At 70.8% G+C, this 57671-nt stretch carries 42 protein-coding genes, 1 rRNA gene and 1 other RNA gene (1 of these 44 running past the window's edge); 21 read left to right on the top strand and 23 right to left on the bottom strand.

The window, feature by feature from the left end:
- A protein-coding gene (gene yicI, locus ABZ027_RS17650) for an alpha-xylosidase (RefSeq protein ID WP_356769153.1) crosses the window boundary here: on the top strand, positions 1-1243 show its 3' portion. Its footprint begins 1007 nt before the window's first position; only the last 1243 of its 2250 coding nucleotides appear in the window; its start codon lies off the left edge, out of view; the stop codon is at positions 1241-1243.
- Positions 1243-2256 carry a LacI family DNA-binding transcriptional regulator gene (locus ABZ027_RS17645; protein WP_356769151.1) on the top strand — a complete coding sequence of 338 codons (1014 nt, stop codon included), beginning with the start codon at positions 1243-1245 and terminating at the stop codon, positions 2254-2256. The genes yicI and ABZ027_RS17645 overlap by 1 nt, the downstream gene beginning before the upstream one ends.
- A 102-nt stretch (positions 2257-2358) precedes the next feature.
- Here ABZ027_RS17645 and ssrA read toward each other — a convergent pair.
- The 5 genes from ssrA to ftsE form a co-directional block, all read right to left on the bottom strand.
- Positions 2359-2759: a transfer-messenger RNA gene (gene ssrA / locus ABZ027_RS17640) on the bottom strand.
- 122 nt (positions 2760-2881) lie between these two features.
- A complete protein-coding gene (smpB, locus tag ABZ027_RS17635; RefSeq protein WP_356769332.1) occupies positions 2882-3424 on the bottom strand; it encodes an SsrA-binding protein SmpB in 543 nt (180 codons plus the stop codon).
- A gap of 88 nt (positions 3425-3512) precedes the next feature.
- Entirely contained in the window at positions 3513-4685 is a 1173-nt protein-coding gene (locus tag ABZ027_RS17630) for a S41 family peptidase (protein ID WP_356769149.1), read from the bottom strand.
- 67 nt (positions 4686-4752) lie between these two features.
- Positions 4753-5670, bottom strand: coding sequence for a permease-like cell division protein FtsX (ftsX, locus tag ABZ027_RS17625; protein WP_356769147.1), 918 nt, complete (start codon positions 5668-5670; stop codon positions 4753-4755).
- A 45-nt stretch (positions 5671-5715) separates the two neighbouring features.
- Positions 5716-6405: a cell division ATP-binding protein FtsE gene (gene ftsE / locus ABZ027_RS17620; RefSeq protein WP_356769145.1), complete on the bottom strand. Its 690-nt coding sequence runs from the start codon at positions 6403-6405 to the stop codon at positions 5716-5718.
- 223 nt (positions 6406-6628) lie between these two features.
- On the opposite strand from ftsE, the gene ABZ027_RS17615 reads away from it, so the two are divergent.
- Positions 6629-6820 carry a hypothetical protein gene (locus ABZ027_RS17615; RefSeq protein WP_053851796.1) on the top strand — a complete coding sequence of 64 codons (192 nt, stop codon included), beginning with the start codon at positions 6629-6631 and terminating at the stop codon, positions 6818-6820.
- 180 nt (positions 6821-7000) lie between these two features.
- Here ABZ027_RS17615 and ABZ027_RS17610 read toward each other — a convergent pair whose 3' ends face one another.
- The 4 genes from ABZ027_RS17610 to ABZ027_RS17595 form a co-directional block, all read right to left on the bottom strand.
- Positions 7001-7708, bottom strand: a complete 708-nt coding sequence (locus tag ABZ027_RS17610; RefSeq protein WP_356769143.1) for a hypothetical protein — start codon at positions 7706-7708, stop codon at positions 7001-7003.
- Between the two features lie 322 nt (positions 7709-8030).
- A complete protein-coding gene (gene prfB / locus ABZ027_RS17605) occupies positions 8031-9134 on the bottom strand; it encodes a peptide chain release factor 2 (RefSeq protein WP_356769141.1) in 1104 nt (367 codons plus the stop codon).
- A gap of 96 nt (positions 9135-9230) precedes the next feature.
- On the bottom strand, positions 9231-10466 hold the full coding sequence (locus ABZ027_RS17600) for a serine/threonine-protein kinase (protein WP_356769139.1): 1236 nt from the start codon (positions 10464-10466) through the stop codon (positions 9231-9233).
- 303 nt (positions 10467-10769) lie between these two features.
- Complete coding sequence (locus ABZ027_RS17595; protein ID WP_356769137.1) at positions 10770-12479, bottom strand: serine/threonine-protein kinase; 1710 nt, start codon at positions 12477-12479, stop codon at positions 10770-10772.
- Between the two features lie 413 nt (positions 12480-12892).
- Here ABZ027_RS17595 and ABZ027_RS17590 point away from each other — a divergent pair, with 413 nt between their 5' ends.
- The 6 genes from ABZ027_RS17590 to ABZ027_RS17565 all read left to right on the top strand — a co-directional run bounded on the left by ABZ027_RS17590 (position 12893) and on the right by ABZ027_RS17565 (position 24941).
- Positions 12893-16648: an FHA domain-containing protein gene (locus ABZ027_RS17590; RefSeq protein WP_356769135.1), complete on the top strand. Its 3756-nt coding sequence runs from the start codon at positions 12893-12895 to the stop codon at positions 16646-16648.
- Positions 16649-17041: 393 nt separating this feature from the next.
- Positions 17042-18424: an ABC transporter substrate-binding protein gene (locus tag ABZ027_RS17585; RefSeq protein ID WP_356769133.1), complete on the top strand. Its 1383-nt coding sequence runs from the start codon at positions 17042-17044 to the stop codon at positions 18422-18424.
- Positions 18425-18432: 8 nt separating this feature from the next.
- Positions 18433-19788, top strand: a complete 1356-nt coding sequence (locus ABZ027_RS17580) for a sugar ABC transporter permease (protein ID WP_356769131.1) — start codon at positions 18433-18435, stop codon at positions 19786-19788.
- A 71-nt stretch (positions 19789-19859) separates the two neighbouring features.
- Positions 19860-20663: a carbohydrate ABC transporter permease gene (locus ABZ027_RS17575; RefSeq protein WP_356769330.1), complete on the top strand. Its 804-nt coding sequence runs from the start codon at positions 19860-19862 to the stop codon at positions 20661-20663.
- Between the two features lie 157 nt (positions 20664-20820).
- Positions 20821-23079 (top strand): bifunctional glycosyltransferase family 2 protein/CDP-glycerol:glycerophosphate glycerophosphotransferase, encoded by a 2259-nt coding sequence (locus ABZ027_RS17570; protein WP_356769129.1) that lies wholly within the window; start codon positions 20821-20823, stop codon positions 23077-23079.
- Positions 23080-23336: 257 nt separating this feature from the next.
- On the top strand, positions 23337-24941 hold the full coding sequence (locus tag ABZ027_RS17565) for a hypothetical protein (protein ID WP_356769127.1): 1605 nt from the start codon (positions 23337-23339) through the stop codon (positions 24939-24941).
- Positions 24942-24970: 29 nt separating this feature from the next.
- Here the strand turns inward: ABZ027_RS17565 and ABZ027_RS17560 are convergent, their stop codons facing one another.
- Positions 24971-25384, bottom strand: coding sequence for an organic hydroperoxide resistance protein (locus tag ABZ027_RS17560; RefSeq protein ID WP_356769125.1), 414 nt, complete (start codon positions 25382-25384; stop codon positions 24971-24973).
- Between the two features lie 130 nt (positions 25385-25514).
- Between ABZ027_RS17560 and ABZ027_RS17555 the strand changes: the two genes are divergently transcribed.
- Together ABZ027_RS17555 and galE are read left to right on the top strand one after the other, a co-directional pair.
- A complete protein-coding gene (locus tag ABZ027_RS17555; protein ID WP_356769328.1) occupies positions 25515-26021 on the top strand; it encodes a MarR family transcriptional regulator in 507 nt (168 codons plus the stop codon).
- 120 nt (positions 26022-26141) lie between these two features.
- Complete coding sequence (gene galE, locus ABZ027_RS17550; protein ID WP_356769123.1) at positions 26142-27134, top strand: UDP-glucose 4-epimerase GalE; 993 nt, start codon at positions 26142-26144, stop codon at positions 27132-27134.
- Positions 27135-27243: 109 nt separating this feature from the next.
- Here the strand turns inward: galE and ABZ027_RS17545 are convergent, their stop codons facing one another.
- The gene (locus ABZ027_RS17545; RefSeq protein WP_356769121.1) at positions 27244-27882 is read right to left on the bottom strand and encodes a TetR/AcrR family transcriptional regulator; all 639 of its coding nucleotides are present in this window, start codon (positions 27880-27882) and stop codon (positions 27244-27246) included.
- A gap of 189 nt (positions 27883-28071) precedes the next feature.
- Between ABZ027_RS17545 and ABZ027_RS17540 the strand changes: the two genes are divergently transcribed.
- The gene (locus tag ABZ027_RS17540; protein WP_356769119.1) at positions 28072-28989 is read left to right on the top strand and encodes an ABC transporter permease; all 918 of its coding nucleotides are present in this window, start codon (positions 28072-28074) and stop codon (positions 28987-28989) included.
- Positions 28982-29848 carry an ABC transporter ATP-binding protein gene (locus ABZ027_RS17535; RefSeq protein ID WP_356769117.1) on the top strand — a complete coding sequence of 289 codons (867 nt, stop codon included), beginning with the start codon at positions 28982-28984 and terminating at the stop codon, positions 29846-29848. Before ABZ027_RS17540 ends, ABZ027_RS17535 begins: the two co-directional genes overlap by 8 nt.
- A 92-nt stretch (positions 29849-29940) precedes the next feature.
- Here the strand turns inward: ABZ027_RS17535 and ABZ027_RS17530 are convergent, their stop codons facing one another.
- From ABZ027_RS17530 to ABZ027_RS17520, 3 genes are all read right to left on the bottom strand, one after another.
- Complete coding sequence (locus tag ABZ027_RS17530; protein WP_356769115.1) at positions 29941-34872, bottom strand: NAD-glutamate dehydrogenase; 4932 nt, start codon at positions 34870-34872, stop codon at positions 29941-29943.
- A gap of 467 nt (positions 34873-35339) precedes the next feature.
- Positions 35340-36005, bottom strand: coding sequence for an HAD family hydrolase (locus ABZ027_RS17525; RefSeq protein WP_356769113.1), 666 nt, complete (start codon positions 36003-36005; stop codon positions 35340-35342).
- Between the two features lie 104 nt (positions 36006-36109).
- Positions 36110-36625: a hypothetical protein gene (locus tag ABZ027_RS17520; protein WP_356769111.1), complete on the bottom strand. Its 516-nt coding sequence runs from the start codon at positions 36623-36625 to the stop codon at positions 36110-36112.
- Positions 36626-36968: 343 nt separating this feature from the next.
- On the opposite strand from ABZ027_RS17520, the gene ABZ027_RS17515 reads away from it, so the two are divergent.
- Positions 36969-37616: an Rv3235 family protein gene (locus tag ABZ027_RS17515; protein WP_356769109.1), complete on the top strand. Its 648-nt coding sequence runs from the start codon at positions 36969-36971 to the stop codon at positions 37614-37616.
- A 156-nt stretch (positions 37617-37772) separates the two neighbouring features.
- On the opposite strand, the gene secA is transcribed toward ABZ027_RS17515, so the two are convergent.
- Positions 37773-40610 carry a preprotein translocase subunit SecA gene (gene secA, locus ABZ027_RS17510; protein ID WP_356769107.1) on the bottom strand — a complete coding sequence of 946 codons (2838 nt, stop codon included), beginning with the start codon at positions 40608-40610 and terminating at the stop codon, positions 37773-37775.
- A gap of 281 nt (positions 40611-40891) precedes the next feature.
- Here secA and ABZ027_RS17505 point away from each other — a divergent pair, with 281 nt between their 5' ends.
- A complete protein-coding gene (locus ABZ027_RS17505; protein ID WP_356769105.1) occupies positions 40892-41479 on the top strand; it encodes a GNAT family N-acetyltransferase in 588 nt (195 codons plus the stop codon).
- 104 nt (positions 41480-41583) lie between these two features.
- Complete coding sequence (locus ABZ027_RS17500; RefSeq protein ID WP_356769103.1) at positions 41584-42756, top strand: crosslink repair DNA glycosylase YcaQ family protein; 1173 nt, start codon at positions 41584-41586, stop codon at positions 42754-42756.
- Positions 42757-42781: 25 nt separating this feature from the next.
- Here ABZ027_RS17500 and ABZ027_RS17495 read toward each other — a convergent pair whose 3' ends face one another.
- The 7 genes from ABZ027_RS17495 to mtnA all read right to left on the bottom strand — a co-directional run bounded on the left by ABZ027_RS17495 (position 42782) and on the right by mtnA (position 51615).
- Complete coding sequence (locus tag ABZ027_RS17495; RefSeq protein WP_356769101.1) at positions 42782-43528, bottom strand: response regulator transcription factor; 747 nt, start codon at positions 43526-43528, stop codon at positions 42782-42784.
- A 204-nt stretch (positions 43529-43732) separates the two neighbouring features.
- Complete coding sequence (gene raiA / locus ABZ027_RS17490; protein WP_356769099.1) at positions 43733-44425, bottom strand: ribosome-associated translation inhibitor RaiA; 693 nt, start codon at positions 44423-44425, stop codon at positions 43733-43735.
- A 313-nt stretch (positions 44426-44738) separates the two neighbouring features.
- Complete coding sequence (locus ABZ027_RS17485) at positions 44739-45728, bottom strand: ComF family protein (RefSeq protein WP_356769097.1); 990 nt, start codon at positions 45726-45728, stop codon at positions 44739-44741.
- An 86-nt stretch (positions 45729-45814) separates the two neighbouring features.
- A complete protein-coding gene (locus ABZ027_RS17480; RefSeq protein WP_356769095.1) occupies positions 45815-47599 on the bottom strand; it encodes an LpqB family beta-propeller domain-containing protein in 1785 nt (594 codons plus the stop codon).
- 37 nt (positions 47600-47636) lie between these two features.
- Complete coding sequence (gene mtrB / locus ABZ027_RS17475; RefSeq protein WP_356769093.1) at positions 47637-49772, bottom strand: MtrAB system histidine kinase MtrB; 2136 nt, start codon at positions 49770-49772, stop codon at positions 47637-47639.
- Position 49773: 1 nt separating this feature from the next.
- Positions 49774-50451, bottom strand: coding sequence for a two-component system response regulator MtrA (gene mtrA, locus ABZ027_RS17470; protein WP_005486885.1), 678 nt, complete (start codon positions 50449-50451; stop codon positions 49774-49776).
- Positions 50452-50466: 15 nt separating this feature from the next.
- Entirely contained in the window at positions 50467-51615 is a 1149-nt protein-coding gene (gene mtnA / locus ABZ027_RS17465; protein WP_356769091.1) for an S-methyl-5-thioribose-1-phosphate isomerase, read from the bottom strand.
- Between the two features lie 138 nt (positions 51616-51753).
- Here mtnA and ABZ027_RS17460 point away from each other — a divergent pair, with 138 nt between their 5' ends.
- Genes ABZ027_RS17460 through ABZ027_RS17440 form a run of 5 tightly spaced genes read left to right on the top strand, consistent with a single transcriptional unit; the run spans position 51754 to position 57475 of the window.
- Entirely contained in the window at positions 51754-53145 is a 1392-nt protein-coding gene (locus tag ABZ027_RS17460) for a glycerophosphoryl diester phosphodiesterase membrane domain-containing protein (RefSeq protein ID WP_356769089.1), read from the top strand.
- A gap of 4 nt (positions 53146-53149) precedes the next feature.
- Complete coding sequence (locus ABZ027_RS17455; protein ID WP_356769087.1) at positions 53150-53980, top strand: DUF4129 domain-containing protein; 831 nt, start codon at positions 53150-53152, stop codon at positions 53978-53980.
- A complete protein-coding gene (locus ABZ027_RS17450) occupies positions 53977-55176 on the top strand; it encodes a DUF4350 domain-containing protein (protein ID WP_356769086.1) in 1200 nt (399 codons plus the stop codon). Before ABZ027_RS17455 ends, ABZ027_RS17450 begins: the two co-directional genes overlap by 4 nt.
- Positions 55176-56165 carry a MoxR family ATPase gene (locus tag ABZ027_RS17445; protein WP_356769326.1) on the top strand — a complete coding sequence of 330 codons (990 nt, stop codon included), beginning with the start codon at positions 55176-55178 and terminating at the stop codon, positions 56163-56165. Before ABZ027_RS17450 ends, ABZ027_RS17445 begins: the two co-directional genes overlap by 1 nt.
- On the top strand, positions 56165-57475 hold the full coding sequence (locus ABZ027_RS17440) for a DUF58 domain-containing protein (RefSeq protein WP_356769084.1): 1311 nt from the start codon (positions 56165-56167) through the stop codon (positions 57473-57475). Before ABZ027_RS17445 ends, ABZ027_RS17440 begins: the two co-directional genes overlap by 1 nt.
- 101 nt (positions 57476-57576) lie before the next feature.
- Here the strand turns inward: ABZ027_RS17440 and rrf are convergent.
- Positions 57577-57671 (bottom strand): 5S ribosomal RNA (rrf, locus tag ABZ027_RS17435); the annotation flags it as partial.

Genomic DNA, 57671 nt, shown 5'->3' with positions numbered 1-57671 from the left:
CGGCCTGAGGGTCTCCGTGTGGATCAACCCGTACATCGCCCAGCGCTCCCCCCTCTTCGCGGAGGGCAAGGCGCTCGGGCACCTGCTGAAGCGGCCGGACGGGAGCGTGTGGCAGTGGGACCACTGGCAGCCGGGCATGGCGTTCGTGGACTTCACCAGTCCGGCGGCCCGCGAGTGGTACGCGTCCAAGCTGGAGGTCCTGCTCACCCAGGGTGTCGACTGCTTCAAGACGGATTTCGGCGAGCGGGTTCCCCTCGACGTGGTCTGGTCCGACGGCTCCGACCCGGAGCGGATGCACAACTACTACACGTACCTCTACAACCGCACGGTCTTCGAGGTGCTGCGCAAGCACCGGGGTGAGCAGGAGGCGGTGGTCTTCGCCCGCTCGGCGACGGCGGGGAGCCAGAAGTTCCCCGTCCACTGGGGCGGCGACTGCGAGGCGACGTACGAGTCGATGGCCGAGTCGCTGCGCGGCGGACTGTCCCTCGGGCTGTCCGGCTTCGGCTTCTGGAGCCACGACATCGGCGGCTTCGAGGGCACCCCGACGCCGGCGCTCTTCAAGCGCTGGGTGGCCTTCGGCCTGCTGTCCTCCCACAGCCGGCTGCACGGCAGCTCCTCCTACCGCGTGCCGTGGCTGTTCGACGAGGAGTCGGTGGACGTGCTGCGGCACTTCACCCGGCTGAAGCTGCGGCTCATGCCCTATCTGTACGAGGCCGCGCGCACCGCCCACACCGAGGGCGTGCCGGTGATGCGGGCGATGGTGCTGGAGTTCCCGGACGACCCCGGGTGCGCGCACCTGGAACGGCAGTACATGCTCGGCCCGGACCTGCTGGTCGCGCCGGTGTTCAGCGACGAGGGCGAGGTCTCGTACTACGTCCCCGAGGGCACCTGGACGCACTTCGTGACCGGTGGGACGGTGACCGGTCCGCGCTGGGTGCGTGAGCGGCACGACTTCACCAGCGTGCCGCTGCTGGTGCGGCCCGGGGCGGTGATCCCGGTGGGCGCGGTGGCCGACCGGCCCGACTACGACCACGCCGACGGGGTCACGCTGCGGGCGTACGGCCTGGAGCGGGGCGACCAGGTGACGGTACGGGTCGGGGAGGTGACCTTCACCGTGGTGCGCGAGGGGGATCTGCTGCGGGCGTCGTGCGGTGACCCGGCGGCGCCCTGGGGGCTGGCCGTCGGTGAGCGGGAGGTCCGGGCGGCGGCCGGGACGGGGTTCCTCACGGTGGAGTGCGCCTGATGGTGAAGATCACGGACGTGGCGCGGCGGGCCGGGGTGTCCCCGAGCACCGTGTCCTACGCGCTCAGCGGCAAGCGCCCCATCTCCGAGGAGACCCGGCAGCGGGTGGAGGCCGCCATCAGCGAGCTGGGTTACCGGCCGCACGCGGGCGCCCGGGCGCTGGCGAGCAGCAGGTCGAACGTGCTGGCGCTGGTGGTGCCGTTACGGGCCGGGCTGCATGTGCCGGTGATGATGGAGTTCGCGGTGTCGGTCGTCACCACGGCCCGGCGCCATGACCATGACGTGCTCCTGGTCACCCAGGAGGAGGGTGAGGAGGGCCTGCGCCGGGTCGCCGACACGGCACTCGTGGACGCGCTGATCCTGATGGACGTACAGCTGCACGATCCGCGGCTGCCGCTGCTGCGGGCCCTGGAGCGGCCGTCGGTGGTGATCGGGTTCCCCGCCTCGCCCGCGGGCCTGACCTGCGTGGATCTCGACTTCAAGGCGGCCGGCGAGGCATGCGTGGAGCATCTGGCGGGCCTCGGGCACCGGGCGGTCGCGCTGGTCGGGTCGCCGCCGGAGGTGTACGTCCGGCAGACCGCGTTCGCCCAGCACGTGGTCCAGGGTTTCACCGCCGCCGCCGACCGCCACCGGCTCGCCTCCTCGGTGCACCCGTGCGAGGCGGGTCCCGGTGGCGCCCGCGCGGTCGCCGAGCGGCTGTTGCGCCAGCAGCCCGCGTTGACGGGCGTGGTCGTCCACAACGAACCGCTGTTGGAGCCGCTGATCGACGCCTTCGAGCAACTCGGCCTGCGCGTTCCCGGCGACCTCTCCGTCACCGCCATCTGCCCCGACGAGCTCGCCGAGTCCGTCCGCGTCCCGGTCACCTCGGTCGCGCTGCCGTCCGTCGAGCTCGGCGCCCGCGCGGTGGAGCTGCTGATGCGGAAGCTGGGAGACGGCGGGCCCGTGCCCGAGGCGACGCTGCTGCCGCCCCGGATGACGGAACGGGCGAGCACGGGGCGGAGGGCGGTTCCCTGACCTGCGCCACCCGCCGTTTTTCCCACGGACCAGGGCAAGACAAAGGCCCCGCCGCCAGGAGCGACGGGGCCTTGGCCCACATGGGGTGCCCACACGGTGGGCGAGTGGAGATGGCGGGAATCGAACCCGCGTCCAACGGTGCGGAATCAGGGCTTCTCCGTGCGCAGTTCGCTGTGATTTTCTCAGCCCCGGCGATCACGCGAACAAGTCGCCGACGGGCTCAGTCACTGTTTGATTTCCCTCTTCACCCCGTGACCGGGATCAAGGTTTAGTCCCCTAGCTGATGCCAGGATCCGGGTCGGGAACGAGCCCGGGCTGACACTCCCTTAAGTAAGGAGCACTCGCGTCGCTACCTGATCAGGCGGCGAGGGCGAAGTGCTGCTTGGGAGAATCGCTCTTGATAGTGGCGATTATTTTTTGCGACATATGGTTTACGAGATCATTGCCGCTTCCTCGGCACGCTTCCCCTGCTTCGACAGCCGCTGTCGAAACCGATCATCCCCATGTTGATTTTTCAAATGCCCCTCGAGAGGGACGCGCACCCACGGTGAGGTGCAGATGCCATCGTACGTGACCAACGCAGGTCGGTGCCAGCGCATTCCCCCGGCCAGGGGCCGCGGGCCGGCTACCCGCCCCGCTGCTTCCGCTTCGCCGCCGCGATGGCCCGGTCCGACTCCCGCCGGTCCTGCTTCTCCCGCAGGGTCTGGCGCTTGTCGTACTCCTTCTTGCCTCGTGCCAGGGCGATCTCGGCCTTCGCCCGGCCGTTGGTGAAGTACACAGCGAGGGGCACGATCGTGTGACCCGTCTCCTGGGTCTTCGCCTCCAGCTTGTCGATCTCCTCGCGGTGCAGCAGCAGCTTGCGCTTGCGGCGCGCGGAGTGGTTGGTCCAGCTGCCCTGGTGGTACTCGGGGATGTGGGCGTTGTGCAGCCACGCCTCGCCCCGGTCGATCTGCACGAAGCCGTCGGTCAGCGACGTCCGCCCCTCGCGCAGCGACTTGACCTCGGTGCCCGTGAGGACGATGCCGGCCTCGTAGGTGTCGATGATCGCGTAGTCGTGCCGGGCCTTCTTGTTCTGGGCGACGATCTTGCGTTTGCCGCCCTTCTCGCCGTCCCTGGCCTTCGCGGCCGTCCCGCCCTGCTTGGGCTGGGACTCCTTCGGTACGTACATTCCCTTGCTCATAGTGCCGCCCATTTTCGCATTACGGAGGGGGTGTACGCGAAGTGCATTTACAAGGGTGGCCGGGCGGGCGGGCCCGCTACCGGCCCAGTCCGCTCAACACCGTCCCGGCCCGCTCCAGGACGTTGCGCTCGACGGGCAGGTCGGGCGTGATGCCGCGGCCGTCGACCCCGCGGCCGCCCGGGGTGCGGTAGTGCCCGACGGTCAGCTCCGCGACGGAGCCGTCGGGCAGCCGGGACGGCATCTGGACCGAGCCCTTGCCGAAGGTGCGGGAGCCCACCACGACCGCCCGACCGCGGTCCTGCAGGGCGCCGGTGAGCAGCTCGGCCGCGCTCATCGTGCCGCCGTCGACCAACGCGACCAGGGGTCTGGTGGTGTCGCCGCCGGCCTCGGCGTGCAGGGCGCGCTGGGCGCCCTCGACGTCGTACGTGGCCACCAGGCCGCCGTCGAGGAAGGCGGAGGCCGCGGTGACCGCCTCGGTGACCAGGCCGCCGGAGTTGCCGCGCAGGTCGAGGATGATCCCGGCGCCGGCCGGAGCCTGCCGTACGGCGTCACGGACCCGGTCGCCGGAGCCCTTGGTGAAGGCGGAGATCCTGATCACGGTGATGCCGGCGGCGGGTGTGAGTACGGTCACGTCGTCCGTGGACAGGCGGGCCCGGCGCAGGGTCTCGCTCCACACCTGCCTGCCCCGCTCCAGGCCGAGGCGGACGGTGGTACCGGCGGCCGCGGCCGTGTCGTCACCGCGCAGCAACGCGACGACGTCGGTGACGGGGCGCCCGTCGACCTTCCTCCCGTCGACGCTGCGCAGTCGGTCGCCGCGGCGGATCCCGGCGGCTGCCGCGGGCGAGTCGGACAGCACCTTGGTCACCTCGATACGGCCGTCCCGCTCGCGCCGCGTCCACAGGCCGACGCCGGTGTACTGGCCGTCGAGGGCCTCCTCGAACTCCTCGTACTCGCCCGGGGAGTACACGGCACCCCAGCGGTCCCCGCTGCGGCTGACCGCTCGTTCGGCGGCCTCCATGGGGGACTTGCCGTCGGCCATGGCCTCCTCGGCGGCCTTCGCCACCTGCTCGTGGCGGCTCGCGGAGGCGGCCGAGAGGGTCGGGGTGGAGGCGGTTTTCCGGTCGCCGAGCTCGGGATTCGGGAAGGAGCCGGTCGCGGCTCCGGCGACGAGAACGCTCGCGAAGACCAATGTCAGGGCGGCCCCGCGGCCGATGCGGCGGGGCTGACAGAACAGGTGTCGGCCTGACATGCCGGTGAGTCTAGGACAACGCGAAGGGCCGTACGGTCCGTTGACCGTACGGCCCTCTTGGCATGTGTCACACCTTCAGGTACTTGCGCAGCGCGAAGAACGCGGCCAGCGCGGGCATCAGCAGACTCGTCGCCAGGATGAGCGGCAATTTCGTCAGGACGGCGTCCCAGCCGATGAAGTTGATCAGGTTCAACTTCTCGGACAGGGCCAGGCCGTGGTCGATGAGGAAGTATCTGGCGATCACCAGGAACCCGCACGCGACCGTGCCGCCGATGAGCCCGGCGACGGCGGCCTCCATGATGAACGGCGCCTGGATGTAGAAGCCCGAGGCACCGACCAGGCGCATGATCCCGGTCTCGCGCCGCCGGCTGAACGCCGAGACGCGCACGGTGTTGACGATCAGCATCAGCGCGACGACCAGCATCAGCGCCATCAGGGCCCGCGCCGCCCAGTTCATGCCGTTGAGCAGCTCGAAGAGGTTGTCGAGGATCCCCTTCTGGTCCTGCACGGACTGCACACCGTCCCGCCCGTCGAAGGCGGTCGCGATGACCTGGTACTTCTCCGGGTCCTTGAGCTTGATGCGGTACGACTCCTGCATCTGGTCCGGCGTGAGGGAGCTGGCCAGGGGGGAGTCGCCGAACTGCTCCTTGTAGTGCTTGTAGGCCGCGTCCTGCGACTCGTACGTCATCTTCTGGACGACGGACATCTTGCCGAGGTCGGACTTGATCTCTTCCTTCTGCTCGTCGGTGACCGCACCCTTGGCGCAGTTGGGGTCCGACTCGGCGTCGCTCTTGTTGCAGAGGAAGATCGAGACGTTGACCTTGTCGTACCAGTAGCCCTTCATCGTGCTGACCTGGTCGCTCATCAGGAGCGACCCGCCGAACAGGGCGAGTGACAAGGCGACGGAGACGATGACCGCGAAGGTCATCGTCAGGTTGCGGCGGAGACCGACACCGATCTCCGACAGAACGAACTGGGCGCGCATGGCGGCTTCTTCAGGCCTTTCCGTGAACGTCTGCGGGGCGGGCGGTCAGTGCTGGTAGCCGTAGACGCCGCGTGCCTGGTCGCGGACGAGACGGCCCTTCTCCAGCTCGATGACGCGCTTGCGCATCTGGTCCACGATGTTCTGGTCGTGCGTGGCCATCAGCACGGTCGTGCCCGTCCGGTTGATCCGGTCGAGCAGCTTCATGATGCCGACGGAGGTCTGCGGGTCGAGGTTGCCGGTGGGCTCGTCCGCGATCAGCAGCTTGGGCCGGTTGACGAACGCGCGCGCGATGGCGACACGCTGCTGCTCACCTCCGGACAGCTCACCGGGCATCCGGTCCTCCTTGCCGCCGAGCCCGACGAGGTCGAGCACCTGCGGCACGGACTTGCGGATCTCGCCCCGCGACTTGCCGATGACCTCCTGCGCGAAGGCCACGTTCTCGGCCACCGTCTTGTTGGGCAGGAGGCGGAAGTCCTGGAACACCGTCCCCAGCTGGCGACGCATCTGCGGCACCTTCCAGTTGGACAGGCGCGCGAGGTCCTTGCCCAGGACGTGCACCTGACCGTGGCTGGAGCGCTCCTCGCGGAGGACCAGCCGCAGGAAGGTGGACTTTCCGGAGCCGGAGGACCCCACGAGGAACACGAACTCGCCCTTCTCCACTTCCAGGGAGACATCCCTGAGTGCGGGGCGGGTCTGCTTGGGGTAGACCTTGGATACGTTGTCGAATCGGATCACGGATGCACCACGGGTCGCCGGGGGTAGATGAGCGTGACCCTACGCGAATCGGGTAGGGAACCGCAGTCACCGGTCAGGGTTACGTGAGAGATGTGCGTTTTGTGCGCCCCCCGGCTCCTTGAGACCCCGCGCTGAATTCCAGGGAACCTGGCACAGTGGAGGGGGAACGTTCGCGTTCCTGTATGCGTTGTGTACATGGAACCGGTGCAAGGAGGGCGAGCGCATGACGTACGACCGGCTGGTGTGCGCTAACTGCGCGGCGCCTGTGAGCGAGGGCCGGTGCCCCGTGTGCCGTGCGAACCGCGAGCGGCTGCAGCAGGAGAACCTTTTCGCGGGCCTGAACCCCATGGCACTGATCGCGCTGCTCGCGGTCCTGATCGCGGCGGTCGCGCTGCTGGCGCACCAGACCGCGTAGCACGCCTGGCGAGACGTAGCACACCCGGCGAGAACGCGCCTGTCGAAGGCGCCCGGAAAGTCACGTCTCGAAGGCGCCCGGAAAGTGACGTAAGACGCACGAAGGGCCCGGAGCGTCCCCCGCTCCGGGCCCTTCACCGTACGGCGTGCGTACGGTCAGCGATCAGTCGGCCACCTGATGTCAGGCGGCCGCGCCGCCCTGGCCGCCCATGAGGCGCGGCAGGATGCGGAAGCCGATGCCACCGGCGATCATGGTGGCGGCACCGATGACCAGGAAGGTGGTCTGCGCGGCACCGGTCTCGGCGAGCTCCGCGCCGCCGCCCTGGGCCTGGGCCGAGGTGCCGGCCGGGGTGGTGGTGTCGGAGCCGGTGTCAGTGAGGGCCGAGGAGCCCTCCTCCTGCGCGGAGGCGTCGGAACCGCCGCCGTCGGGGTTGGTGTTGCTGTTACCACCGCCGGCACCGTTGCCGTTGCCGTTGCCGGCACCGTTGCCAGCACCGTTTCCGTTGCCGTTGCCGTTTCCGTTCCCGTTCCCGTTTCCGTTCCCGGTGCCCGGGTCGGTCGGGTCCTCGGTGGGCTCGGTGGGGTTCTCGGTGGGGTCCGTCGGCTCGTCGGTGACCGGCGGCTGAGGGTCGGTGGGGATCCCCGGGTCGGTGGGGATGCCCGGGTCGGTCGGAGCCGGGTCGGTCGGCTCGTTGGGCGTGGTGGGGATGCCCGGGTCGGTCGGCTCGTCGCCGAGGCCGGTGTCGACGTTCACGCCGACACCGCTCGAGTCCACGTTCACGCCGATTTCCAGCGCGGACGCCGCACCGGCGGCGGTCAGCGAGGCACCGGCCGCGATCACGGCACCGGCGGCTATGCGCGCGATCCGGATCCGCGTCTTCTTCGTCATATGGTTGCTACCCCCAGTAGCTCATCGTCAGTGAGGCGGCGCTCGGGGCCGTGATCGACGGAGGCGGTAGCTGCAGCTCAGGTCCCCCGGTTCACATGCGCCCCAGAGATACGCATGCCGAGCCTCACCTTTTCCATTTTTCAAAGCAACGTCAAGGCCGTTGCGCGCGCAATGTCCAACTAAAGGATTTTTGCCGGAGATTGAAGCCTGTGAGTGTGATGTAAAACCCAGACATCAGCCATTCAATGGGGCAGAAGAAAAGGCAACTGCCGCCGGTGGGGCGGCAGTTGCCTTGTCGACAAAGCGCTGTGCGCTGGGGGAGCTACTTCTCCTGCTGCTTGCGCCAGCGAATCCCGGCCTCCAGGAACCCGTCGATCTCGCCGTTGAACACGGACTCCGGGTTTCCGACCTCGAACTCGGTGCGCAGGTCCTTGACCATCTGGTACGGGTGCAGGACGTACGAACGCATCTGGTTGCCCCAGGAGCTGCCGCCGTCCTTGAGGGCGTCCATCTTGGCCCGCTCCTCCTGGCGCTGCCGCTCCAGCAGCTTCGCCTGGAGGACGTTCATCGCGGTCGCCTTGTTCTGGATCTGTGACCGCTCGTTCTGGCAGGAGACGACGATGCCGGTGGGGAGGTGGGTCAGGCGCACCGCGGAGTCGGTGGTGTTGACGCCCTGGCCGCCTGGTCCGGAGGAGCGGTAGACGTCCACCCGCAGCTCGGACTCGTCGATCTCGATGTGGTCGGTCTGCTCGACCACCGGGAGGATCTCCACGCCCGCGAAGGAGGTCTGGCGCCGACCCTGGTTGTCGAACGGCGAGATGCGCACCAGCCGGTGCGTGCCCTGCTCGACGGAGAGCGTCCCGTACGCGTAGGGGATCTGCACGGCGAAGGTGGTCGACTTGATGCCGGCCTCTTCCGCGTACGAGGTCTCGTAGATCTCGGTCTTGTAGCCGTGCTGTTCCGCCCAGCGCAGGTACATCCGCTGGAGCTTCTCGGCGAAGTCGGCGGCGTCGACACCGCCCGCCTCGGCGCGGATGTTGACGAGCGCCTCGCGGGAGTCGTACTCGCCGGACAGCAGTGTCCGCACTTCCATCTCGTCCAGCGCCTTCTTGACGGCGGTGAGCTCGGACTCGGCCTCGGCGCGGGTGTCCGGGTCGTCCTCCTCCTCCGCCATCTCGAACAGCACGGCGAGATCGTCGATCCGTCCGCGCAGCGCCTCCGCCTTCCTGACCTCGGCCTGGAGGTGGGAGAGCTTGCTGGTGATCTTCTGCGCCTCGTCCGGGTTGTCCCACAGGGACGGCGCGGCCGCCTGCTCCTCGAGCACGGCGATGTCTGCCCTCAGCTTCTCGAGGTCCAGAACGGCCTCGATCGACTCCATGGTCGAGGAGAGGGACTTGAGCTCTTCGGATACATCGACGACTGCCACGCCACCAGCGTAACGGCTCCGCCAAGCGGGGAAGGCAGGTGTCCTTCCCCGGGCCCGGACCTCACTCGGGCCGCGCCCCCGGCTGGACCCGGGGGGTCACGGGGACGCCGGGGCCGAGTTCTTCGTGTCCTGGGGGCTCGCCCCCGCGTCGTCGCCCGAGGTCGCCGCCCACGTGCCGACACCCGCCGCGACCAGGACCAGCGCGGCCAGGCCCAGCACCACCCGCCGGCGCCGGGTGGCCGCCCGGTGCCGTGCGGAACCCGGTCGCGGCGCACCGGCGGCCCGTGGTGCCCGGGCGGTCCCGCGCGCACCCCCGGCCAGTTCGTCGGGCGCCGGCACCCTCATCGACGTATGGGTGTCCCGGTTGGAGTCGGCCGGCCTCGCGCCCGGCACCAGGGGCACCGCCCCGCGCCGTACCCGCGAGGAAGACGCGGGTTCCCGTGGCGGATCCTCCCGCTCGTCCTCCTCCGCCTCGGTGTCCGGCTCGTCCACGTCCAGCGGCGGCATCCCGGCCAGCATCGGCAGCAGCTCCCGCAGCCGCGCCCCGAGCTCCGAGGCCCGCAGCCGGGAGGCCGGCGCCTTGGCCAGGCACTGCACGACCAGCTGCCAGAGCTCGTCCGGGATGCCGGGGAGCGGGACGACCGTCTCGGTGACGTGCCGGCGCAGCACCGCGCCCGGGTGTCCCCCGCCGAACGGTGTGAAGCCCGCCAGCAGCTCGTACAGGACGGTCGCGAGGGCGTAGATGTCGACCGAGGCCCGCGGCGGCAGGCCCTCGACGATCTCCGGTGCCAGATAGTCCGGCGTGCCGATGATCTTCGTGGCGCGGGTCCGGCGCGGTGAGTCGATCAGTTTGGCCACGCCGAAGTCGGTCAGCAGCGCCGGATGGGAGCCGCCGGGGCCGAGCGGGCCCCGCATGTCCAGCAGGACGTTCTCCGGCTTGACGTCGCGGTGCACGACCCCGGCCGCGTGGGCCGCCGCCAGTCCGTCGGCGACGTCCGCCACGATGGCGACCGCCGCCTCGGGCGCCAGCCGCTTCTCCCGGTCGAGCCGGGTGCGCAGGTCCGTGCCCCGGACCAGGTCCATGACCAGCGCGAGGTCGTTGCCGTCGACCACCAGGTCCCGTACCGAGACCACGTTCGGGTGCTCCAGGCCGAGCAGCGCCGTGCGCTCCTGGACGAACCGTCCGACGAGTTCCTGGTCGGACGCGAGGTCCTCGCGCAGCAGCTTGATGGCGACGGGCCCGTCGGGTCCCTCGCCCAGCCACACCGTGCCGGCGCTGCCCCGCCCCAGGATCTGGTGGGCGGAGTACCGGCTGCCGATCTTCCGTGCCAAGGCTGCTCCTACAGACGCGTGTTGCCGATAAAACTACGCGCCGGAAGAGCCAACCTTCACCGCGGAGACGGAAATCACCCGCCAGGTGTCGACAAATCCCCAAGTTCGCCGCCCCCTGGGGTCTTTCGTTTGGATCAGGCCGGATCAGGGAGCGGGGTCCGGTGCCGTGCATCGCAAGGCGGAGGAGGGCGGCAGGGCGGAGCCCTGCCACCGACGACAACGCGGCGAGGCACGGTGCCGGGGCCCGCGAGCCCGGCGTGATCCAAACGGAGAGGCCTAGCCCGGGGGGCGGCCACGGAGGGCCTACTTGGAGGAGCCCCCGCCCAGGTCCCCGATGAATCCGGTCACCTTGTTGAACCAGTCGCTGAGCTGCTCCCAGTAGCCCTTGCCGGTCCCGATCCAGTCCTGCAGCGGGCTGAACTCCCAGACCAGCCAGCTGGCGACGAACAGGATGAGGATCGTGAACAGACAGCCCTTCAGGCAGCCCAGACCGGGGATCTTCATCGGGTTGGCGCCACGCTGCCGGGGCTCGCGCGGGGCCCGCCGCGGTTCCTGCCGCTCCGGGGACGGCGCGTACCGCTGCGGCTGCGGCTGCTGCCGAGGGGGCTGCTGCGGCGGGGCGTACTGCTGGGGCTGGTGCTGCTGCTGCGGATGGCCGTAACCGGGCTGCTGCGGCTGCCCGTAGCCGGCCTGCGGAGGCCGCTGCTGGGGTTGTTGCTGCTGGGGCCGCTGCTGCGGGCGGGCGACCTGCCGCTGGGGGCGGCGGCGCAGCGGGTCCTCGTTCGGGTCGAGGTACTGGACCTGCGTCTGTTCGTTGCGGTCGCGGGCGGCGCGCAGCTGGTTCTGCCAGGGGTGCGGGTCCTCGGGTCCACCGGGCTGCTGCCCCGGCTGTCCGGGCCCCACCGGCGGCATCACGGCGGTCGGGTCGGCGGCGCCCCGGTTCGGGAGGACGGCGGTGGGGTCGGCGGCGCCCACCGGGTTGCCCTGGCCGGAGGTGTGCGGCAGCACGCTGGTCGCGCCGTTCGGGTCGTACGCGGCCGCGCCGTGCGGCAGCGCCTGCGTCGGGTCGGCGGCGCCGGGCACGTCCGGGACGGCCGCCGGGGCGGGGTCGGGTGCCAGCAGCGCGCCGACCCCCTCGGCCGCGGCGATCTGCGCCGAGTTCGCGTGCACGCCGATGCCCTCGGCGACGGCGCGCAGCCCGCGGGCGAGGTTCTCGGCGCTGGGCCGTTCCTCCGGGTTCTTGCGCAGACAGCGCTCGATGACCGTCCACAACGGGTCGGGGACCGTGGACGGGCGGCGCGGTTCGGCGCTCAGGTGCTGGTGCAGGACCTCCAGGGCCGAGCCCCCGGAGAACGGCGGACGGCCGGTGACCAGCTCGTACAGGAGGATGCCGGCGCCGTAGATGTCGACGGCGGAGGTCTGCGGGCGGCCCTCGGCGGACTCCGGCGCGACGTACGCGGGCGTGCCGACGAACTCGTGGGTGCGGGTCAGCCCGGGCGAGTCGGCGAGGCGCGCGATGCCGAAGTCGGTCAGCATCGGGTGCATCTGGTCGCCGAACTGCTGGAGCAGGACGTTGGCCGGTTTCAGGTCCCGGTGGACGACGCCGTCGGCGTGGCTGGCGGCGAGCGCGTCGGCGATCTGGGCCGTCAGCAGTGCGGCGCCGACGGGGCTGAAGGGGCCGTTCTCGCGCAGATAGCGGTGCAGGTCGGGGCCGTCGACGAGGTCCATGACCAGGGCGAGCAGATCGCCCTCGACGACCAGGTCGCGCACCCGCACGATGTTCGGGTGGGTCAGGCGCAGCAGGACGGAGCGCTCCCGTAGGAACCGCATCACGATGTCGGGGTCGCTCGCGAGCTCCTCCTTGAGGACCTTGATCGCGACGGTCTCCCCGGGCCGGCCCTGCACGGCAGCCTCATTGCCCGCCGCCTCGCGCTGGCGGGCCCGCCAGACGGTCCCCGTGGCACCGCGTCCCAGCGGCTCCTCGAGGAAGTACTTGCTGCCTACCGGCCGCACGTCATGTGCTCCCTGCTGCTTGCCTGTGTCCCGAGCTGCTTGCCTGTGTCCGACCTACTGTAGTGCCGCCGCGCTCGACGGCAGGTTGGCGTCGTTCTGTGCGTCTTACGTACCGCTCGCCTCGCGTGTTCGAAGGAAAGACGCTCGGCTCGGTCGGCTGGTTGCCGAACCCGGACGTGACCGATCTCAAGCGGTCAGGTCCGGGGCAACGGTCAGGCACTTTTACGGGCAGAGCCGACCAATCAAGATCATTTGCTGCTGGGTGACGGGCGCGTTGTCAGTGACAGGTGCGAGGATGCCTTCAGTACTGGCCGACGTGCTCGTGGTGGTGGGAGAAGTCCGCGGTGGGGGACCGTGAGCGGCTTCGTCCCCGTTGTCTGCGGGCGCCTGTGCGGAAGGGACCGCTGACGGCGATGCAGATCCGGCTGACCGTCATAGACCCGCTGGGCCCGCCCGACCAGGCGCGGGGCCGCGCCACGAGCTGTGACGTGCTGGTCACGGCTCCCGCCGGCACCGCCCTCGCCGCGGTGGCCTCGGCGCTCGCCTCGGCGGTCTGCGCGGACGGGGCCGTCCCGCGCGCGGGCGACGAGCGGGGCTCGGGCCCGACCGTGCTGTACGCCGGCGCGGAGCGGCTCGACGCCCAGCGCTGCACCCTGGGCGAGCCCCCGCTGATCGACGGCGCGGTGCTGTTCCTCGGCACCCCCGGCGAACCGGAGGCCCACCCCGAGCTGGACGACGCCCCGACCCAGCTCCATGTGATCGCCGGCCCCGACGCGGGCGGGGTCCACCTGCTGCACGGCGGCCAGATCCGCATCGGCCGCTCCGCCGACGCCGACGTCCCGCTCGACGACCCGGACGTCTCCCGGCTGCACTGCGCGGTGACGGTCGCCACCGACGGCCGCGTCTCGGTCGCCGACCTCACCTCCACCAACGGCACCACGCTGGACGGCACGCGCGTGAGCACCCGCCCGGTCCGGTTCGCCCCGGGCGCGCTGCTGCGGCTCGGGGAGTCGGCGCTGCGGCTGACTCCGGCCGGCGGGCCGGGGGCCCGGGTGCGGACGGCTCCGGACGGCGAGGGCCATGTGCGCGTGCCGACCGGCGGCGCGCCCGAGGACCGGCAGGACCGGCCCCCCGCGACCGACGGCGGCTCCAGCCCCACCAGTCCCGCCGGCAGTGCCCATCACGCCTACGGCTCGGCGGGCTGGGGCGCCTCGGCCGGCACCCCGGGCGGGCAGGGGCCCCGGTCGGGTGAGCCTCCCGTGGTGCCCGGCCAGGGAACAGCCCCGCTGATCGAGTCGCAGGGCGCGCGGCGCTACGACCGGCCGAGGACCGTCCCTCGCCAGGGGTCCGTCGCGGGCCCCGAGGCCGGCGGTTTCGGGACGGGAACTCGTGGCGGCGAGGAGGCGCACGGAAGCGGAACCGGCGCGGGCACGCACGGCGACTCTTCCGGCCTCGCCCCCGCTTCGCCCTCCGCCGAGACTCACCAAGGCACCGGAGCAACGCACGGAGGCCGGTTCGGGGCGCTCGGGCGGGGTGGCGCCTTCGACGACGACGCGGGTACGAGCGCGGCCGCGGCAGGTGACCGCGGCTTCGCCGCCGAACCCCTCGCAGGAGCCGACGGCACGGGCGGCGGCCGCCGCAAGGGGACCCCGCTCCGGGGCACGGACGTACCGCAGGGCCTGCGTAAACGCGGCGGGCTCTCCGCGTGGGCGCGCCGACTGACCGGCGGACGCGGCGAACCGGACCCGGCCGCCCACGACCCCTACGAGGAGGCCGGACCCGCCGAGGCCACCGTCCCCGCCGCGGCGGAGACCTTCCCGGCCCCGCTCCCCCAGGCCCCCGAGACCTGGCCGGACCCGGCGTCCCTGCTGCTGACCGCGCTGGGCCCGGGACCGCGTCTGTGGGAGCGGGGGCCGGGCCACCCGGAGTCGCTCACGGTCCGGCTGGGCACCGCCGACCGAGCGGCGCCCGACGGCTCCGGGCTGCTGCCCGCGGTGCCGGTGACCGCCGATCTGCGCGAGGTCGGCGCGCTGGGGCTGGCGGGCCCGCGCACGCGGCTCGCCGGGCTGGCCCGCGCGGTCGTCGCCCAGCTCGCCGCGCTGCACTCGCCCGACACCCTGGAGATCGTCCTGATCAGCACGGACCGCTCCCGCCCCGTCGAGGAGCGGTCCGCCGAGTGGTCCTGGTTGGGCTGGCTCCCGCATGTGCGCCCGGGGCACGGCCAGGACTGCCGCCTCCTCCTCGCCTACGACCGCGAACAGGCCGCGGCCCGCACCGACGAGCTCCTGCGCCGGCTGGAGGACCACCTCGCGGAGACCGAACCGGGCATCCGTTCGGCACACCCGGACAACGCGGCCGGCTCCGGCCCGGCGGGCGGCGGCCGGACGGGCAGGCGCCCGTCCTGGGCCAGGGACGACGAGACGGACCGGGATGCGACCGGCTTCCCGGGCCCGTACACCGTGGTCGTCGTGGACGGCGACACCGGTGGCGCGACCGTGCGGGAGGCGGTGGCGCGGCTGGCGCTGGAGGGTCCCCGGGCCGGCATCCACGTGGTGTGCCTCGCCGAGACGGCCCCCGCGTCGCCCGCGTCCCCGGTGACGGAGACGTACGAGGCGGCCTGCGCTGCGGCCCCGGCCTTCCGGGACTGCGGTGCCGTGGCCCTGCTCAGCGGGGACGTGGCGACGGCCCTGCGGCTGATGCGCGTGGCCCGCACCTCGACGGACACTCCCGGCGCCCCCATGGACCACGGCCACACCGGGTCGGGCTCGACAGGCCCCGGCTCGACGGGGCACGGCCCCGTGGGCCACGGCACCGTCGCCGCCGTGGACGCCGTCTCCCCCGCGTGGGCCGAGCGGTTCGCGCGGGCCCTGGCGCCGCTGCGGGCCGAGGGAGCCGCCGGTGACCGGCACCCTCGGGTGTCGGCCCCGCTGCCCCAGTCGGCCCGGCTGCTGGACGAGTTGGGGCTGGCCCGGGCCACCCCGGCGTCCCTGATGGCACGGTGGGCGGACGCCGCCGACGACAAGGAGTCGCTCGGCGGACGGGCCTGGGCGGTGCTCGGTGCCGGACCACGCGGCCCGGTCTGCGCGGACCTCGCGGCCGAGGGCCCGCACCTGCTGATCGAGGGACCGCCAGGCAGCGGACGTACGGAGCTGCTGCGGGCGGTGGTCGCCTCCCTGGCCGCCGCCGAGCGCCCCGACCGGCTGAGCGTGGTCCTGCTGGACGGCCGGGACAGTGTGGGCACGGACGGCGGCGGTCACGGCGAGGGCCTGCGGGTCTGTACGGACGTACCGCATGTCACCACCCATCTCACCGCCAACGACCCCGTGCGCATGCGGGAGTTCGCCCAGTCACTGAGCGCCGAGCTGAAGCGGCGCGCGGAGCTGCTCGGGCGGTCCGAGTTCGCGGAGTGGCACACCAGCCGTGAGGTGTCGGGCCGTCTGGTCACCCAGCGCACCCCGACGGCGCGCGGCGTGTCCGGCGCCGGGACGAGCACCAGGGGCGGCACCGGGACGGCCGGCAGGGCGGGATCCGGGGCGGGATCAGGGGCAGGCTTCGAGGCCTCCTCCGGCGACATCGACGGCGACCTGGACAGTCCGCCCAGTTCGACCCTGCGGCTGCGCCCGGCCGCGGCCCGTAACCGGCCGGAGGCGGCCCCGCCGTTGCCCCGGCTCGTGGTCGTCGTCGACGACCTGGACCTGCTGGTCTCCCCCGCCCTGGGCTCCCCGGGCCGGCCCGCGGCCGGGTCGGTGATGCGCGCGCTGGAGGCCGTGGCCCGGGAGGGTGAGAGGCTCGGCGTGCACCTGGTGGCCGCGGCCGGTGTCGGTGGCCGTACGGCCCAGTCGGAGTCGGCCTCCAGGGCCACCCTGCGGATCACTCTCGACGCCCCGTCCCCCGGCCCGGACGAACCGGCACCCGGGCGTGGCCGCCTGACCCGGCCGGACGGGCGGGTGACCCCCTTCCAGGCCGGCCGTGTCACCGGCCGCATCCCCCGCACGGCGACCCTGCGCCCCACGGTCGTCCCCCTGGAGTGGGCCCGCATGGGAGACCCCCCGGCCCGCCGCCCCGTACGCGAACTGGGCAACGGCCCGACGGACCTCGCACTGCTGGCCAGCGCACTGGAGCGAGCGGCACGCGAGGTGTCGGCGACCGCGGTACCGTCACTGCTGTAGCAGCGGAGGTGCCGACCCGCCCGGCAGCCGCCGAAGTTCCCTTACTCCGGCTCTGGTTGACCTTCCGTCACTCCTGGAACGGCCGAAGTGCCGTCACCCTGCGGTCGGCTGACGTTCCGTCACTCCCGTGGTCGACGTATCGAGGTGCCGACGTGCCGCGTTACGTTCAGCGCGCCCGCCGCCCCAAGGCGCGGCCGTTCAGGCCGACTTGGAGCTCTGGAAGCGGCCAAGTCCGGCGAGTGCCGACCCGTCGCACCCGCCCCTGGTCACGACGCCATCACGATCCCCCGCTTGACAGCGGACGCGCTCTTGCCGACCCCACTGCACGGGCGTAGACCAGATCGCACGGGACAGCGCTCGCACGTTCAACGAGGCACGAAGAACGGGGCATTGATGCACAGCACGAGCAGCAAGCACCGGACACCCAGGGCCGCCAAGACCGCCGCCGCGCTCCTCGCGGGAGCCCTCGCGCTGGCGCTCACCGGGTGCGGCGGCGACGACGAGAAGGCCGACGGAGGACCGAGCGGCGGGGGCACCGAGAGCGGCAGCTCCCTCCAGCTCCCCAAGCTCGACGGCCAGACCCTGGAGGTCGCCGCCGTATGGACCGGGGCCGAGCAGGAAAACTTCATGAAAGTCCTGGACGAGTTCAAGAAACGCACCGGCGCCAAGGTCGACTTCGTACCGACCGGCAACAACACCTCCACCTTCCTCGGTACCAAGATCCAGGGCGGTCAGCCGCCGGACGTCGCGTTCCTGCCGCAGGTCGGCGTGCTGCACCAGTTCGCGCAGAAGGGCTGGCTGAAGCCGCTCGGCGCCGAGGCAAAGGCCCAGTCGGACAAGAACTTATCCAAGGGCTGGCGGGACCTCGGGGCCTACCAGGGCAAGCAGTACGGCATCTACGCGAAGGCCGCCAACAAGTCGCTCATCTGGTACAACACGGCGTCCTTCGAGGCCGCAGGGATCACGGATCCGCCGAAGACGTGGAAGGACTTCGTGTCCACCGCGCAGACACTGTCCGACGCCGGCTCCCCGGCCGTCTCGATCGGCGGCGCGGACGGCTGGACGCTGACGGACTGGTTCGAGAACGTCTACCTCTCGCAGGCCGGCCCCGAGAAGTACGACCAGTTGGCCAAGCACGAGATCAAGTGGACGGATCCGTGCGTCAAGCAGGCGCTCACCACGCTCGCCGAGCTGTGGGGCAAGGACGAACTGATCGCGCGTGGCCGCAAGGGCGCGCTCGGGACGGAGTTCCCGAAGTCGGTCGTCCAGACCTTCTCCGGTGACACTCCGGCCGCGATGGTCTTCGAGGGCGACTTCGTCGCCGCGAACATCAACGCCGACACCAAGGCGAAGATCGGCACGGACGCCAAGGTCTTCCCGTTCCCGGCGGTCGGCGCCGACTCCCCGGTGGTCAGCGGCGGCGACGTGGCCGTGGCCCTGAAGGACGGCAAGGGCGCCCAGGCACTGCTGACGTTCCTGGGCTCGACGGACGCGGCCGAGATCTGGGCGGCGCAGGGCGGCATCCTCTCCCCGAACAAGGAGATGGACCCGAGCACGTACAAGGACGACGTGACCCGGAGCATTGCCAAGGCGCTGATCGACGCGGGTGACGACTTCCGGTTCGACATGTCCGACCAGGCCCCGGCGGCGTTCGGCGGCACCCAGGGCATCGGCGAGTGGAAGGACCTGCAGGACTTCCTGCGCAACCCGAGCGACGTGGCCGGTGCCCAGCGGAAGCTGGAGGCCGACGCGGCCAAGGCCTACCAGAACGGCTGACGGCTCCCATGTCGTCCGCCGTGGCGAAGTCGTCCGAGGGCGCCGGCGCACTGCCGACGCCCTCCGGCACACCGCGCAAGAGCGTGACGGGGACCCGGTGGCGGATGGCGGTGCTGTTCCTGCTGCCCGCGCTGGTCCTCCTCGGCGCGCTCGTGGTCTACCCGATCGGGTACTCGATCTGGCGCAGCCTCTACGACGCCGACGGTTCCGGGTTCGTCGGCCTGGACAACTACGTCGACATCTTCACCGACGACTCGACGCTCACCGCGGTCCGCAACACCGCGATCTGGGTCGCGGTCGCCCCGGCCGTGGCCACCGCGCTGGGCCTGATCTTCGCGGTGCTGACCGAACGGGTGCGCTGGGGAACGGCGTTCAAGCTGGTCGTCTTCATGCCGATGGCGATCTCCATGCTGGCCGCGGGCATCATCTTCCGGCTGGTGTACGAGCAGGACCCGAGCCAGGGCGCGGCGAACGCGGTCGCCAAGTCGATCCACGACACGTTCGTCTCGTCGTCGGTGTATCCGAAGGCCCGGCCGAACGCCACCGCCGGTGATCTCAAGCCGTCCGGTGGCGGTTCGTTCACCACGACCGGCACCGTGAAGGCGGGCACGCCCGCCCTGCTGCCCCTGGTGGGCATCGCCCCGAACAAGCTCCCCGGCAGCCCCGAGAACGCGAAGGCGGCGAGCGGCTCCGGTGTCACCGGCACCGTCTGGCTGGACTTCAAGCTGGGCGGCGGCGGGACGAAGGGGCAGGTCGACGCGGGTGAGAAGGCGCTGAAGGGCGTCAAGGTGGAGGCCGTGAAGGACGGCGAGGTGGTCGCCTCCGCGAAGAGCGGCGCCGACGGCACCTTCAGCCTCCCGCAGGAGGCCGACGGGGCCCAGTTGCGGCTGCCGGGCTCGAACTTCGCGGCGCCGTACAACGGCATCGACTGGCTGGGCCCGACGCTGGTCACCCCGGCCATCATCGGCAGCTATGTGTGGATGTGGGCGGGCTTCGCGATGGTCCTGATCGCCGCCGGTCTCGCCGGGGTGGACCGCAACCTGCTGGAAGCGGCCCGGGTGGACGGGGCCAACGAGTGGCAGGTGTTCAGGAGGATCACCGTGCCGATGCTCGCGCCGGTCCTGGTCGTCGTCCTCGTCACGCTGATGATCAACGTGATGAAGATCTTCGACCTGGTCTACATCATCGCCCCGCAGCCGAGTCAGGACGACGCCAACGTGCTGGCGTTGCAGCTGTTCCTGTCGTCGTTCGGCGGGGGCGGCAACTACGGCGTGGGCAGTGCGATCGGTGTGATCCTGCTGCTGCTCGTCCTTCCGATGATGTACGTGAACATCCGTCGGCTGCGGAAGGAGCGTCAGCGGTGACTGTTGACACGACCGTGCGCGCGAAGCGTTCCCTGGCCGCCCGGGTGGCGGGCGGTGCGGCGGGCGGGGTGATGCGGGTCGTCCTGGTGATCGTCGCCGTGTTCTGGCTGGTGCCGACGTTCGGTCTGCTGGTGTCGTCGTTCCGGGAGCCGACCGACATCGCCTCCTCGGGCTGGTGGAAGGTGTTCACCGCTCCGGGCCAGTTGACCGCCAAGAGCTATCAGACGCTCCTGGAGAACGACGCGATCACCAGTTCGCTGCTCAACACCATCTGGATCACGGTGCCGGCGACGCTGCTGGTGGTGCTGATCGGCGCGATGGGTGGATACGCCTTCGCGTGGATGGACTTCAAGGGCCGCGACTGGTGGTTCCTGGTGGTCGTGGCACTTCTCGTGGTGCCCGTGCAGGTGGCGCTGATCCCGCTGTCTGACCTGTTCGGCAAGATCGGGATCTTCGGCGACATCATCGGTGTGGTGCTCTTCCACGTCGGCTTCGGACTGCCGTTCGCGATCTTCCTGTTGCGCAACTTCTTCGCGGAGATCCCCCGGGAACTCCTGGAGGCGGCTCGGCTGGACGGCGCGGGCGAGGTCCGGCTGTTCGCCACGGTGGTGCTGCCGCTGGCGGCTCCCGCGCTGGCGTCCCTGGGGATCTTCCAGTTCCTGTGGGTGTGGAACGACATGCTGGTGGCGCTGGTGTTCTCCAACTCGCAGTCGCAGCCGCTGACGGTCGCGCTGCAGCAGCAGGTACGGCAGTTCGGCAGCAACATCGACGTCCTGGCGCCCGGTGCGTTCATCTCCATGGTGATCCCGCTGGCCGTTTTCTTCGCGTTCCAGCGGCACTTCGTGTCCGGTGTGATGGCGGGCGCGGTCAAGTAGCCCGTAGGACAGATGAATTGAGCAGGGCGGGCCGCCACCGGCCCGCCCTGTCACATTCACTGACAATCCCCCGTATGCCGCACACCTCGTAACCACATCACTCCATTGGCCGTTCCCGGGCAAAACGCCCGCGCCCGTGTCGACCCATGGATGTGCCGTGCCCAGGTTCAGTGTCATCGTCCCCGCCTACAAGGTTCAGGCGTACCTGCACGACTGCCTGGAATCGGTGCTGACCCAGTCGTATCCGGATCTGGAGCTGATCGCGGTCGACGACCGTTCACCGGACGAGGGCGGCGCGATCATCGACGAGTTCGCGGCCCTCGATCCGCGCGTGCGGCCGATGCACCTGACCGAGAACCAGGGCCTGGGCGGCGCCCGCAACGCCGGAGCGCGCGCGGCCGGCGGCGACTACCTGCTCTTCCTGGACGGCGACGACACCCTGACTTCGGGCGCCCTGCGGGCGATCGCCGACCGGCTGAAGGAGACGGCCGAGCCGGACGTCCTGGTGTACGGCCACGCCCGCACCCACTGGGACGGCCGGACCGTCCCCGACCCGGCCGCCGCCCAGCTCACCGAACGGGGCCCGGCCCCGTTCCGGCTGGGGGACCGACCGGGGCTGCTGCACCTGCCGAGGGCCTGGAACAAGTCGTACCGCCGGGAGTTCGTCGAGCGGGCGGGCTTCACCTTCCCGCCCGGCTGCTACGAGGACACCCCGTGGACGTACCCGGTCCTGATGACGGCCGGGACGATCGCGACCCTGGACCGGGTGTGCGTGCACCACCGGCAGCGCCGGCCGGGCAGCGGCCCCGGCGCCACCGGCCGCCGCCACTTCGACATCTTCGAGCAGTACGACCGGGTCTTCGCCTATGTCGCGGGCCACCCCGAACTGGCGTCCTGGGGGCCGGTGTTGTTCCGCCGCATGGTCGATCACCTGGCGACGGTGTTCGCCCGTCGCGACCGGCTGCCGCGCGAGTACCGCGCCGAGTTCCTGCGCTCGGCGCGCACCCACTGCCGCCGTCACCGCGCCCCCGGCCACCCGGCGCCCGCGGGCTCCCGCCTGCGGCACGCCCTCGTCCGCCTGGGTCTGCACCGCACGTTCCAGGCGCTGCGGCTGGCATCGGTGGTGCGCCGCCGGAGCGTGAAGGCGGCCACCCGCCTGCTGAGGGGCCTGCGGCGGGTCGTCCTCCAGCTGCACTACCGCGTCCAGCTGCGCCTGCCCGTGCGCGCCGACCGCGCGGTGTTCTCCGTCCAGGGAGGCCGCGGCCACGGCTGCGACCCGGGAGCCCTGGAGACCGCGTTCCGCACCCACGTCCCGCACATCGCCACCGCGTGGATCGCCCGCCCCGAGCACCACCACACGATCCCGACCGCGACCCGTCGGGTCACCCCGGACACCGCGGCCTACTGGACGGCCCTGGCCCGTTCCAAGTACCTGGTCAACGACGCCGACTTCGACCGGCGTCTGGTCAAACGCCCCGGTCAGGTCGTCGTCCAGACCCAGCAGGGGACCCCGCTCAAGCACCTGGGCCTCGACCTCCAGGAACGCCCGGCGGCCGCCGGTGACATGGACTTCACCGAGCTGCTGCGGGGCGTCGACCAGTGGGACTACGTCCTGTCCGGCAACCGCCACTCCACGCTGACGTGGGAGCGCGTCCTCCCCGGCCGCTACACCACGCTCACCCACGGACGACCCCGCAACGACGCCCTGCTGCGGGCCACCTCGGCGGACGTGGCCCGGCTGCGCGAGTGCCTCGGCATCCCGAAGGGCACGGTCGCGATCCTGTACGCGCCCACCCATCGCGACTACCGGCGTACCCAGCGCCTGCCGCTGGACCTGGACCGCGTGCTGCGCCGCCTCGGTCCCCGCTTCACCGTCCTGCTCCGCGCCGACCTCACCCGGCCGACCGAGGACGCCGGGGCGTCGACCGGGATCGTCGACGTCACCGACCATCCCAGCGTCGAGCAGCTCTGTCTCGCCTCGGACGTCCTGGTCACCGACTACTCGTCGCTCATGTTCGACTACGCCAACCTGGACCGCCCGATCGTGATCCACGCCCCGGACCAGGAGGCGTACGAGGCGGCCCGCGGCACCTACTTCGACCTGGGGTCCTTCCCGCCGGGCGCGATCGCGCACAGTGAGGAGGAACTGGTCGACATCTTCGCCACCGGCCACTGGCGCGGCTCCCACTCCGCCCAGCAGCGCGCGGCGTTCCGCGAACGCTTCTGCCCGTGGGACGACGGACACGCCGCCGAACGGGTCGTACGGCGGGTGGTGCTCGGCGAGAGCGAGGCCGCGCTGCCGCCGGTCGTGCCACTCGCCGAGCGCCACCCCGTGCCGTCCGCCGCCGCGGCTTTCGCGCGCTCCGCGCTCACCACCGTGCCGCAGCCCGCCGGTCCCGTCTCCGACCTCGTCTGAACGTCGTCCGCACACCGGGGAGTTCCGATGCCCTCCAGCCCCTCACGGCCCACCCCGACGCGGCCGCCCATCTGGCGTCCGACGGGGCGGCCGGGCCGCTCGGGCGGTGCGGTCCTCGCCCAGCCCACCGGCCTCTTCGAGCGCACGGCGAGCGCGCGGCGAACGAGCTCACTCGATGTGGTGATGTCCTGCTAAGCCATTGACGCGAGCGGGAACATACGGGCAGTGCCTCAGCCGCCGCGTGTTCCCTCCGTCCGATGAGTGCCGGCGCGCTGGTCCGGCGGTCCGTGCGCGGCGCGAGCGCGCTGCGTGGCGGCCGGGTCCGGCGTCCGACGCCCTATCAGGTCTTCGGCTTCCTGTTCTGGCTGGTGATGTCGCTGGCGTACTGGCGGGTGCCGCTGTGCTGTGACGCCGGCCAGCACGCGGCGGTCGTCGAACGCCTGAAGAGCCATCTGCTCCAGCCACGCCATCCCGTGGCGGACCTGCCAGGCGCGGGCAGCCCCGCCTACTCGCCGTACGCGGTGGCGCAGGGCGCGTTCGCGCGGCTGACGGGGCTGGGCGGCTGGGAGGTGGTGCGGCTCGCCGGGCCGCTGAACCTGCTCGTGCTGCTGACCGGCATCGGCCGCTTCGTGCGCGTGCTGACGCCCCGGCAGTGGGCGCCGGTGCTGGCGCTGGCCGCGATGACACTGCTGTGGGGGACCGAACGGGCCTGGTGGAGCGGGTGTCTCGGGCTGATGTCGATGACGGGGAACCTGGGGTATCCGTCGACGTTCGCGATCGGTCTGACGTTCTGGGTGTGGGGGCTGACGGGTCAGCGGGCACGGGGCGGGGCGCCGTCGCCGGGGGACGGCCGGCCGCGGGGCGCGGGGCGGGCGGTGCGGTACGTCGGGCCGAGCGGGCTGCCGTGGGCGGGCGGGTACGCGGTGCTCGGTGCGCTGTACGGGCTGATCCTGCTGACCCACCCGATCACGGCGCTCGCGGCGGCGCTGGGGGCGGTCGCGTTCGTGGCGGGGTGGCAGCGGGGTTGGTCCGCGGCCGTCGTCGGGCGCTGGGCGCTGGCGGGCGGTACGGCCGCGCTGGTCGCCGCCTGCTGGCCGTACTTCGACGTGTTCGCGGTGTTCGCGCGGGCCGCGGACGGCAGTGCCGATGCCGCGCACCGGACGCTGTACCTGGGCCTCGGCGGGCACTTCTGGCTGGCGCTGTTGGGTGTGCCGGCGCTGTGGCTGCGGGCGCGGCGGGGTTCGGGGCGGGATCCGCTGGTGCTGCTGTTCGCGCTGGACTGTCTGGTCGTGGCGTACGGCTGGGTCAGCGGGCACTACACCTACGGCTGGATCCTGGGACTGACGCTGGTGCCACCGCAGTTCGCGCTCGCGGTGGAGCTGGCGGCGCCCCGGCCGTGGGGAGTGTGGCGGCGGGCGCTGGGCGGCGCCGCGGCGACGGGGGCCTGCGTGGGTTTCCTCGCCGTACAGGCGGGGGCGGTGGTGCCGCGCTCGCTGGACCCGGTCGGCTTCGCCCAGCCGCCGCGCTGGCCGACGTACGAGTGGGCGGCGCGGCACATCGGGCGCGGCGAGGTGGTGATCACGGACGGCTACCACGCCGTCCACGCGATCGCGGGCTACGGCCCGAACCTCGCCGCGCCCGTCCGGCCGGACGCGGCCCTGGACGAACGGGAGCGGCTGCGGCGCCTCGCCGACGTCCGCGCCTACCTCGCCCCGGCCTCGACCCGCGCCGAACGCACCGCCGTCGCCCACCGCTATCACGTGCGCTGGCTGCTGCTGACGCGCCGGCACCGGCTGCCGGAGGAGGCGGTGGTGGTGGCGTGGAGCGGACGGACGGGGGAGGTGCTGGCGCGGGTCGGGTGAGGCTCTTACGGGGCTGCCGGGTCGCCGAGTTACTCGATGACGAGGTCCACGTCGATGTTGCCCCGGGTGGCGTTGGAGTAGGGGCAGACCTGGTGGGCCTGCTCGACCAGCTTGCGGCCGGTCTCCTCGTCCACGGTGTCGGGCAGCTCGACGCGGAGGGTGACCTTGAGGCCGAAGCCCTCGCCCTGCTTGCCGATGCCCACCTCGGCGGTCACGGCGGCGTCGCTCACATCGACCTTGGCCTGCCGGCCGATCAGACCGAGGGCGCTGCCGAAGCAGGCGGCGTACCCGGCGGCGAACAGCTGCTCCGGGTTGGTGCCCTGACCGTTGCCGCCCATCTCGACCGGTATGCCCAGCGCGAGGTCGATCTTGCCGTCGGAGGAGACGGCGCGGCCCTCACGGCCGTGCGTGGCGGTGGCGACCGCGGTGTAGAGCGCGTCCATGGATAACCATCCCTCTCAAGTCGTGTCGCGGGCGGCCCGTTCAGGCCGCCTCACGACGGAAAGTAGAGCACACAATTAAGTTGTGCACAACTAAGTGACCCACAAGAGCTACCCTGGAGACATGACAGGCATGACCCCGACCCCGCCCGCTGCCGCGGCGTCCGACGCCGCCGCCGCGGAGAACTGGCTGCGCCTGGACGCCCAGATCTGCTTCTCCCTGCACGCCGCCTCGCGCGCCTTCAACGGCGTCTACCGCGTGATCCTCAAGGACCTCGGGCTCACCTACCCGCAGTACCTGGTGATGCTGGTGCTGTGGGAGCAGGGCGAGCTGCCGGTCAAGAAGCTCGGCGAGCACCTGCGCCTCGACTCCGGCACACTGTCGCCCCTGCTCAAGCGGCTGGAGACGGCCGGACTCGTCCGGCGGGAGCGCAGCGCCCGTGACGAACGGTCGGTGGAGGTACGGCTGACCGAGGAGGGCCTGGCCCTGCGCGAACGGGCGGTCCGCGTGCCGCCCCGGATCGCCGCCGCGACCGGCTTCGACCTCGACGAGATCCGCGAACTGCGCGAACGCCTCGACCGGCTCACCTCGACGCTGGACGCGGCGGCGTTCGGGGAAACGCCGGGGGAGACCCCCTAGAGGGCGTCCGCCGAACCGTGACGCCTGCCCCGGCAGGCGCCACGGCCTGCTTCACTGAGGAACGGACGACAGGAGCCCATCAGGCTCCATCACAGGCCTACGGACAAGGGACGGCCACAGATGACCTGGCTGATCACCGGCGGCGCCGGCTACATCGGGGCGCATGTCGTACGCGCGATGACCGACGCGGGCGAACAGACGGTGGTGTACGACGACCTGTCCACCGGCATCGCCGACCGCGTCCCCGAGGACGTACCGCTGGTGACCGGATCGATCCTGGACGCCGAGCGCGTGGCGCGCACCCTCGCCGACCACGAGGTCACCGGTGTCGTCCACCTGGCGGCGAAGAAGCAGGTGGGCGAGTCGGTGGACCGGCCGCTGCACTACTACCGGGAGAACGTCGAGGGCCTGCGGGTCCTGCTGGAGGCGGTGACCGCGGCGAACGTGCCGTCCTTCGTGTTCTCGTCCTCCGCGGCGGTGTACGGCATGCCGGACGTGGCCCTGGTGACGGAGGAGACCCCCTGCGCCCCGATGTCTCCCTACGGTGAGACGAAGCTGGCCGGCGAGTGGCTGGTCAGGGCGACCGGGCGGGCCACGGGACTGTCCACGGCGTCACTGCGCTACTTCAACGTTGCGGGCGCGGCGAGCCCGGAGCTCGCGGACGTGGGCGTCTTCAACCTCATCCCGATGGTCTTCGAGAAGCTGACCGAGGACGCGTCCCCGCGGATCTTCGGCGACGACTACGACACCCCGGACGGGACCTGCGTCCGCGACTACATCCACGTCGTCGACCTGGCCGAGGCCCATGTCGCCGCCGCCCGCGCCCTGAGATCGTCGCCCGGCCGCGACCTGACCCTCAACATCGGCCGCGGCGAGGGCGTCTCGGTCCGCGAGATGATCGACCACGTCAACGCGCTCACCGGGTACGACCGCCCCCCGACCGTCGCCCCGCGCCGCCCGGGCGACCCGGCCCGCGTCGTCGCCTCCGCCGACCGGGCCGCCACCGAACTCGGCTGGTCGGCCAAGCACGACGTCCAGGACATGATCACGTCGGCCTGGGACGGCTGGCTGCGCCTCCACCCGGAAGCGGCCCGCGGCCCAGTGCCGGCCTAGGCCCGCCAGGGCACCAGCCACTTCGCGGCCGCGCGAGCCGGCGGACGTGCCGGGCATCACCCGCGTCAGGCACGCCACCCGCGTCGTGCGGGTCACGCGTCACAGCGACTCACAACGCCTTGAGCCCCTGCGCGGTGGCCCGTGCCAGGGACCCCAGATACCCCTTCGGGAGCTTGGGACTGCGGATCACCACCGAGCGCCAGTACAACGGCCCCGAGATCAGGTCGAGCGCCAGGTCCGCGTCGAAGCCGTGCCGTATCTCGCCGCGCCGCTCCGCCGCCGCCACGATCTTGCTGGCGACGCCCTCCTGCCCCTCCCGCAGGGCCTTCTGCAGGGCCTCGGCGATCTCGGGATTGCGGGCCGCCTCGGCCTGGAGGTCGGGAATGACCTGCGAGGCCACGGGGTGCCGCAGGGCCCGGGAGGTCACCTCGTACAGCAGCCGCAGGTCGCCCTCCAGCGACCCGGTGTCCGGTACGGGCAGGCCCTGCACGGCGAGCGCGGAGACCAGGTCGAGGACGAGGTGCAGCTTGGAGCGCCAGCGGCGGTACACCGCGGTCTTGCCGACCCCCGCGCGGCGCGCGATCCCCTCGATGGACATCCGCGCGTAGCCGACGGCCGCGAGCTCCTCGAAGACGGCCGCCCGGATGGCCTCCGTCACATCCTCGCGAAGGACGGCGGCCCCGGCGGGGGCACGGCGGCGCGGACGTGTCTTCGGCTCCTCGGCATTGGTCGTCACACCGACCAGCATAGGGCGTTACGACGAAACGGTTGCGTTCCGACGTCAGATCGGCCTACTCTCACGTTGCGACGATACGGTCCCGTCCCGACGTAAGAAAACGTGAAGAGAACCGTAAGGAAACGCCGGACGACGGACCCGCCGCCGCACCCGCACGACAGCCCCACGCGCCACCCCACCCCCCGAACGAAAGCAGCGGATGTGAGCCAGGTCCTCCACACACCGCCCCCGACGACGGCACCCCCGGCCGACGACCTCGCGGCCCTCGCCGCCCGCCACGGCCTCACGGTCAGCGGCGCCCGCCCCACCCTGCGCGAGTACGTCAGCCAGCTGTGGGCCCGGCGCCACTTCATCTCCGCCTTCTCGACCGCCAAGCTCACCGCGCAGTACAGCCAGGCGAAGCTGGGCCAGCTGTGGCAGGTGATGACGCCGCTGCTGAACGCGGCGGTCTACTACTTCATCTTCGGTGTGCTGATGGGCACCAAGAGGGGCGTACCGGACTACGTACCCTTCCTGGTGACGGGCGTGTTCATCTGGACGTTCACCCAGAGCTCGATCATGGCGGGCACCCGTGCGATCTCCGGCAACCTGGGCCTCGTGCGCGCCCTGCACTTCCCGCGGGCGGCGCTGCCCATCTCGTTCGCGCTGCAGCAGCTCCAGCAGCTGCTGTTCTCGATGGCCGCCCTGGTCGTGATCCTGCTCTGCTTCGGCGTGCCGGTGTCCGCGTCCTGGGCGCTGGCCATCCCTGCGCTGGTGCTGCAGTTCACCTTCAACGCGGGCATCGCGATGATCATGGCGCGGCTGGGGGCGAAGACCCCGGACATCGCGCAGCTGATGCCGTTCGTGCTGCGCACCTGGATGTACGTCTCCGGCGTGATGTGGAGCCTCGACCGTCTGCTCAGCAACCACAGCGACCTGCCGTCCTGGGTGGCGCCCGCGCTCCGGGCCAACCCGGCGGCCGTCTACATCGACCTGATGCGCTTCGCCCTGATCGACAGCTTCCACTCGAACCAGCTGCCGCCCCATGTGTGGCCGATCGCGACCGCCTGGGCGCTCGTCGTCGGCGTCGGCGGCTTCATCTACTTCTGGAAGGCTGAGGAGACGTACGGCCGTGGCTGACAACACGCAACGCGCGCAGGAGCAGGTCCCCACCGTCGTCGTCGACGGCGTGGACATCGTCTACCGGGTCAACGGCACCGGCGCGGGCCGGGGTTCCGCGACCGCCGCCCTCAACCGCATGCTGCGGCGCAGGCAGACCGAGCAGGCGGCCGGGGTGCGCAAGGTGCACGCCGTCAAGAACGTCTCCTTCGTCGCCTACCGGGGCGAGGCGATCGGCCTGATCGGCACCAACGGTTCCGGCAAGTCGACCCTGCTGAAGGCCGTCGCGGGCCTGCTGCCGGTGGAGAACGGCCATATCTACACCGACGGCCAGCCCTCCCTCCTGGGGGTGAACGCGGCCCTGATGAACGACCTGACCGGCGAACGCAACGTCTACCTCGGCGGCCTCGCCATGGGGATGTCCCGCGAGCAGGTCAAGGACCGCTACGAGGGGATCGTCGACTTCTCCGGCATCAACGAGAAGGGCGACTTCATCACCCTCCCGATGCGGACGTACTCCTCCGGCATGGCCGCCCGCCTGCGCTTCTCCATCGCCGCCGCCAAGGACCACGACGTCCTGCTCATCGACGAGGCGCTGGCGACGGGCGACCGTTCCTTCCAGAAGCGTTCCGAGGCCCGGATCCGCGAGCTGCGCAAGTCCGCGGGCACGGTGTTCCTGGTCAGCCACAGCAACAAGTCGATCCGCGACACCTGCGACCGGGTGCTGTGGCTGGAGCGCGGCGAACTGCGCATGGACGGGCCGACTGAAGAGGTGCTGGAGGCGTACGAGGCGTTCACCGGCGGCCCGGACAAGGCGAAGGCCCAGCCGCAGCCCCAGCCCCAGCCCCAGCCCCAGCCGGCCAAGGTGCCGCTTCCCTAGACCTGCGCCTTCCCGGAGCCTGAAAAGGGCGCCCCGAGCCGCGATGGCCCGGGGCGCCCTGGTGTACGGCTACGACTACGAACCCGTACCGCTCACGAATGCGCCCGCAGCAGCGTCCGCATCGTCCGCATCGCCACCGACAGGTTCGCCAGATCGAACGAGTCCGAGCTCTGGATCTCCTCCAGAGTCGTCCGCGCCCGGCCCAGGATCGGCGAGTTCTTCTCCTCCCACGCCTTGAAGCGCTGCTCGGGGGTGGAGGTGCCGTTGCCGACCGCGAGGACGTCCGCGGTCAGTGCCGCGTGGGCCGCGTACAGGTCCTCGCGGATGGACGCGCGGGCCATGGACTGCCAGCGGTCGGCGCGCGGCAGCTCGATGATGCGGTCCATCAGCTGGGTGATGCGCAGACGGTCGGCGAGGTCGTAGTAGACGTCCGCGACATCCATCGGGTCCCGGCCCATCCTGTCGGCCACCGAGACGATGTCCAGCGTCGGGAAGGCCGAGGAAAACCCGGCCACCCGGGTCGCGATCTCGCCCGGGACGCCGACGCCCGTCAGCTCGTCGTAGATCTTCTGGTACCACTCCAGGTCCGCGCCCCGCAGCAGCTTCGGCAGCTGCGACCACACCTGTTCGACACGGTCGGCGAAGAACTCGACGGTCTCGGCGAGCTGGAGCGGCTGCGGCCGGTTGTTGAGCAGCCAGCGCGTGCCGCGCTCGACGAGGCGGCGCGAGTGCAGCCGGATGCGGGTCTGCACGTCGGCCTCGACCTTGTTGTCGAGGGCCTCCACCGCGTCCCACACGGCCCCGGAGCGGAAGATCGCGCGGGCCACGGTCTGGGCCCGGACGATCTCCTCCAGCGAGGCACCGGTCTCCTCGCGCAGCCGGTGCAGATACGTCGTACCGCCCGTGTTGACCGTGTCGTTGACCAGCACGGTCGTGGTGATCTCACGGTGCAGCGGGTGGTTGTCGATGCGCTCGGGGAACTTCTCGCGCAGCGCGCTCGGGAAGTACGCGTGCAGCAGGGCGCGCAGGTACGGGTCGTCCGGCAGCGAGGTGTGCAGCAGCTCCTCGGCGACGGTGATCTTCGTGTACGCCAGCAGCACGGCCGTCTCCGGGCTGGTCAGGCCCTGCCCGGTGTTCAGCCGCTCGCGAATCTGACGGTCGCTGGGCAGGAACTCCAGGGCCCGGTCCAGCAGGCCCTCGCGCACCAGGTGGCGCAGGTACCGCTGCTGGGCGTGGAGCATGTCCTTGGACTGGGCGAGCGCGTTGGCGATGGCCGTGTTCTGCGCGTAGTTGTTGCGCAGGACGAGTTGGCCGACCTCGTCGGTCATCTCGGCGAGCTGCTTGTTGCGCTGCTTGACGGTCATGTCGCCGTCCGCGACCAGGCCGTTGAGCAGGATCTTGATGTTCACCTCGTGGTCGGAGGTGTCCACGCCCGCGCTGTTGTCGATGGCATCCGTGTTGATCTTGCCGCCGAGCCGCGCGAACTCGATCCTGCCGAGCTGGGTCAGGCCCAGGTTGCCGCCCTCGCCGACCACCTTGACCCGCAGGTCGCTGCCGTCGACGCGGATCGGGTCGTTGGCCTTGTCGCCGACGTCCGCGTGCGTCTCGGTGCTCGCCTTCACGTACGTCCCGATGCCGCCGTTCCACAGCAGGTCCACCGGCGCCTTGAGGATCGCCTTCATCAGGTCGGCCGGCGTCATCTTGGAGACCTTCTCCTCGATGCCGAGGGCCTCCCGGATGTGCGCGTTGACCGGGATCGCCTTGGCGGTACGGGGGAACACGCCGCCGCCGCCGGAGATGAGCTCGGTGTTGTAGTCGGCCCAGCTGGAGCGCGGCAGTTCGAAGACGCGGCGGCGCTCGGCGTAGGAGGTGGCCGCGTCCGGCTTCGGGTCGATGAAGATGTGCCGGTGGTCGAAGGCGGCGACCAGCTGGATGTGCTCGCTCAGCAGCATGCCGTTGCCGAACACGTCACCGGACATGTCGCCGATGCCGACGACTGTGAAGTCCTCGGCCTGCGTGTCCACGTCCAGCTCGCGGAAGTGCCGCTTCACGGACTCCCAGGCGCCGCGGGCGGTGATGCCCATGCCCTTGTGGTCGTAACCGGCCGAGCCGCCGGAGGCGAAGGCGTCCCCGAGCCAGAAGTTGTACTGCTCGGCGACCCCGTTGGCGATGTCCGAGAAGGTCGCGGTGCCCTTGTCGGCCGCGACGACGAGATAGGTGTCGTCCTCGTCGTGCCGCACCACGTCGGCGGGCGGGACCACTTCACCGGCGACCATGTTGTCGGTGATGTCGAGCAGCGCCGAGATGAAGGTCTTGTAGCTGGCGATGCCCTCCGCCAGCCAGGCGTCCCGGTCCACGCTCGGGTCCGGCAGCTGCTTGGCGACGAAGCCGCCCTTGGCGCCGACCGGCACGATGACGGTGTTCTTCACCATCTGCGCCTTGACCAGGCCGAGGATCTCGGTCCGGAAGTCCTCACGCCGGTCGGACCAGCGCAGCCCGCCGCGCGCGACCTTCCCGAACCTGAGGTGCACGCCCTCCACCCGCGGCGAGTACACCCAGATCTCGAACGCCGGACGCGGGGCCGGCAGATCGGGGATGGCCCGCGGGTCGAACTTCATGGAGACGTACGTGTGCGGCTGACCGCCCGCCGCCTCCTGGAAGAAGTTCGTGCGCAGGGTCGCCTTGATGACCGTGAGGAAGGACCGCAGGATCCGGTCCTCGTCGAGCGACGCCACCTGGTCGAGAGCCGCGTCGACCTCCTCCAGCAGCGCCTCGACGATCTCGAGCCCCGCCCGCTGCCGCTCGGGCGACATGCGCGCCTCGAACAGCGAGACGAGCAGCCGGGTGGTGTGGACGTTGTTGCGGAGGGTGTCCTCCATGTAGTCCTGGCTGAACGTCGAGCCCGCCTGCCGCAGGTACTTCGCGTACGCCCGCAGCACCATCGCCTGACGCCAGTTCAGCCCGGCGCTCAGCACGAGGGAGTTGAAGCCGTCGTTCTCCGCCTTGCCGGTCCAGGTGGCGGCGAAGGCCTCCTGGAACCGCTCGCGGCCGTCGTCGCCGAGGTAGTCGCCGCTGCCGCTCTTCGGCCGGGGCATGCGCAGCCCGAAGTCGTAGATCCACGCCACGCTCCGGTCCGAGCAGCGCAGTTCGTACGGCCGCTCGTCCATGACCTCGACACCGAGCCGGTTGAGGACCGGCAGCACGGCCGACAGGGTGATGGACTCGCCCTTGCGGTAGATCTTGAACCGGCGCTCCTCGGGGGCGGCGCCCACCGGCTCGTAGAGGCTGAGCGCGAAGCCTGTCTCCTCGGTGAGCTTCTCGAGCTGCGCGAGGTCGGCGACCGCGGAGCGGGGGCTGTGGTCGGCCTTGTAGCCCTCGGGGATGGCGCCCGCGTAGCGGCGCAGCAGTTCGGCGGCGCGTTCCTCGCCGAACTCGGCGTTCAGTGCCTCCGCGAACCCGTCGGCCCATGACCTCGCGGCGGCCACCAGCCGCGCCTCGATGCGTTCCTTGTCGCTGTCGCTGAGCTGGGGCAGCTCGGTGCCCTGCGGGACACGGACGACGAAGTGCAGCCGGGAGAGGATCGACTCGGTGTTCCAGGCGGTGAAGTCGACGCTGGTGCCGCCGAGTTCCTCCTTGAGGATGTCGATGATCCGCAGCCGGACACCCGTGGTGTACCGGTCGCGCGGAAGGTAGACGAGGGCGGAGTAGTAGCGACCGTACTCGTCCTGCCGCAGGTAGAGCCGCAGCCGCCGCCGCTCCTGGAGGTAGAGGACGGACGTGACGATGGACTGCAGTTCGTCGGGCGGGGTCTGGAAGAGCTCGTCGCGCGGGTAGGTCTCCAGGATCTGGAGCAGATCGCGCCCGTCGTGGCTGTTGGACGAGAACCCGGCCCGCTCCAGCACCTCTTCGACCTTGCGCCGGATGACGGGCACCCGCCGCACCGACTCGGTGTAGGCGGCGGACGAGAACAGTCCGAGGAACCGCCGCTCGCCCACCACGTTCCCGGCCGCGTCGAACTTCTTGACGCCGACGTAGTCGAGGTAGGACGGCCGGTGCACGGTCGACCGGCTGTTCGCCTTGGTCAGCACCAGCAGCTTGTGCTCACGCGCCTTGACCCGGGCGTCGGCCGGCAGCCGTTCGAAGGAGGGGCTGACGGGGTGGCTGTCGCCTTCGGTGTGATGCGGGTCGGACCGCAGGATGCCGAGCCCGGTCCCGGGCACGGCCGCCAGCGAGTCGTCCTCGAGCAGCTGGTACTCCCGGTACCCGAGGAACGTGAAGTGGTCGTTGGCCAGCCAGCGCAGCAGCTCGCGGGCCTCCTCGACGTCCTGCTCCCGCAGGTCGGAGGCGATCGGCTCCTTGGGCAGCTCGTCGGCCATGCGCAGGGCCGCGTCCCGCATCTTCTCCCAGTCCTCGACGGCCTCACGGGCGTCGGACAGGACACGCAGCAGGTCGGCGGTGATCTGCTTGAGGTCGCCGCGGTCGGTCTCGCGGTCGATCTCCACGTGGATCCAGGACTCGGTGTGCGCGTCGTGCGGAAGCTCACCGCTCAGGGGCGGGGTGAGCACCTCGCTGAGCTTGCCGGTGACGTCGCGTCGCACGGTGACCTGCGGATGGATGACGACGTGGATCCCACGTCCCTGCCGGGTCAGTTCGTTGGTGACGGAGTCGACGAGGAAGGGCATGTCGTCGGTGACCACCTCGACCACCGAATGACTGCACGTCCACCCGTTCTCCTCCACGGTGGGCGTGTGGACCCGCACGTTGGCCGTGCCCTGCGGGCGATTCTCGGCCAACCGGTAGTGCGAGAGAGCGGCACCGTAGATGTCGACCGGGTCGCGGCCGGTGAGGTCCTCCGGTGCGGTGTGCAGGTAGTAGCGCTGGAGGAACGTGAGCAGGGTGTCCCGGTCGGGTGTGCTCTCGTCCGTCGTCCCGGTCGGTAGGTGCCCCCCGACCGGGCTGTTCTCAGCAACCCGGGCGGCCCTCTCGAGCAACTCGGCCTTGGCTTCGTCCAGCTTGGTCTGCATTGTCCTCTGGCTCCTGTCGCGCGCCGTTGCGTGACGTAGAAGGAAGTACGGTCTCTTCCCTGGTGACGTGACGCCGCGACGCGGGGTGTCCGGTCTGCTTCGACGCTATGCCGCAAGGTGAGATGTGCGGGGGGATATCAGCCATTCTCGACACGCCATCGGGGTGTGACACTGCTCTCTGTGGCATGTGCTTCCGAGGTGTGTACGGAGTCCTGGGGGCTCCTGCGCCCCCGGCCCGCCCCTGAAGACCAGCGACCGCCGCCCGGTCACGGAGATAAGCCGTGCTTCCCGGGCGCAGGGCAGAGGCGAGTACGCCCCCGCGAACTATCGCGCTGATCACGCCACCAAGGCTATCGCTCCTTACAGGGCCCCCGTCATGAGCCGTATGTGTACAAAACTGGGGGTCGAAGTTTGACGTTTCGCACAGGGGTGGACTGCTGGGGCAGGATGCAGGCCCGCCCCGCCCCTCACGCCGCCAGCCGCTCCGCCTCCACGACCGCCTCCGCCAGCGTGTCCACCACGGGCACCCCTATCTCCTCCAGGCTGGCCCGCCCGTGGGATCCCCCGGTGTACAGCACCGCCCGCGCCCCCACATGCAGCGCCGCCACCGCGTCGTCCGCCGCGTCCCCGATCACCACGGTCCGGGCCGGGTCCACCCCGGCGAGCGCCGCGAGGTGCCGCACCATGTGCTCTGCCTTGCTCCCGCCCGACGGTCCGGTCCGCCCGTCCACCCGCACGAAGTGCGCCTCGATCCCGAACCCCCGTACCAGCGGGACGAGTTCGTCATGGACGTACATGCTCAGGATCGACTGGCTGCGCCCCGCCGACCGCCACCCCGAGAGCAGCTCCGTCACCCCGGGGGTGAGTCCGCACCCCACCCGGTGCTCGGAGTAGTACCGGTGGAAGGTCTCGTCCATGACCTCCCACTCGGCATCGGTGGGCAGCCGCCCCATCAGCCGCTCGTAGAACTTCGGCACCGGCACGCAGTACAGCGCCCGGTACTGCTCCAGCGTGAGCGGCGCCAGTCCCAGCTCGGCGAACGCCGCGTTCGTCGCCCCGATGATCGCCTCGTTGTCGTGGAACAGCGTGCCGTTCCAGTCCCAGACGATGTGTGCGCCTGTCTGCTTCCCCATGTCAGAAAAGTACCCGCCGCCACTGACAATCAAGTGAGCACAGGCCAGAACGCCACCCAGGGGCTGTCAGGCGCTGCATCCGAGAGGCGCGCCGAGCTGCCCGCTCAGCCCACCGGCCCCACCAGGTTCGGGATCTCCTGCGTCGCGAACCAGAGCAACTCGTGGTCCTCGGCCCCGTCCACGACGAACTGCGCGTCGTCGTCCCCGCCGTCCGCCGCCGTGATCGCCTCGGCCGCGGCGGCCACATCGGTCTGCGCGTCGTCCGAGTCGACGTGCACGGCAGCCGCCTTGGCCAGCCGTACGGCCCCGGTGACCCGCACCTCGCCCAGCACCGCCGGATCCAGTGCCCGGTCGGGATCGGCGCTCGCCGTCCCGTCGGGTACGTCCACGGCGACCACGACCCGGCGTCGCGCCGCGTCCGGGTCCGCCGCCAGCAGCCGCAGCGCGGCCTGCGCGGCACGGTTCAGCGCCGCGTACTCCAACTCCTCGATGTCGTCAGAGAGGTACCACTCGCGCAACGCCGGCGTCACCGCGTAGGCGACGAACGGCCCGCTCCCCAGCTCTCCCGTCTTGTACGCCTCGGCGAGACCGGGAAGGGTCAGGGGGACGTAGACGCGCATGGCTGGCCGCTTTCGTGGTCGGTTCCGTGGTCGGAGGCTTCCGCACAGGTTCCGGAAGCGCGAATCCGCATCTCCCGGACGGCCCTCAGGATACGTGCGGGGCGTCCCCTTTCGAGTCCCTGCCCACCCTCCCGCAGGCGTCAACCCTCGACCTGGAAAATCACCCCTCACACCCTCGCCACCACGGCCTTTTCCGTCCTCAACCACTCGGATAAGTGAACCTCCCCGGCGCCCCGCCCGAAGCCTCCGTCACCTTGCTTCCAGGCCCCACCGCCCCGTACAAGATCCCCAACCACGAAGTTACTGCCCGGTACAGCCGGGCCGATCGCGAACGGGGACTCACATGAACAAGGTCATGACCAGGGCGAGCCACCACCCCGGCGCCCGCCCACCGAGCCGTCGCGACCAGCGCCGTCCCGGCGGCACGCCCCCTCGCACACCGGGCGGGGGCACCACCCGCACCACGACCCCGGACGGCCGCCCTCCGGGCTCCCCGGGCGGCGGAGGCCCGTCGCTGCGTACCAGGCCCCTAGACAACCGCCCACCCGCCTCCTCCGCCCTCGCTTCCCCCACGCCCACGCCCGTGGCCGCACCCGCGTCCGTCGCTCCCCCCGTCCCCGCTCAGACCGCGCCCAGGCCGCTTCCGCAGCCCCGCCCCACCGACGTGTTCGCCGACCGTCTGCTCGCGGTCCTGAGCGGCCGACGGCCCGTTCACTGGATGCTCCGGCACACCGCGGGCCGTGCCTACGACGAACTGGCCTGGCTCGCCGATCGCGGCCCCCTGCGCACCACCCGGGGCACCGCGCCGGTCGTCCGGGACATCGGCTACTTCGTCCCCCGCCCGGGCGCCATCGAGGTTTTCGCCCGCATCGGAGCCGGTGACCAGTTGCGCGCCATGGCCTTCCGGCTGGAGCAGGGCAGGGACCTGCGCTGGCGCTGCACGGCGGTGGAACTGGGCGGCCCACGCAGGCCGGAGACGGACGACGACTGACGCCCACCGCCCCCGCCCGTCCACCGCGGTCACCGCATGCCGAAGGGCCGGGCACCAATGGTGACCCGGCCCTTCGCCGATCGCTACAGCGACGCTGGCGACCGCACCGTCACGTCGACCACACAGTCGCTCTCGCGGCGTCGCCTCACACGGACCTCACTTCTTGCGGCGGCGCCCGCCACGGGACTGCTTGCGCCGCTCCGCGCGCGTGAGACCGTCGGCCTCGGAACGCACCGGCTCCTCGTCGTCGGTGAAGTCGCCCTCGACGACGCCGCCCTCCCCGTCCACGGTGGGCGCGGAGAAGTGCAGTTCCCGGCGCTGCGGGACGTCGAGTCCCTTGGCGCGGATCTCGGGGCGGGCGCCCGCCTGCGCCGGCACCGCGTCCTTTTCGAGCGACGGCTTCTCGTCCTCGACGGGGACCTCCTCGACCTGCTGCTCGACCTGGACCTCCAGGTTGAACAGGTAGCCGACGGACTCCTCCTTGATGCCCTCCATCATGGCGGTGAACATGTCGAAGCCCTCGCGCTGGTACTCGACCAGCGGGTCCTTCTGGGCCATCGCCCGCAGGCCGATGCCCTCCTGGAGGTAGTCCATCTCGTAGAGGTGCTCGCGCCACTTGCGGTCCAGGACCGACAGCACGACCCGGCGCTCCAGCTCACGCATGATCTCGGAGCCGAGCTGCTTCTCGCGGCCCTCGTACTGCTCGTGGATGTCGTCCTTGATGGACTCGGAGATGTACTCGGCGGTCAGTCCGGCCCGGTCGCCGGCTGCCTCCTCCAGCTCCTCGACGGTGACCTTCACCGGGTAGAGCTGCTTGAACGCGCCCCACAGCCGGTCGAGGTCCCAGTCCTCGGGGAAGCCCTCGGCGGTCTCCGCGGAGACGTACGCGTCGATGGTGTCGTTCATGAAGTGCTGCACCTGCTCGTGCAGGTCCTCGCCCTCCAGGACGCGACGCCGCTCGCCGTAGATGACCTCGCGCTGCCGGTTGAGGACCTCGTCGTACTTCAGGACGTTCTTACGGGTCTCGAAGTTCTGCTGCTCGACCTGCGACTGGGCGGACGCGATCGCGCGGGTGACCATCTTGTTCTCGATCGGCACGTCGTCCGGGACGTTCGCCATGGACATCACGCGCTCGACCATCTGGGCCTTGAACAGGCGCATCAGGTCGTCACCGAGGGACAGGTAGAAGCGCGACTCACCGGGGTCGCCCTGACGGCCGGAACGACCGCGCAGCTGGTTGTCGATGCGACGCGACTCGTGCCGTTCGGTGCCGAGGACATAGAGCCCGCCGAGGTCCTTGACCTCCTCGAACTCCGCCTTGACGGCCTGCTCGGCCTTCTCCAGGGCGGCGGGCAGGGCCGCGGCCCACTCCTCGATGTGCTGCTCGGGGTCGAGTCCGCGCTGGCGCAGCTCCGCCTCGGCGAGGTCGTCGGGGTTGCCGCCGAGTTTGATGTCGGTACCACGGCCGGCCATGTTGGTGGCGACCGTCACGGCGCCCTTGCGGCCGGCCTGGGCGATGATCGGCGCCTCACGGTCGTGCTGCTTCGCGTTCAGCACCTCGTGCTGGATGCCGCGCTTGGAGAGCTGCTGCGAGAGGTACTCGGACTTCTCGACCGACGTCGTACCGACGAGGATCGGCTGGCCCTTCTCGTGCTTCTCGACGATGTCGTCGACGACCGCCTCGAACTTCGCGACCTCGGTGCGGTAGATCAGGTCGGACTGGTCCTTGCGGACCATCGGACGGTTGGTCGGGATCGGGACGACGCCGAGCTTGTAGATCTGGTGGAACTCGGCGGCCTCGGTCATCGCCGTACCGGTCATGCCGGAGAGACCGGGCAGTTCCTTGCCGTTCTGGTCGTGGCGCTTGTAGAGGCGGAAGAAGTTCTGCAGGGTGATGGTGGCGAGGGTCTGGTTCTCGTCCTTGATGTCCACCCCTTCCTTCGCCTCGATCGCCTGGTGCATGCCCTCGTTGTAGCGGCGGCCGGCGAGGATACGGCCGGTGTGCTCGTCGACGATCATGACTTCGCCGTCGATGACGACGTAGTCCTTGTCCTTCTTGAAGAGCTCCTTGGCCTTGATGGCGTTGTTCAGGTAGCCCACCAGAGGGGTGTTCACCGACTCGTAGAGGTTGTCGATGCCCAGCCAGTCCTCGACCTTGGAGACACCGGACTCGTGGATGGCGACCGTGCGCTTCTTCTCGTCGACCTCGTAGTCGCCGGTCTCCTCGATGCCCTTGAGGGGGTTGCCGGCCTCGCCCTTCTTCAGGCGGGTGACCAGCTTGGCGAAGTCGCCGTACCACTTGGTGGCCTGGTCGGCCGGGCCGGAGATGATCAGCGGCGTACGGGCTTCGTCGACGAGGATCGAGTCGACCTCGTCGACGATGGCGAAGTTGTGGCCACGCTGGACGAGTTCGTCCTGGGACCACGCCATGTTGTCGCGCAGGTAGTCGAAGCCGAACTCGTTGTTCGTGCCGTAGGTGATGTCGCAGGCGTACTGCTCACGGCGCTGGGCCGGGGTCATGTTGGCCAGGATGCAGCCGACGCTCAGGCCCAGGAACTTGTGGACGCGGCCCATCATTTCGGAGTCGCGCTCGGCCAGGTAGTCGTTGACCGTGATCAGGTGGACGCCCTTGCCCGCGATGGCGTTCAGATACGCGGGCAGGGTGCCGACGAGGGTCTTGCCCTCACCGGTCTTCATCTCGGCCACATAGCCGAGGTGGAGGGCCGCACCACCCATCATCTGGACGTCGTAGTGACGCTGGCCGAGCACCCGCTTGGCGGCCTCACGCACGGTCGCGAAGGCCTCGGGAAGCAGGTCGTCCAAGCTCTCGCCGTCGGCGTACCGCTGCTTGTACTCATCGGTGAGGGCCCGCAGCTCGGCGTCGGAGAGGTCGACGAAGTCCTCTTCGATGGAGCTGACCTGGTCCGCGATGCGGTGCAGCTTGCGCAGGATTTTTCCTTCGCCTGCACGCATGATCTTTGAGAGGACGGACACGGGGGTTGGTCTCCTTGCCGGTCGGGCCTGGGACGGTCGGTCTTTATTGGACTACTGAGCAACGGCCATCGTATGCGAGGACCCCACCGCGCCGGGAGGCCTGCCGCGACGACGACCGTCCGCCGCTTCGCGCACCTGATTCAAATCTTCTTCAAAGGGGACAACGGCCGGGCCCCGCGGATGGTGCCGCCTCCCGCCGACGAATTGCACGAATTGTGATCACCCGCTCACGTAGGGCTGAAGGATGGCGTCCCGGCCCGCCTCCTGAGCAGAATCGCCCGATGGACCCCGTCACGCTCACCACGGACCGCCTCGTCCTGCGCACGGTCACCGCGCGGCACACCGACTCCGTGTACGCGGCCGCCCAGGACCCCGACATCCAGCGCTGGACCACGATCCCCGTGCCCTACCTCCGCGAGCACGCCCGGAGCTTCACGGAGCAGGTGGCCCCCGAGGGCTGGGCCTGCGACACGATGTACACGTGGGGTGTCTTCCTGCCCGCAGGGGAGGACCTCGTGGGCATGCTCAGCATCACCATGCGCTCCCCCGGCACGGCCGAGATCGGCTTCTGGGGCACGAAGGAGCACCGCGGCAACGGCTACCTGACGGAGGCCGCCCGCAGCGCCTGCCACTGGGCCTTCACCCGAGCCCACGTCGACCGCGTGGAGTGGCGCGCCGAAGTGGGCAACCATCCCTCCCGCGCGGTGGCGGAACGAGCGGGCTTCACCATCGAGGGCACCCTCCGCTCCGCCATCACCAACAAGGGCGTACGCCGAGACTGCTGGCTCGCCTCCCTGCTCCCCTCGGACCTGTCGCTGCCCTCCACCACTCCCTACGTCCCGACGCCGGCCCCCGCCGGGCCCCAGTGACCGGGCCCCCAGTGACCGGGCCAACGGTCCGCACCAGAACCCCAAACCCCACAAACCCCCAGTTCAGCCCCCACTGTCAGTCCCACCCCCTAGGGTGCGAACCCATGACGACCCCGCGCCCCTCCACCCCCCTCTCCGCAGACGAGGCCCGCCGCCTCGCCCTGAGAGCCCAAGGCTTCCTCGGCGCCCCGGACCGCAGGTCCGGCGTGCGAGGTGTGCTCCGTCACCTCGGCGCGGTCCAACTCGACACCATCTCGGTCCTGGCCCGCTCCCACGAACTCATCCCGTACGCCCGCCTGGGAACCATGGGCCGCAAGACCATCGAGAACGCCTACTGGAAAGACACCCACGCCTTCGAGTACTGGTCCCACGCCGCCTGCATCCTCCCCATCGAGGAGTGGCCCCACTTCGCCTTCCGCCGCCGCGCCTACCGCAACCGCCCGCACTGGAACCACGACCTCCCGGACGGCGCCTACGAGCAGGTCATCAAGCACCTCCGCGCCGAAGGCCCCCTCACGGCCACGGAGTTGGGCGGCGCCAAGAGGACCAGCGAGTGGTGGGACTGGTCCGGAGCGAAGGTGGCCGTGGAGCGCGCCCTCATGTACGGCGAGGTGGTCTGCGTGGAACGCCGCGGCTGGAAGCGCGTCTACGACCTCGCCGAACGCGCCGTACCGGAACCCCTGTTGCACGACGACCTGGACGACACGGAGTGCCTGCGCCGCCTGGTCCGCCTGGCCGGCCAGTCCCTGGGTGTGGGCACCCGCGCCGACATCGCCGACTACCACCGTCTCAAGGGCGAGCAGGTCGACGCGGTGATCGGGGACTCGGGTCTGGTCCCGGTCACGGTCGAGGGCTGGGGCAAACAGGCCTGGGCGGACCCCGCGGCCCTGGAGACACCCCCGCGCGGCCGCCACCGCACCACGCTGCTGTCCCCCTTCGACTCCCTCATCTGGGAGCGGGCCCGCACCGAACGCATCTTCGGCTTCACCCACCGCCTGGAGGCGTACGTCCCCAAGCCGAAGCGGGTGTACGGCTACTTCGCGATGCCGGTGCTGGCCGGCGGCCACCTGGTCGGCCGCGTGGACCCGGCCCGTGAGGGCCGCACCCTGGTCGCCCGGCAGGTCACCCTGAACGGCCCGAAGGCGGTCCCGGCGGTCGCACAGGCCCTGGTCGAGGCGGCGAGCTGGGTGGACTGCACGGACGTCCGCGTGGAACGGGTGGACGCCCCGGACCTCCGCGAGCCCCTTACCAGAGAACTCACCCACGCCCTCGCCTGATCACCAGGTTCCGCCGACACAGGAGCTACTGGATCTCGAGGATCTTCTCCCGCATCGCGTAGACGACGGCCTCCATCCTGGAGTGCAGCTGCAGCTTCTCCAGGATGTTGCGCACGTGGTTCTTCACGGTGTTCTCGGAGATGAACAGCTGCTTGGCGATGTCCCGGTTGTTCATCCCCGTCGCGACGAGCTTGAGCACTTCCAGTTCACGGTCGGTGAGCCTGGGCGCCGGCACGAGCCGACGCTCGTCGGTCCGCTGGATCATCGACTTGAACTCGGTGAGCAGCTTCGACGCCATCGACGGGCTGATCTGCGACTGCCCGTCGGCCACCGCGCGAATCGCGGTGGACACTTCGTCCGTGGAGATCTCCTTGAGCAGATATCCGGTCGCGCCCGCCTTGATCGCTTCGTAGAGGTCGGCCTCCTCGTCGCTGATCGTCAACATGATGATCTTCGCGCTGGGAGCGACCTCCTTGATGGAGGTGCACGCCTCGATACCGCCCCGCTTGGGCATCCGTACGTCCATCAGCACGATGTCCGGCAGCAGGTCGGCGGCCTTGTCCACGGCTTCCGCGCCATCGCCGGCCTCGCCGACGACCTGGATGTCCTCCTCGGCGGCGAGCACGATCTCCAGGCCACGGCGGAAGAGGGCGTGGTCGTCCACCACCAGGACGCGGATCGGTTCCTTGCGTGGCGCGCCCTGGTCCGGGCTCATGCCGACGGCGCCGTGGCCGGCGTCCTCGTCCTGCATCGGTCCGAAGGTGTCCGCCATCGTTCCTCCCCCTGAAGGCTGTGGCCTGTGGTTCTGTGCCATCGCCAACGCAAGGCAACGACCCGCCGGTTGGGCCGGTGCGACCATGATTTCATGCCCGGACGACACTGCGGTGACAGAGCGGGGCGCGAAGTGGTCGCACGCCGGTGCCCCTGGGGGCGCACACGCGCACCAGGGGCACCTGCTCAACTGCCGACCGGATGATCAGCCACCCAACGTGCCACCCGCGGCGGTCGGTTGCGCCTGAGTGACCATCGGGTCCGTGCTGAGGTGGATGACGCCATAGTCGTAGGCGTGCCGCCGGTAGACGACACTCGGCTCCTTGGTCTCGGAGTCGATGAACAGATAGAAGTCGTGCCCGACCAGCTCCATCTCGTAAAGGGCCTGGTCGAGGGTCATCGGGGAAGCGACGTGCGTCTTTTCGCGGACGACGAGGGGGCCGTCACCCTTGATCTCCAGTGAGCCGATCTTCTTCGTGGGCACGCCGTCCGGCTCTTCCTCGTGGACGACGTGGCCATTTCCGTTGAGCGTCGCCGCGTCCGGGACGTGATCGGCGACCTCGGCCGCCGTGAGCCGTCGTGATCCTCGGCGCGTGTGGCGCTTGTCGTGCTGCTTGCGCAGCCGCGCGTCCAGCTTCTCCGCTGCCAGATCGAGTGCCGCGTACGGGTCGCTGGCTGCCGCTTCCGCCCTGATCACCGGTCCGCGGGAGCGGAGCGTGATCTCCACTCGGTCACAGCGGTCGGCCTGTCGGGGGTTGGGCTCCTTGGACACCTCGACGTCGAGGCTGATCACCTTGCCGTCGAGCTTCTGGATCTTCTCCAGCTTCAGCTTCTCGGCCACGTGCTTGCGGAACCGCTCGGGCACCTCGGTCTTGCGGCCCTTGACGACGATGTCCACGCAGAACTCCGTTCCCGGAACGCCCCGCCTCGCTGCGGAGCGTCTCCCTTTTGCACCAGGCTCCGGTGAGTCCCGGAACCTCGGACTCGGTGACGTCCACCTCCTCCCCCGCGGGCAAGGTCTCCATTCCACCGGCGCGGGTGATGGTGAAAATCCCATAGCACGGCATTCAGAGATGAGAGGTGTGGCCTGCGCCTTTCTCTCTCACAACCGAACATATCTCGCCCGGACGGATGGCGTCACCCTCTACTGCGGCGTACCTCCGTTCAGGTGAATTGGCGCTCTTATTACCTGCAACGATGCAAGTTCACAGTCAGTTCCGGTTGATTTCGAAGGCATCCGGCGTGGCCGCGACCACAGCCGCACAGAGCACGTCACGGGCAGCTCCGCCACCCGCTGTTCCCCGTCGGCCAAGCACCCGCCCCGCCTCCTCCTGCGTCACCCGGGGCATCCGTTCCTCTCTGCTTTCCCGAGTTCCCGCCCAGTACACCGACGCATTCGGCCCCTGGCACTCCCCCGCCCCAGCATCCGACCGGCACTCACCCAGATCCCCCACATCAACCGTGCGACCAATCCCCCAGCCCGCCTGTCCACCGGGATCCAAACCCCACGGCCGCACCTCGCCCGCCGTCATCCCCGCCTCCGACATCGCCCCCGTCGTCCCGTCCGCCAACTCCGCCCGCACCGCGCGCGCCGCCTCCGCCAAGGACGCCCCGGTGGTCATCAGGTCGTCGACGAGCACCACCGACCCGCCGGCCAGCAGCCGCCCACCGCCCGGAAGCACGGCCAGCGCGCCCGCGAGGTTCTCCAGCCGCTGCCGGGAGTTCAGCGCCGCCTGGTCGGCCACATCCCGGCGTTGCCGCAGCACGGCCGCCACCCGCGCGGAGGCCCCGCCTCTCCGCAACTCACGGGCCGCCGCGAGTGCGATCCGCCGCGCCGGATCATGCCCTCGCGCCCGAACCGCCCTGCGCGCGGAGGGCACCGGGACGAGCACCACCGGCTCGTCCGCCCACGCCGCTCCCGCCCGCACCGCTCCCGCCAACGCCACCCCGAGCGGCGCGGCAAGTGCCAACGCGCCCCGCTCCTTGTGGGCCAGCAGCACCGCGCGCACCTCGTCGCCGTACCGTGCCGCCGCGTGCACGACCGGCAGGCCCGGCGGTTCCGGCACCGGTCGCGCCCGGCGCGGTACGGCCCCGCTCAGGGCCGCACGGCACTCCGGGCAGAGCACCGTGCGAGGCCTTCCGCATCCCCCGCACTCGGCCGGCAGCACCAGGTCGGTGAGGTCCTGCCACCACCCCCGCATGCCCACCACTGTGCCAACGCCGACGCGCCCCGACCACCCCTGTGGACAACTGCCTGTGGATAACAGCTCACCGACCGTTGCCCGGCTCACCCCGGATAGACCGGCGCCGTCCCGTCCGCGTCCACCTTCTGCCACTGCGCCCCTGACGGCAGCCGCACGATCCCGTCCTCCGAGTACGCCACCAGCGGCAACTGGTCGTCCTCGGACGCGGCGATCTCCTTCACGCCGGTCAGCGCCGCCGGCGGCGGCCCCTCCGGGGTGGAGCCGTCGACCTGGACGTACCGCATCTGCTGCACGCCCTCCTGCTCGCGTCCGACCACCACGAGCCGGCTGTCACCGGCCCAGGAGATGGTCGTGACCTCCTCCAGCTCCGAGGCCGCGGAGCGCAGTTCCTGAACCGAGACGAGCGGCCCACCGCCGGACTTCTCGCCGCGCTCGATCCGGCCGATGAGCAGCGACTGCCGGCCGTCCTTCTCCACCACGAGCGCGATCCGCACCCCGTCGGCGGCCACCCGAACGTCCTTGATACGTCCGTCCAGGCCCGGGGTCTCCACCGTGAGCGGCTCCCCCGCGCCCTGCTCCAGCAACAACAGCCGGGAGTCACGGGGATTGCGGTCGGCCACCCACAGATCGCCCTCCGTGTCCCAACTGGGCGCGGTCAGACGGTCGCGTGGAGTCGCGCCGCCGCTGGTCAGCACGGGGTTCCCGAGCGACCCGCCCGACGCCATCGACTCGACGTACAGCGACTTGCCGTCGATGGAGACACCCGCCGCCTTGCGCTCGTCACGCGACACCGCCACCGACTGGAGGTCCTTGTCGCCCTCCCCCAGCACCCCCGGGACGGGATCGGGCTTCCCGCCACTGCCGTCGGCCGCGGTCCGCACCAGCCGGTGCTTGCCGTCGACGAAGTACAGGTACGCGGGATCCTGCACCGAACCGCGCACGGCGACGCGGTCGGCCTGGTCCTCGGCGAGCGAGCAGAGCTGCTTGCCGCGCGCCTCCAGGGCGACCTCGTCCACCGCAGGCGTGAGCTTCTGCAGGGTGAACAGGATCTGCGCCGCCATGGAGTCGCACACGGTCGAACCGATCCGGGCGGCCTTGTCGTTCAGCGGCACGGTCAGCTTGTTCTGGTCGTCCGGGGTCAGTGCGGTGACGCCTTTCCGCAGCTCCGTCCCGGTCGGGAAGCTGGACCTGACGACCGGTCCCAGCCAGGTCGTGGGCCCCCTGAGCAGGGACCGCACCATCTGCGTCATGGCGTCCACGCGCTCACGCACGTACACCGGGTCGGCTACCGCCACGGTCTGCGCGCCCGTCGTGGGGGTGGTGTTCGAGGCGAAGTAGTACTTGTCGACGGACATGTAGTTGCGCTGGAAGTCCGACTTGCCCATCACGACGCCCTGCGGGAGCCCGTCGATGCGCCACTGGTCCGTCTTCGGATCCCGGACGAGGTGCACCGACTGGTGATAGCTCCCGCCGGCGGGAGCGTACGCCCCCTGAGAGTCCACCGCGGCGACCTTGCTGCCGGTCAGCGTGAACAGGAGGTCGTCGGAGTCCTGCCGTCCGCCCGAGGGCTCGACGACGAGGCCCGGCCCTTCGGCGAGCACCGTGGTGACCCGCTCCGGCTGCCAGGTCTTCGCGGCCTCGGCGGTCAGATACTTACGGGCCGTCTCATAGTGCGGATCGTCGCTGGTCAGCGCCTCCAGGAAGCCCTGCACGATCGTCGGGGGCTTCGCATCCTCCTGGGGCGGCATGGCGAACACCCGCACCTGTGTGTCCTGGCGGGGCGTCGACTCGACACCCCGCAGATCCCCGCTGTCGGGCATCGAGGCGCACCCGGCCAACAGAACGACACCGCAGGCGGAGTACGCCATCACGCGCCCCCCTCGGCGCCGGGCGCCCCCCTCGCGCTCAACGCCCACGAAACCTCTCCCCTTGCTCGTACGGATCCGTGGACGCCCTGCCCGACGAAGCCGCTGCCGACCCCGCCGACGCATCCCCGGCAGAACCCGGCGAGTCGTCCTCCGGCCCGTTCGCGGCAGTGCCCTGCGGCCCGCCCCCGTTCCCGGTGGACGGCTCGTCCTGCCGTCGCCCGCTCGACGCCGGCCGGGGCACCACGCGCGCGCCGTTGCCGGGCAACGCCGTCGGGTCCGCCGTGGGTGCCGAGGACGTCTGGCGCGGCGCGATCGGGTTCCGTGACGGCCCCCGGCCGTCCGTCGGCTGGGCGGGCACGGTCGCCGTCTTCTCGCCGCCCCCGCGCGGCAGCCCGGCGTCGTCGAGGCCGCGATTGCGGCGCGAGTCCTTGGGCTCCAGCGGTATCGGGGAGCCCCGCAGCGGCTCGTCCGCGGTGCGGGGCAGCGTCAGCCGGAACTGAGAGCCGCCGCCCGGCTCGCCCCAGGCCTGCAGCCAGCCGCCATGCAGCCGGGCGTCCTCCAGGGCGATGGACAGCCCCAGGCCCGTACCGCCCGTGGTGCGAGCACGTGCCGGGTCTGCCCGCCAGAAGCGACTGAAGACACGGGTCGCCTCACCGGGCTTGAGTCCCACGCCGTAGTCGCGCACCGCGACCGCGACCGCCCCGCCCGCCGCGGCGAGCTTGACCACGACGTCCTTGCCCTCACCGTGTTCCACGGCGTTGACCACGAGGTTGCGCAACACTCGCTCGACCCGCCGGGCGTCGACCTCCGCGACCACGGGCTGCTGGTCGCCGACCACCCTGATCGTCGTCTCCTTGCGCTCGGCGAGCGGCTCGGCCCCGCTGACGACCCGCCGCACGACCTCCCTCAGATCGATCGGCTCGGCCTCCAGCGCCGCCGCTCCCGCGTCGAAGCGACTGATCTCCAACAGGTCCGCGAGCAGCGACTCGAACCGGTCCAGCTGGTCGGCGAGCAGTTCCGCCGACCTCGCCGTCACGGGGTCGAAGTCCTCACGCGCCTCATGGATGACGTCGGCCGCCATCCGGACGGTCGTCAGCGGAGTGCGCAGCTCGTGCGACACGTCCGACACGAACCGCCGCTGCATCCGCGACAGGTCCTCCAACTGCTGGATCTTCAGCTGAAGGTTCTGCGCCATCTTGTTGAAGGCCTCGCCGAGCCGCGCGATGTCGTCCTCGCCGGTGACCTTCATCCGCTCCTGCAGGCGTCCGGCGGACAACCGCTCCGCGATCCCGGCCGCCATCCGCACCGGCGTGACGACCTGCCGCACCACCAGCCACGCGATGGCCCCCAGCAGGACGACCACGAAGAGACCGGCCGTCGCCAGGGTCCCCTTGACCAGGCTCAGCGACTTCTCCTCCTGGGTGAGCGGGAAGAGGTAGTACAGCTGGTACGGATCGCCGTTCGGATCGTTGACCTGTTTGCCGATCACCAGGGCCGGCTGAGAGTCCTTGGTGGAGCTGTAGACGATGCGCGTGTAGCTCTGGGCCGCCACCGTGTTGTCGTCGACCCGCTCACGCAGGCCCTCGGGCACGCTGGCCGACGGATCGACGTCACCGGAGGCGCGGGGCCCGCGCCCGCCGCCGCTGTCGTCGCCCGCGGGAAGCGTCACCACGTCGAAGGCGCTCTGGCCGCCGCTGGAGAGCGACTCGACCAGGTCACTCATCCACTGGATGACGTTCTGCTCGGCACGGTCGTCCACCGGGGCGCCGTCGTCCCCGGTCCCGGCCGCCGCCTCGTCGGCTTTCTGCTTGGCCACCGCGAAACCCCCGGTGGCCTGGCTCTGCGACGCCTTCACCTTGGCGTCGAGCAGTCCGTTGCGTACCTGTCCGATGACGACGAAGCCCAGCAGCAGAACCACACCCAGCGACATCAGCAGGGTGGTGACCACGACCTTGAGCTGGATGTTGCGCCGCCACAGCCGCATGACGGGCAGCAACGGCCGGCGTATCCAGCGCATGAACAGCCGCAGGACCGGGCTGCCCTGGACGCCGCCCTGCAGCAGCCCGCTCTCCAGAAGGCGTCCCCAACGGGAGCCTCCCGTGCTCCGGCCGACAGGCCGCCCCGCGCGAGCCCCGGTCCGTCCGGGCGACGAAGCGGCACTGTCTCCTGACATGTCAGCTGGGTCCTGCCTTGTATCCCACACCCCGGACGGTCACCACGATCTCCGGCCGCTCAGGGTCCTTCTCGACCTTGGAGCGCAGCCGCTGCACATGCACGTTCACCAGCCGGGTGTCCGCAGCATGCCGGTAGCCCCAGACCTGCTCCAGCAGCACCTCACGCGTGAAGACCTGCCAGGGCTTGCGGGCGAGGGCGACCAGCAGATCGAACTCCAGGGGCGTCAGCGCGATCGACTGCCCCTCCCGTTTCACGGAGTGACCTGCCACATCGATGACCAGATCGCCGATGGCGAGCTGCTCGGGCGCCGGCTCCTCGGACCTCCGCAGCCGCGCCCGGATCCGGGCCACCAGCTCCTTCGGCTTGAACGGCTTCACGATGTAGTCGTCGGCCCCCGACTCCAGCCCCACGACGACGTCGACGGTGTCGCTCTTGGCCGTGAGCATCACGATCGGCACCCCGGACTCCGCCCTGATCAGGCGGCACACCTCGATACCGTCCCGGCCCGGCAGCATCAGATCGAGCAGCACGAGGTCGGGTTTGGCCTCACGGAAAGCGGCCAGCGCCTTGTCGCCGTCAGCTACGAAAGACGGCTCAAAACCTTCACCACGCAGCACAATGCCGAGCATCTCGGCCAGTGCGGTGTCGTCGTCGACGACAAGGACTCGTCCCTTCATAACGACATCATCCCATTAGCTAATCGTTACCTGGCGTGACCTGGCACACAGCTGGGCAAGTGCCTCAGCTGTCACGGGCGAAACGGCGCCCTCTTCGGTGACGATCGCCGTCACCAGTTCGGACGGCGTCACATCGAACGCCGGGTTGTACGCCTGGGTCCCCAGGGGTGCCACCGGAATTCCGCCTCCCGCTTCCGCTCCCGCCACCGGCACCTGGGGTGCTGTGAGCTCGGTCACTTCATGACCGGGGCGTTGTTCGACCTCGATGGACGCCCCGTCCGGCGTGTCCGGATCCACCGTCGTCAACGGCGCCACCACGATGAACGGAACATGGTGGTACCGCGCGAGCACCGCGAGCGGATAGCTCCCCACCTTGTTCGCCACCGAGCCGTCGGCCGCGATGCGGTCCGCGCCGATGAGCACCGCGTCCACCTCTCCGGCCGCGAAAAGCGAGCCCGCCGCATTGTCGGTCAGCAGTGTGTACGCCATACCGCTGCGAGCCGCCTCGTACGCCGTCAGGCGAGCACCTTGCAGCAACGGACGCGTTTCGTCCACCCACAGACGCCGGAGACGCCCAGCCCGATGGGCCTCCAGGGCCACCGCGAACGCCGTCCCCTCGCCGCCCGACACCAGTGCCCCGGTGTTGCAGTGGGTCAGGATCCGGTGCCCCCCGCCCGGCAGCAGCTCGTCCAGCAGCGCCAGACCGTGCTCGGCCATCCGGGCGCTGGCCTGGGCGTCTTCCTGGTGCAGCCTGCGCGCGGCGGCCAGCGCGGCCCCCGCGGCCTGCCCGGCGTCACCGCCCCTGCCGAGCTCGGCCCGGTACGCGGAATGCGCCCTGCGCACTCCCCGGGCCAGGTTCACCGCGGTGGGACGCGCCCCCGCCAGCGCCGCCGCGGCGTCGTCCACGTCGAACCCACGCACGGCGGCGAGCGCGACACCGTACGCCCCCGCGATACCGAGCAACGGTGCCCCCCGCACGGCGAGCGAACGGATCGCCTCCACCAGCGCGGGCGCATCCGTACAAACGAGTTCCACCTCCTCGGCCGGCAGCCTCGTCTGGTCCAGAAGCACCAGCACGGGGCCTTCGGGTGGCTCTTCCCAGCGGATCGCCGGTATGTCGGTCGGCCTGCTGTCCTCGCTGGTTTGCGCGTACTGATCAGCCATGTGATCAGTCTGCCCGTTATCCGGCGGACAATTGAAGGTGTGCAGCCCATACCGCGGCTGGTCACTGGGTGACCACCCCATGGCACGATGGCTGGCACTGCCGCCGCGCCCGCGGACGGGCACCGTGAAGGAGCGACGATGAACGACACTCCGGGCTGGGCCTCGCCCGGATCCGCCCCGTCCGACGGGCAGCAGCCCGGTGCGTCCGGTCCCGCCGAGCCCGCCGACCGCCCCGGCACCACGAACCCCGCGGAACAACCTGGATCGGAGCACCCGGGACCAGACCCGCAAGGCCCCGGCTCGCAGTGGTCCAAGGAGCAGCCGCCGGCCGGCCAGTGGTCCGCGCCCACCGGCCCCACCGCCCCGGGCCAGGCCCCGCCACCCCCGCCGCCCCCACCGCCGGGCCCGGGCGGCTGGGGCGCCCCGCCCCAGGCCGGCCCCGGAGGCTACGGCGTCCCCGGCGGCTACGGCCCGCCCGGACACGGTGGCTGGGGAGGCGGCTACGGCCCGCCCGGCGGCTACCCCGGGCACGGCGGCTGGGGCGGGCCCCCACCGGCGGCCAAGCCCGGCGTCATCCCCCTGCGCCCGCTCGGCGTCGGCGAGATCCTCGACGGCGCCGTCTCCACCATGCGCGCCCACTGGCGCACCGTCCTCGGCATCTCCCTGACCGTCGCCGTGGTCACGGAGATCATCGTCATCCTGCTTCAGGGCCTGGTCCTGAACGACACCGCCGGCAGTGAAGCCCTCAACGACCCGAGCGCCACGCTCGACGAACTGACCCGCGCCATGGGTGACGCCATGCTCGGCTCCTCCGTCGTCTTCGTGATCTCGCTGATCGGCACGGTCGCCGCGACCGCCCTGCTCACGACCGTCACCAGCCGTGCGGTGCTCGGCAAGTCGGTCACCACCGGCGAGGCCTGGCGTGACGCCCGCCCGCAGGTGCTGAAGCTTCTCGGCCTGATCTTCCTGCTGCTGCTCATCGTCGTCGGTGTCGTTGTGGCCGGCGCGGTCCCCGGCATCCTCCTGGCCGTCTCGGGCGAGACCGCCGGAGGCGTCGCGCTCGCCGTCCTCGGCGCCATGGGCACCTCCGTCGTCGCCCTCTGGCTGGGGATCCGCTTCTCGCTGGCCTCCCCCGCGCTGATGCTGGAGAAGCAGAGCATCACCAAGTCGATGAGCCGGTCGGCGAAGCTGGTCCGCGGCTCCTGGTGGCGGATCTTCGGCATCCAACTGCTCGCGTCGGTCATCGCGGGTATCGTCTCGGCGATCGTGGTCCTCCCCTTCACCTTCCTCGCCGCCGCATTCAGCGGGGACGGCATCGGCAGCCTGCTCAACGGCTCCGGCGGCCTCGGCTGGAGCTTCCTCATCATCAGCGGCGTCGGCTCGGTGATCGGCTCCATGATCACCTTCCCGATCACCGCGGGCGTCACCGTGCTCCTTTACGTCGACCAGCGCATCCGCCGCGAGGCTCTCGATCTCGAACTGGCCCGCGCCGCCGGCGTCCAGGGCTACGGCCCCACCCCCGGGAGCTGATGCGGTGAATCCGACGGGGGGAGTTCTCACAGCCGTATCGACGCCGCCGCACGCCGCCGACTCGGCCGTACGTCTCGTGCTGCGCGCGGGCGACACAGTCGTCAGGGCGGCCCTGCGCACCGCCGACACCGCGTCCGTCCTGTCGCTGTCTCGCTCCGACGACGCGCCGCCGCTGACGATCCCCCGCGACCCCGCGCGGGAGGCCGCCCGACGCGAGCTGTCCAAGCGGATGTACCACGAGAACGACCCCGGCCTGTTCCAACGTGCCCTGAACGCGTTCTGGGACTGGGTCGACAAACTGTTCAACGCAGCCTCGGCCGCCACCCCCGGAGGCCCGCTCGGCCTGGTCGTCGTCATCGTGGCCGTACTCGCGGTCCTGGCCGCCCTGTGGTGGCGTCTGGGCACCCCACGCCGCGAACCGGCCTCCTCATCCGTCCTGTTCGACGACCGCCCCCGCAGCGCCGCCGAACACCGCGCGGCCGCGGAGGCACATGCCGCCCAGGGCCACTGGAACCAGGCCGTCCAGGAACACATGCGGGCCATCGTCAGATCCCTGGAGGAACGCGCCCTCCTCGACCTCCGCCCCGGCCGCACCGCCGACGAGGCTGCCGTGGAGGCGGGCCGCACCCTGCCCTCCCAGGCGACCCGACTGCGCACCGCCGCCCGGGACTTCGACGATGTGACATACGGCGGCCGAAGGGCGAGCGAGCAGTCGTACCACCGCATCGCCGAACTCGACCGAGACCTCGAGCGCACCAAGCCCCAGCTCGCGAGCAGCAGCAGCAGCAGCAGCCACAGTGCGGACCACGACACCCGCCAGGGAGCCGCCGAATGACCACCGAGGTCACGCTCCCGTCCACCTCGGCGTCGCCCACCACCCGTCAGGTGTGGACCCGCGCGCGAGGCGTCATCCTCGCCCTCGTTCTCCTCCTGGTGGGGGCCATCGCCATCGCGGCGATCCGCTCCGACAGCCACCAAGGCAGCCTGGACCCGCGCTCCGCCACCCCATACGGCAGCCGCGCCGTCGCCGAACTCCTCGCCGACCGGGGCGTCTCCACGCGCGTCGTCACCACCCTGGCCGAGGCACGCTCCGCGACCGGCCCGGACACCACCCTCCTGGTGGCCGTCCCCGACCTGCTGACCGAACGTCAGCAAAGTCAGCTGCACGCCGCCACGGACGGTGCAGGAGGCCGCACCGTCCTCGTCGCCCCGGGCAGCGCGTCCATCGAAGGGCTCGTCCCCGGCATCGTCGCCAGCCCCGCCACCAGCCTCGACTCCACACTCTCCCCCGCCTGCGACCTGCCCGCCGCCCAGCGCGCCGGCGCGGCCGACACGGGCGGGATCCGCTACACCGTCACCCGCCCCGGCGCGGACGAGTGCTACCCCAGCGAGCGCCTGGCCACCCTGGTACGTGTCCCGGACACGTCCGGCGACGGCGACACGATCGCGCTCGGCGCACCCGACATCCTCTACAACGACACCCTCGACGAGCAGGGCAACGCCTCGCTCGCCCTCCAACTCCTCGGCTCCCGCGCCCATCTGGTCTGGTACCTCCCCTCGCTCTCCGACTCGGCCGCCGACACGGACGACGAAAAGGGTTTCTTCGATCTGCTCCCGTCGGGCTGGCTCTGGGGCACGCTGCAACTGTTCATCGCCGCGGCACTCGCCGCCCTCTGGCGAGCACGCCGACTCGGCCCCCTCGTGCCCGAAAAACTCCCCGTGGCGATCCGCGCCTCCGAAACCGTCGAAGGCCGCGCCCGCCTCTACCGCAAGGCGAACGCCCGCGACCGCGCGGCCGCCGCTCTTCGCTCCACCACTCGCACCCGCCTCGCTCCCCTCGTAGGCGTCCCCGTGACCCAGGCGCACTCGCCCGAGGCCCTGCTCCCCGCCCTGTCCGCCCACCTCCACAGCCCTGGAGACGGACAGGCCATGCAGTCCCTCCTCTTCGGCCCGTCGCCGAACGACGACACAGCCCTCATCTGCCTCGCCGACCAACTCGACGCCCTCGAAAGAGAGGTACGCCGTCCATGATGGACCCGACCACTGACAACGCCGGGTACGCCGGGGACGCGGGCGCCGCCCGCGCCTCCCTGGAAGCCCTGCGCGCCGAGATCGCCAAAGCCGTGGTCGGCCAGGACCCCGCCGTGACCGGCCTCGTCGTCGCGCTCCTCTGCCGCGGACACGTTCTCCTCGAAGGAGTCCCCGGGGTCGCCAAGACCTTGCTCGTCCGCACCCTCGCATCCGCACTCGAACTCGATACCAAGCGCGTCCAGTTCACCCCCGACCTGATGCCGAGCGACGTGACCGGTTCCCTCGTCTACGACACCCGCTCAGCGGAGTTCTCCTTCCAGCCCGGCCCTGTCTTCACCAACCTCCTGCTGGCCGACGAAATCAACCGCACCCCGCCCAAAACCCAGTCGTCCCTCCTGGAAGCCATGGAGGAACGCCAGGTCACCGTCGACGGCACCCCACGCCCACTCCCCGAGCCGTTCCTGGTCGCCGCGACCCAGAACCCCGTCGAGTACGAAGGCACGTACCCCCTCCCCGAAGCACAGCTGGATCGTTTCCTCCTCAAGCTGACGATTCCGCTCCCCTCCCGCCAGGACGAGATCGACGTCCTCACCCGGCACGCCGAGGGCTTCAACCCGCGCGACCTGCACGCCGCCGGCGTACGCCCGGTCGCGGGCCCCGCCGACCTGGAAGCTGCCCGTGCCGCCGTCGCCAAGACGACGGTCTCTCCCGAGATCACCGCCTATGTGGTGGACATCTGCCGTGCCACCCGTGAGTCGCCGTCCCTCACTCTCGGTGTCTCCCCGCGAGGCGCGACGGCCCTGCTCACCACAGCCCGCGCCTGGGCCTGGCTGACGGGCCGCGACTACGTCACTCCCGACGACGTCAAGGCACTCGCACTCCCCACACTCCGCCACCGCGTGCAGCTTCGCCCGGAGGCCGAGATGGAAGGCGTGACGGCGGACTCCGTCATCAACGCGATCCTCGCTCACGTCCCCGTTCCCCGCTGATGGCGCTCACCGGGCGCACTGCCCTCCTCGCGGCCCTGGGTTCCCTCCCGGTAGGCGTCTGGGAACCCGGCTGGACAGGTCTTCTCGCCGTCAACGCCCCCTTGGCTGTCGCCTGTGCCTGCGACTTCGCGCTTGCAGCACCCGTACGACGCCTAGGCCTGACCCGGTCCGGCGACACCTCCGTACGCCTCGGCGACCCCGCAGACGTCACCCTCACGATCACCAACCCGTCCCGCAGGACGCTCCGCGCCCACCTGCGCGACGCCTGGCCCCCCAGCAGCTGGCAGCCCGGCACGGAAATCGGGGCGTCCCGTCACCGTCTGACGGTGCCCGCGGGCGAACGCCGCCGCGTGACCACCCGGCTGCGACCGACCCGCCGCGGCGACCGCCAGACGGACCGCGTCACGATCCGATCCTTCGGCCCCCTCGGCCTGTTCTCCCGCCAGGGCACCCACAAGGTTCCCTGGACGGTGCGTGTCCTGCCTCCCTTCACCAGCCGTAAGCACCTGCCCTCCAAGCTGGCCCGTCTGCGTGAACTGGACGGCCGCACCAGCGTCCTCACCCGCGGCGAGGGGACGGAATTCGACAGCCTCCGCGAGTACGTCCCCGGCGACGACACCCGCTCCATCGACTGGCGCGCAACGGCCCGGCAGACCACAGTCGCGGTACGCACCTGGCGCCCTGAACGTGACCGTCACATCCTTCTGGTCCTAGACACCGGCCGCACCTCCGCCGGCCGGGTGGGCGATGCTCCACGACTCGACGCCTCCATGGACGCGGCCCTGCTTCTGGCAGCCCTGGCCTCCCGCGCCGGCGACCGCGTCGACCTTCTCGCATACGACCGCCGGGTACGCGCCCTCGTCCAGGGCCGCTCGGCCGGTGATGTTCTGCCATCCCTGGTCAACTCGATGGCCACCCTCGAACCCGAACTCGTGGAAACGGACGCCCGAGGTCTCGCGGCCACCGCTCTCAGGTTCGCCCCGCGCCGTTCGTTGATCGTCCTGCTCACGACCCTCGACACAGCCCCCGTCGAGGAGGGCCTACTGCCCGTCCTTTCCCAACTCACCCAGCGACACACGGTTCTGCTCGCATCGGTCGCGGACCCTCATATCGCCCGCATGGCCACAGCACGCGGCAACACCGACGCCGTCTACGAGGCCGCAGCCGCCGCCCAGGCCCAGACTGAGCGCCACCGCACCGCGGAACAGCTGCGTCGGCACGGCGTCACGGTCGTCGACGCGACACCCGACGAGCTGGCTCCCGCATTGGCAGACGCATATCTGGCACTCAAGGCAGCAGGCCGTCTCTGATCCGAGATCCCCTCGGACCAAAGGGACGGTGGCCTGCCCCTTTCTTTCCCCTAAACGCAGAAAACCCCCGTGCCCATGGCACGGGGGTTTTCCCAATAATTGTTCGGCGGCGTCCTACTCTCCCACAGGGTCCCCCCTGCAGTACCATCGGCGCTGTAAGGCTTAGCTTCCGGGTTCGAAATGTAACCGGGCGTTT

It is taken from the genome of Streptomyces sp. NPDC006332, assembly GCF_040612855.1.
In the GTDB taxonomy this organism is placed as follows: domain Bacteria; phylum Actinomycetota; class Actinomycetes; order Streptomycetales; family Streptomycetaceae; genus Streptomyces.
The sequence above is the reverse complement of the archived record's forward strand: the minus strand, read 5'-3'. Positions and strand labels throughout refer to the sequence as shown.

Excerpts from the sequence above, each read along its gene's own strand:
- ABZ027_RS17460 (WP_356769089.1), top strand. The coding sequence starts at position 51,754 with ATGAACGACACTCCGGGCTGGGCCTCGCCCGGATCCGCCCCGTCCGAC.
- galE (WP_356769123.1), top strand. The coding sequence starts at position 26,142 with ATGACCTGGCTGATCACCGGCGGCGCCGGCTACATCGGGGCGCATGTC.
- ABZ027_RS17580 (WP_356769131.1), top strand. The coding sequence starts at position 18,433 with ATGTCGTCCGCCGTGGCGAAGTCGTCCGAGGGCGCCGGCGCACTGCCG.
- mtrB (WP_356769093.1), bottom strand. The coding sequence starts at position 49,772 with ATGTCAGGAGACAGTGCCGCTTCGTCGCCCGGACGGACCGGGGCTCGC.
- ABZ027_RS17450 (WP_356769086.1), top strand. The coding sequence starts at position 53,977 with ATGACCACCGAGGTCACGCTCCCGTCCACCTCGGCGTCGCCCACCACC.
- mtrA (WP_005486885.1), bottom strand. The coding sequence starts at position 50,451 with ATGAAGGGACGAGTCCTTGTCGTCGACGACGACACCGCACTGGCCGAG.
- smpB (WP_356769332.1), bottom strand. The coding sequence starts at position 3,424 with ATGTACGTACCGAAGGAGTCCCAGCCCAAGCAGGGCGGGACGGCCGCG.
- ABZ027_RS17480 (WP_356769095.1), bottom strand. The coding sequence starts at position 47,599 with ATGGCGTACTCCGCCTGCGGTGTCGTTCTGTTGGCCGGGTGCGCCTCG.
- ABZ027_RS17520 (WP_356769111.1), bottom strand. The coding sequence starts at position 36,625 with ATGCGCGTCTACGTCCCCCTGACCCTTCCCGGTCTCGCCGAGGCGTAC.
- ABZ027_RS17615 (WP_053851796.1), top strand. The coding sequence starts at position 6,629 with ATGACGTACGACCGGCTGGTGTGCGCTAACTGCGCGGCGCCTGTGAGC.
- ABZ027_RS17530 (WP_356769115.1), bottom strand. The coding sequence starts at position 34,872 with ATGCAGACCAAGCTGGACGAAGCCAAGGCCGAGTTGCTCGAGAGGGCC.
- ABZ027_RS17590 (WP_356769135.1), top strand. The coding sequence starts at position 12,893 with ATGCAGATCCGGCTGACCGTCATAGACCCGCTGGGCCCGCCCGACCAG.
- ABZ027_RS17495 (WP_356769101.1), bottom strand. The coding sequence starts at position 43,528 with ATGGCGGACACCTTCGGACCGATGCAGGACGAGGACGCCGGCCACGGC.
- mtnA (WP_356769091.1), bottom strand. The coding sequence starts at position 51,615 with ATGGCTGATCAGTACGCGCAAACCAGCGAGGACAGCAGGCCGACCGAC.
- ABZ027_RS17555 (WP_356769328.1), top strand. The coding sequence starts at position 25,515 with ATGACCCCGACCCCGCCCGCTGCCGCGGCGTCCGACGCCGCCGCCGCG.
- ABZ027_RS17515 (WP_356769109.1), top strand. The coding sequence starts at position 36,969 with ATGAACAAGGTCATGACCAGGGCGAGCCACCACCCCGGCGCCCGCCCA.
- ABZ027_RS17505 (WP_356769105.1), top strand. The coding sequence starts at position 40,892 with ATGGACCCCGTCACGCTCACCACGGACCGCCTCGTCCTGCGCACGGTC.
- ABZ027_RS17630 (WP_356769149.1), bottom strand. The coding sequence starts at position 4,685 with ATGTCAGGCCGACACCTGTTCTGTCAGCCCCGCCGCATCGGCCGCGGG.
- ABZ027_RS17645 (WP_356769151.1), top strand. The coding sequence starts at position 1,243 with ATGGTGAAGATCACGGACGTGGCGCGGCGGGCCGGGGTGTCCCCGAGC.
- ABZ027_RS17485 (WP_356769097.1), bottom strand. The coding sequence starts at position 45,728 with ATGCGGGGGTGGTGGCAGGACCTCACCGACCTGGTGCTGCCGGCCGAG.
- ABZ027_RS17575 (WP_356769330.1), top strand. The coding sequence starts at position 19,860 with ATGCGGGTCGTCCTGGTGATCGTCGCCGTGTTCTGGCTGGTGCCGACG.
- ABZ027_RS17440 (WP_356769084.1), top strand. The coding sequence starts at position 56,165 with ATGGCGCTCACCGGGCGCACTGCCCTCCTCGCGGCCCTGGGTTCCCTC.
- ftsX (WP_356769147.1), bottom strand. The coding sequence starts at position 5,670 with ATGCGCGCCCAGTTCGTTCTGTCGGAGATCGGTGTCGGTCTCCGCCGC.
- ABZ027_RS17525 (WP_356769113.1), bottom strand. The coding sequence starts at position 36,005 with ATGGGGAAGCAGACAGGCGCACACATCGTCTGGGACTGGAACGGCACG.
- ABZ027_RS17560 (WP_356769125.1), bottom strand. The coding sequence starts at position 25,384 with ATGGACGCGCTCTACACCGCGGTCGCCACCGCCACGCACGGCCGTGAG.
- ABZ027_RS17445 (WP_356769326.1), top strand. The coding sequence starts at position 55,176 with ATGGACCCGACCACTGACAACGCCGGGTACGCCGGGGACGCGGGCGCC.
- ABZ027_RS17565 (WP_356769127.1), top strand. The coding sequence starts at position 23,337 with ATGAGTGCCGGCGCGCTGGTCCGGCGGTCCGTGCGCGGCGCGAGCGCG.
- ABZ027_RS17500 (WP_356769103.1), top strand. The coding sequence starts at position 41,584 with ATGACGACCCCGCGCCCCTCCACCCCCCTCTCCGCAGACGAGGCCCGC.
- ABZ027_RS17610 (WP_356769143.1), bottom strand. The coding sequence starts at position 7,708 with ATGACGAAGAAGACGCGGATCCGGATCGCGCGCATAGCCGCCGGTGCC.
- ABZ027_RS17545 (WP_356769121.1), bottom strand. The coding sequence starts at position 27,882 with ATGCTGGTCGGTGTGACGACCAATGCCGAGGAGCCGAAGACACGTCCG.
- ABZ027_RS17585 (WP_356769133.1), top strand. The coding sequence starts at position 17,042 with ATGCACAGCACGAGCAGCAAGCACCGGACACCCAGGGCCGCCAAGACC.